This is a genomic window from Mesorhizobium sp. M7A.F.Ca.MR.176.00.0.0 (assembly GCF_004023165.1).
Lineage (GTDB): Bacteria > Pseudomonadota > Alphaproteobacteria > Rhizobiales > Rhizobiaceae > Mesorhizobium.
Map to the genome: position 1 here is coordinate 1 of NZ_RZTC01000024.1, position 41,296 is coordinate 41,296.

The 41,296-nt window shown below is 63.8% G+C and carries 41 protein-coding genes; 9 read left to right on the forward strand and 32 right to left on the reverse strand.

What is annotated here, in order from left to right; translation table 11 throughout:
• The 5 genes from EOB59_RS10640 to EOB59_RS10660 all read right to left on the reverse strand — a co-directional run.
• Positions 1-324, reverse strand: a 324-nt coding sequence (locus EOB59_RS10640; RefSeq protein ID WP_281061719.1) for a sarcosine oxidase subunit gamma family protein, incomplete at its 3' end; no start/stop codon positions are given.
• The gene (locus EOB59_RS10645) at positions 317-3,310 is read right to left on the reverse strand and encodes a sarcosine oxidase subunit alpha (protein ID WP_128288337.1); all 2,994 of its coding nucleotides are present in this window, start codon (positions 3,308-3,310) and stop codon (positions 317-319) included. The genes EOB59_RS10645 and EOB59_RS10640, both read right to left, overlap by 8 nt.
• Positions 3,307-3,603, reverse strand: coding sequence for a sarcosine oxidase subunit delta (locus tag EOB59_RS10650; protein ID WP_015315781.1), 297 nt, complete (start codon positions 3,601-3,603; stop codon positions 3,307-3,309). The genes EOB59_RS10645 and EOB59_RS10650 overlap by 4 nt, the downstream gene beginning before the upstream one ends.
• An 11-nt stretch (positions 3,604-3,614) precedes the next feature.
• A complete protein-coding gene (locus EOB59_RS10655) occupies positions 3,615-4,055 on the reverse strand; it encodes a hypothetical protein (protein ID WP_127395266.1) in 441 nt (146 codons plus the stop codon).
• Complete coding sequence (locus EOB59_RS10660; RefSeq protein ID WP_127809352.1) at positions 4,055-5,308, reverse strand: sarcosine oxidase subunit beta; 1,254 nt, start codon at positions 5,306-5,308, stop codon at positions 4,055-4,057. Before EOB59_RS10660 ends, EOB59_RS10655 begins: the two co-directional genes overlap by 1 nt.
• A gap of 268 nt (positions 5,309-5,576) precedes the next feature.
• Here EOB59_RS10660 and EOB59_RS10665 point away from each other — a divergent pair, with 268 nt between their 5' ends.
• The 7 genes from EOB59_RS10665 (at position 5,577) to EOB59_RS10695 (ending at position 11,192) form a co-directional block, all read left to right on the forward strand.
• A complete protein-coding gene (locus EOB59_RS10665; RefSeq protein ID WP_128288338.1) occupies positions 5,577-6,335 on the forward strand; it encodes an SDR family oxidoreductase in 759 nt (252 codons plus the stop codon).
• Positions 6,336-6,443: 108 nt separating this feature from the next.
• On the forward strand, positions 6,444-6,830 hold the full coding sequence (locus tag EOB59_RS10670; RefSeq protein WP_127395264.1) for an SET domain-containing protein-lysine N-methyltransferase: 387 nt from the start codon (positions 6,444-6,446) through the stop codon (positions 6,828-6,830).
• A gap of 201 nt (positions 6,831-7,031) precedes the next feature.
• On the forward strand, positions 7,032-7,310 hold the full coding sequence (gene rpsU / locus EOB59_RS10675) for a 30S ribosomal protein S21 (protein WP_023810129.1): 279 nt from the start codon (positions 7,032-7,034) through the stop codon (positions 7,308-7,310).
• A 138-nt stretch (positions 7,311-7,448) separates the two neighbouring features.
• Positions 7,449-8,291, forward strand: coding sequence for a tetratricopeptide repeat protein (locus EOB59_RS10680; protein ID WP_127267752.1), 843 nt, complete (start codon positions 7,449-7,451; stop codon positions 8,289-8,291).
• A 202-nt stretch (positions 8,292-8,493) separates the two neighbouring features.
• The gene (locus EOB59_RS10685) at positions 8,494-8,970 is read left to right on the forward strand and encodes a DUF992 domain-containing protein (RefSeq protein WP_127290636.1); all 477 of its coding nucleotides are present in this window, start codon (positions 8,494-8,496) and stop codon (positions 8,968-8,970) included.
• A 94-nt stretch (positions 8,971-9,064) separates the two neighbouring features.
• The gene (locus EOB59_RS10690; RefSeq protein WP_023810132.1) at positions 9,065-9,544 is read left to right on the forward strand and encodes a DUF992 domain-containing protein; all 480 of its coding nucleotides are present in this window, start codon (positions 9,065-9,067) and stop codon (positions 9,542-9,544) included.
• 211 nt (positions 9,545-9,755) lie between these two features.
• Positions 9,756-11,192, forward strand: a complete 1,437-nt coding sequence (locus EOB59_RS10695; RefSeq protein WP_128288339.1) for an MFS transporter — start codon at positions 9,756-9,758, stop codon at positions 11,190-11,192.
• A 21-nt stretch (positions 11,193-11,213) separates the two neighbouring features.
• Here EOB59_RS10695 and EOB59_RS10700 read toward each other — a convergent pair whose 3' ends face one another.
• The 22 genes from EOB59_RS10700 to EOB59_RS10810 form a co-directional block, all read right to left on the reverse strand.
• Positions 11,214-11,906 carry a response regulator transcription factor gene (locus EOB59_RS10700; RefSeq protein ID WP_128288340.1) on the reverse strand — a complete coding sequence of 231 codons (693 nt, stop codon included), beginning with the start codon at positions 11,904-11,906 and terminating at the stop codon, positions 11,214-11,216.
• Positions 11,903-14,638, reverse strand: a complete 2,736-nt coding sequence (locus EOB59_RS10705; protein WP_128288341.1) for a sensor histidine kinase KdpD — start codon at positions 14,636-14,638, stop codon at positions 11,903-11,905. The genes EOB59_RS10700 and EOB59_RS10705 overlap by 4 nt, the downstream gene beginning before the upstream one ends.
• Positions 14,639-14,692: 54 nt before the next feature.
• Positions 14,693-15,259, reverse strand: a complete 567-nt coding sequence (gene kdpC, locus EOB59_RS10710) for a potassium-transporting ATPase subunit KdpC (RefSeq protein ID WP_128288342.1) — start codon at positions 15,257-15,259, stop codon at positions 14,693-14,695.
• Between the two features lie 12 nt (positions 15,260-15,271).
• Positions 15,272-17,365, reverse strand: a complete 2,094-nt coding sequence (gene kdpB / locus EOB59_RS10715) for a potassium-transporting ATPase subunit KdpB (protein ID WP_128288343.1) — start codon at positions 17,363-17,365, stop codon at positions 15,272-15,274.
• A complete protein-coding gene (locus EOB59_RS10720) occupies positions 17,362-17,559 on the reverse strand; it encodes a hypothetical protein (protein WP_245466407.1) in 198 nt (65 codons plus the stop codon). The genes kdpB and EOB59_RS10720 overlap by 4 nt, the downstream gene beginning before the upstream one ends.
• Before the next feature lie 25 nt (positions 17,560-17,584).
• Positions 17,585-19,288 (reverse strand): potassium-transporting ATPase subunit KdpA, encoded by a 1,704-nt coding sequence (kdpA, locus tag EOB59_RS10725; protein WP_127395260.1) that lies wholly within the window; start codon positions 19,286-19,288, stop codon positions 17,585-17,587.
• Positions 19,289-19,308: 20 nt separating this feature from the next.
• Positions 19,309-19,398, reverse strand: a complete 90-nt coding sequence (locus EOB59_RS10730; RefSeq protein WP_032808122.1) for a K(+)-transporting ATPase subunit F — start codon at positions 19,396-19,398, stop codon at positions 19,309-19,311.
• A gap of 448 nt (positions 19,399-19,846) precedes the next feature.
• On the reverse strand, positions 19,847-20,149 hold the full coding sequence (locus EOB59_RS10740) for a DUF982 domain-containing protein (protein WP_127269540.1): 303 nt from the start codon (positions 20,147-20,149) through the stop codon (positions 19,847-19,849).
• Between the two features lie 259 nt (positions 20,150-20,408).
• Positions 20,409-20,633: an alkylphosphonate utilization protein gene (locus tag EOB59_RS10745; protein ID WP_013529641.1), complete on the reverse strand. Its 225-nt coding sequence runs from the start codon at positions 20,631-20,633 to the stop codon at positions 20,409-20,411.
• A 365-nt stretch (positions 20,634-20,998) separates the two neighbouring features.
• Complete coding sequence (locus EOB59_RS10750) at positions 20,999-21,811, reverse strand: NAD(P)-dependent oxidoreductase (protein ID WP_127395258.1); 813 nt, start codon at positions 21,809-21,811, stop codon at positions 20,999-21,001.
• A gap of 3 nt (positions 21,812-21,814) precedes the next feature.
• Positions 21,815-23,017 carry a pyridoxal phosphate-dependent aminotransferase gene (locus EOB59_RS10755; protein WP_127395257.1) on the reverse strand — a complete coding sequence of 401 codons (1,203 nt, stop codon included), beginning with the start codon at positions 23,015-23,017 and terminating at the stop codon, positions 21,815-21,817.
• On the reverse strand, positions 23,014-24,633 hold the full coding sequence (locus EOB59_RS10760; protein ID WP_127320509.1) for a hydantoinase B/oxoprolinase family protein: 1,620 nt from the start codon (positions 24,631-24,633) through the stop codon (positions 23,014-23,016). The genes EOB59_RS10755 and EOB59_RS10760 overlap by 4 nt, the downstream gene beginning before the upstream one ends.
• On the reverse strand, positions 24,630-26,723 hold the full coding sequence (locus EOB59_RS10765) for a hydantoinase/oxoprolinase family protein (RefSeq protein ID WP_127395256.1): 2,094 nt from the start codon (positions 26,721-26,723) through the stop codon (positions 24,630-24,632). The genes EOB59_RS10760 and EOB59_RS10765 overlap by 4 nt, the downstream gene beginning before the upstream one ends.
• The gene (locus EOB59_RS10770; protein WP_127395255.1) at positions 26,720-28,390 is read right to left on the reverse strand and encodes a thiamine pyrophosphate-binding protein; all 1,671 of its coding nucleotides are present in this window, start codon (positions 28,388-28,390) and stop codon (positions 26,720-26,722) included. The genes EOB59_RS10765 and EOB59_RS10770 overlap by 4 nt, the downstream gene beginning before the upstream one ends.
• A 95-nt stretch (positions 28,391-28,485) precedes the next feature.
• A complete protein-coding gene (locus EOB59_RS10775; protein ID WP_245481872.1) occupies positions 28,486-29,916 on the reverse strand; it encodes an FAD-binding oxidoreductase in 1,431 nt (476 codons plus the stop codon).
• Positions 29,917-29,948: 32 nt separating this feature from the next.
• A complete protein-coding gene (locus EOB59_RS10780) occupies positions 29,949-30,713 on the reverse strand; it encodes an amino acid ABC transporter ATP-binding protein (RefSeq protein WP_127395254.1) in 765 nt (254 codons plus the stop codon).
• Between the two features lie 11 nt (positions 30,714-30,724).
• Positions 30,725-31,804, reverse strand: coding sequence for an amino acid ABC transporter permease (locus EOB59_RS10785; RefSeq protein ID WP_127395253.1), 1,080 nt, complete (start codon positions 31,802-31,804; stop codon positions 30,725-30,727).
• 3 nt (positions 31,805-31,807) lie between these two features.
• Entirely contained in the window at positions 31,808-32,971 is a 1,164-nt protein-coding gene (locus EOB59_RS10790; RefSeq protein WP_127809346.1) for an ABC transporter permease subunit, read from the reverse strand.
• A gap of 82 nt (positions 32,972-33,053) precedes the next feature.
• Positions 33,054-34,088, reverse strand: coding sequence for an amino acid ABC transporter substrate-binding protein (locus EOB59_RS10795; protein WP_128288344.1), 1,035 nt, complete (start codon positions 34,086-34,088; stop codon positions 33,054-33,056).
• 86 nt (positions 34,089-34,174) lie between these two features.
• Positions 34,175-35,125: a LysR substrate-binding domain-containing protein gene (locus EOB59_RS10800; protein ID WP_128288345.1), complete on the reverse strand. Its 951-nt coding sequence runs from the start codon at positions 35,123-35,125 to the stop codon at positions 34,175-34,177.
• Positions 35,126-35,221: 96 nt separating this feature from the next.
• Positions 35,222-35,971, reverse strand: a complete 750-nt coding sequence (locus EOB59_RS10805) for an SDR family oxidoreductase (RefSeq protein ID WP_127397377.1) — start codon at positions 35,969-35,971, stop codon at positions 35,222-35,224.
• A gap of 11 nt (positions 35,972-35,982) precedes the next feature.
• On the reverse strand, positions 35,983-36,693 hold the full coding sequence (locus EOB59_RS10810; protein WP_127321703.1) for an SDR family oxidoreductase: 711 nt from the start codon (positions 36,691-36,693) through the stop codon (positions 35,983-35,985).
• Here EOB59_RS10810 and EOB59_RS10815 point away from each other — a divergent pair.
• Positions 36,677-36,940: a hypothetical protein gene (locus tag EOB59_RS10815; RefSeq protein WP_127397378.1), complete on the forward strand. Its 264-nt coding sequence runs from the start codon at positions 36,677-36,679 to the stop codon at positions 36,938-36,940. The genes EOB59_RS10810 and EOB59_RS10815 overlap by 17 nt on opposite strands.
• A gap of 64 nt (positions 36,941-37,004) precedes the next feature.
• Here EOB59_RS10815 and EOB59_RS10820 read toward each other — a convergent pair whose 3' ends face one another.
• Genes EOB59_RS10820 through EOB59_RS10840 form a run of 5 tightly spaced genes read right to left on the reverse strand, consistent with a single transcriptional unit; the run spans position 37,005 to position 40,731 of the window.
• Positions 37,005-37,793 (reverse strand): FadR/GntR family transcriptional regulator, encoded by a 789-nt coding sequence (locus tag EOB59_RS10820; protein ID WP_164895626.1) that lies wholly within the window; start codon positions 37,791-37,793, stop codon positions 37,005-37,007.
• A 50-nt stretch (positions 37,794-37,843) separates the two neighbouring features.
• Positions 37,844-38,191, reverse strand: a complete 348-nt coding sequence (locus EOB59_RS10825; RefSeq protein WP_023810158.1) for a RidA family protein — start codon at positions 38,189-38,191, stop codon at positions 37,844-37,846.
• A 31-nt stretch (positions 38,192-38,222) separates the two neighbouring features.
• Positions 38,223-39,029, reverse strand: a complete 807-nt coding sequence (locus EOB59_RS10830) for an SDR family oxidoreductase (protein WP_127268819.1) — start codon at positions 39,027-39,029, stop codon at positions 38,223-38,225.
• A complete protein-coding gene (locus tag EOB59_RS10835; protein ID WP_127268820.1) occupies positions 39,022-39,834 on the reverse strand; it encodes a shikimate dehydrogenase in 813 nt (270 codons plus the stop codon). Before EOB59_RS10835 ends, EOB59_RS10830 begins: the two co-directional genes overlap by 8 nt.
• Positions 39,835-39,840: 6 nt before the next feature.
• Positions 39,841-40,731 carry a 2-hydroxy-3-oxopropionate reductase gene (locus EOB59_RS10840; RefSeq protein ID WP_127268821.1) on the reverse strand — a complete coding sequence of 297 codons (891 nt, stop codon included), beginning with the start codon at positions 40,729-40,731 and terminating at the stop codon, positions 39,841-39,843.
• Between the two features lie 110 nt (positions 40,732-40,841).
• On the opposite strand from EOB59_RS10840, the gene EOB59_RS36155 reads away from it, so the two are divergent.
• On the forward strand, positions 40,842-41,296 hold a 455-nt coding region (locus EOB59_RS36155; protein WP_245486591.1), incomplete at its 3' end, for an aldolase/citrate lyase family protein.

Consider the following 41,296-nt stretch of genomic DNA (forward strand, 5'->3'; position numbering starts at 1 on the left):
ATGCAGCGCGGATACTTTGGCGCAATCGGCGAGCGGATCGTTGCCGGCCTCATCGATCACAAGCCATTCGTCGGGACCGAGCCACAAGACGGTGCGCCCGCCCTTCGCGGCAGAGGTTTTCGGCTTGTTCGGCAAGGTCACGCCGAGCGCCTTCGAAAGCGCTGCGGCCGAGGCTTCCGGCGCACGCAATGACATGCGCTCGGCCGGCGGCAATACCTCGACCTTGGCGCCGGCGGCAGTGGTGCTGCGCCCAGCCAGCGCCGGACGGCGTTCGACCGAAGGCGATGCGGCCGGAGCCGTCTTCCTTGCAGCGGCCTTAGCCATTGAGGCGCCCTCCCGTCTCGTCGAAGAACACCATGCCGGTAACCTCCACTTCGATCACCCCATTCGGCATCGGCACATAGAGGGTCTCGCCCATCCGGTCGCGGCCGCCGGCGACCAGCGCCAATGCGATCGAGCGGCCGCAATTTTCCGACCAATAGCTCGAGCTGACATGGCCGATCATCTTCATCGGGATCGCCTGCTTGGGATCCTCGACGATCTGCGCGCCTTCTTCCAGAACCACTTTGGGGTCCCTGGTCTTGAGGCCGACCAGCTGCTTGCGGCCCTTGGCGACCAGATCCGGCCGCGTCAGGCCGCGGATGCCGACGAAATCGCTCTTCTTCTTGCCGACCGCCCAGTCGAGCCCGGCGTCGTTCGGCGTTACCGTGCCATCCGTGTCCTGGCCGACGATGATGTAGCCTTTTTCGGCGCGCAGCACGTGCATCGCCTCGGTGCCGTAGGCGGCCGCACCATGCTTCTGGCCCTCGGCCCACAGGGCTTCCCAGACCGCCTGGCCATAGTCGGCCGGCACATTGACCTCGAAGCCGCGCTCGCCGGTGAACGACATGCGAAACAACCGCGTCGGCACGCCGCAGATCTTGCCTTCACGCACCGACATATGCGGCAGCGCCTCGTCGGACATGTCGATGCCTTCGACCAGTGGCGCGATGATGTCGCGCGACTTGGGCCCCTGCACGGCGATAACAGCCCACTGCTCGGTGATCGAGGTCAGCCAGACATTGAGATGCGGGAACTCGGTCTGGAGATAATCCTCCATGTGGTTCATGACGCGCGGCGCGCCGCCGGTCGTCGTCGTCACGTGGAAACGGTCGGGGGCCAGCCTGCCGACGACGCCGTCGTCATAGATGAAGCCGTCCTCGCGCAGCATGATGCCGTAGCGGCAGCGGCCGGGTTCCAGCTTCTCCCATGGGTTGGTGTAGAGCAGTTCCATGAACTTGGCCGCATCCGGCCCAACCACCTCGATCTTGCCCAGCGTAGAGGCATCGAACAGGCCCGCCGTCTTGCGCACCGCGACGCATTCGCGGTCGACCGCGGCATGCATGTCCTCGCCCGCCTTGGGGAAATACCAGGCGCGCTTCCACTGGCCGACATCCTCGAACACGGCACCTTGCGCCTCGGCCCAGGGATGGATCGCGGTTCTGCGCGTCGGGTCGAACAGCGGACCGCGCGCATGGCTGACGATCGCGCCGAAGGTGACCGGCGTATAGGGCGCACGGAACGTGGTCAGGCCGACCTCCGGGATCGGCTTTCCCAGCGTCTCGGCGGCAATCGCCAGGCCGTGCATGTTGGAGGTCTTGCCCTGGTCGGTCGCCATGCCGTTGGTGGTGAAGCGCTTGACGTGCTCGATCGAGCGCATGCCTTCGTGCACCGCCTGGCGGATATCCTTGGCGGTGACGTCGTTCTGGAAATCGACGAACGCCTTCACAGTCGTGTCCGGCCCGGCGCCGGGCGCCGCGCCCAACATACCGCGCGACCAGCTCTCCGACGCATCGACCTTCGGCTTACTGCTCTTGGCGGCTTTGGCGCCGGCATCTTTCGCCGCCTTGGCGCCCGCCGCATAGGCCTCGTCCACCGTCGCCGACAGCCCGTCGGTGCCGTTGCAGGCGCCCACCGAGACGCAGTCCTGCGCATAGGTGCCCGGCACGAAGCGCTTGGTCTCGTCGTTGAAGGCGACCTTTCCGCGCGACTGCGAGAACAGATGCACCGACGGCGTCCAGCCGGCCGACATCAGGATCGCATCGACCGCGATGGTGCGTTCGCCGCCGCCATTCTTCGGCTGCACGGTCATCGACGACACCCTGAGCTTACCGCCAGCGCGGATCACCGCGCGGCCGAAATTGATCTCGATGCCGAGCGCCCTCGCCTCGTCGATCACCGGTCCGGTCGGATTTTCGCGCAGATCGACGATCGCCGCCACGTTGACGCCGGCCTTCTTCAGGTCGATCGCCGCCGCGTAAGCAGAATCATTGGCGGTGTAGACGCCGACATTCCTGCCGACCGCGACGCCATAGTGGTTGAGATAGGTGCGCGCGGCACCCGCCAGCATGATGCCCGGCCGGTCATTGTCGGCAAACACCATGTGGCGCTCGATCGCGCCCGAGGCCAGCACCACGCGCTTGGCCCGGACCTGCCACAGCCGCTCGCGCGCCAGATCGTGGCCGGGGGTCCTCAGATGCTCGCTGACACGCTCGACCAGCCCCACAAAATTCTGCGCATAGTAGCCGAACGCCGTCGTTCGCGACAGCACGCGGACATTGTCCATTGCGGCGAGCTTCGCCACGGCAGCTTGCGCCCAGGCAAAACCGTCCTGGCCGTCGATTTTCGCGCCGCTCTCGAAACGCAGGCTGCCGCCGAACTCGGCCTGCTCGTCGGCGAGGATGACGCGCACGCCGGTCTCAGCCGCCGCAAGCGCTGCCGCGATGCCTGCCGCACCGCCGCCCAGCACCAGCACGTCGCAATGCGCATAGCGCGATGAATAATGGTCGGGATCCGGCTGGTCCGGGGAAACGCCAAGACCGGCTGCGGCGCGGATCTTTGGCTCGTAGAGCCTCTTCCACGCCGCTTTCGGCCACATGAAGGTCTTGTAGTAGAAGCCGGCCGAAAGCAGCGGCGAGGCGATATCGCTGACCGCACCGAGGTCGAAGGACAGTGACGGCCAGCGGTTCTGCGACTGCCCATCAAGCCCGTCATAGAGCTCCTGCACGGTCGCCCGCACGTTCGGCGTCTTGCGTGCCGCGTCGCGCTTGATTTCGACCAGGGCGTTCGGCTCCTCGGCGCCCGCCGACAGGATGCCGCGCGGACGGTGGTACTTGAACGAACGGCCGACGAGATGGACGCCATTGGCGAGCAGCGCCGAGGCCAGCGTGTCGCCCTCGATGCCGGCATAGGACCGGCCATCGAAGCTGAACCGCGCGGTCTTGGCTTGGCTGAAGCGGCCAGCGCCGGGAATGCGGAACGCGCCGCTCATTTGGCAACTCCCGGGAGCTTCGACGGCTTCGGCTCGCCGGCCTTGTAGGTCATGACGAATTTGTCGGTGACGGTGTCGCGTACGGCATTGAAGAAGCGCGCACAGCCATGCATGTGCCGCCAGCGCTCATAAATGATGCCCTTGGGGTTGGAGCGGATGAAGAAGAATTTTTCGAAATCGTCGTCGCTCTCGCCTGATATGTTGGCCGAGCGCGCGATATGCGCCTCGCCGGCGTTGCGGAACTCGAGTTCCGGACGCTCTTCCTCGCAATAGGGGCAGCGGATGAGAAGCATTTGGTTCGTTCCTACAATTCGCCGTGGCCGACGCGGGCGCCCGCCGGTTGATCGCAAAGCTTCTGTCCCAGGGTCGCGAACGGTGCGACGAGCCGGATGCGCTCTTCCACGCTTGCAGCGGGACGAAAAAGATCGCGGGACGCCATGTTGCCGAGGGTGAGCTGGATCGGATCGGTTGTGACGATGACTTGACGCGGCTGGAATGTCTCGTCTTCTTCGAGCCCTTCGGGTCGTCCCTCGAAGAACATCACCACCCTCTGGCCGCCGCTCCAGACGCAGGCCAACGTGCCGTCATCGACCGAAAACGGCCAGCCGGCTTCGTTGCCGGCACGGCTGATCGGCTGCGTGCGCACTTCATCCGGCGAGGGAAAATGGAACATGCCCCGTTCTCCCGCCAGCACTTGCTCCCCCGCCAGCATCAGCGGCATCGCGACAGCCATCTCAGCCATCATCAGTGCGCCACCGCCGCCGCCGCCGCCTCGTCGATGAGCCGGCCGGTGCGGAAACGCTCGATGGTGAAGGGCGAGTTGATCGGATGCGGATCGTCTTTCGCGATGGTGTGGGCAAAGACATGGCCCGAACCCGGCGTTGCCTTGAAGCCGCCCGTGCCCCAACCGCAATTGACATAGAGGCCCGGCACCGGCGTCTTGGCCAGGATCGGCGAGCGGTCGGGCGTGACGTCGACAATGCCGCCCCACGAGCGCAGCATCTTCATGCGCGTGAAGATCGGGAACATCTCGCAGATGGCGTCGAGCGTATGTTGCAATATGTGCAAGCCGCCGGTCTGCGAATAGGAGACATACTGGTCGGTGCCGGCGCCGATCACCAGCTCGCCCTTGTCGGACTGCGAGATATAGGCGTGCACCGTGTTCGACATCACCACGCAGGGCACCACCGGCTTGACCGGTTCCGACACCAGCGCCTGCAGCGGGTAACTTTCCAGCGGCATGCGCACGCCTGCCATGTTCATGATGACGGAGGAATGGCCGGCGGCAACGACGCCGACCTTCTTGGCGCCGATGAAGCCGCGCGTCGTGTCCACGCCCATGACCGCGCCATTTGGCGCCCGCTTGACCCCGGTGACCTCGCAATTCTGGATGATGTGGACGCCGCGCGCCGAGGCGCCGCGCGCATAGCCCCAGGCAACGGCATCATGACGGGCCGTGCCGCCGCGCCGCTGCAGCGACGCACCGACCACCGGATAGCGCGCATCCTTGGAGGTGTTGAGCGGTGGGCAGAATTCCTTCGCCTGCTCCGGCGTCAGCCATTCATTGTCGATGCCGTTCAGCCGGTTGGCGTGCACGTGGCGCTTCAGCACCTGGACGTCGTGCACATTGTGGGCGAGCATCATGACGCCGCGCGCCGAATACATGACGTTGTAGTTGAGTTCCTGGCTCAAACCATCCCACAGCTTCAGCGCATGGTCGTAGATGCCGGCGCTCTCGTCATAGAGATAGTTGGAACGGATGATGGTGGTGTTGCGGCCGGTGTTGCCGCCGCCGAGCCAGCCCTTTTCCAGCACCGCGACATTGGTGATGCCGTGCACGGTGGCGAGGTAATAGGCGGTGGCCAGGCCATGGCCGCCGGCGCCGACGATGATGACGTCGTATTCTTTCCTGGGCTCAGGCGAGGACCACTGTTCCTCCCAGCCCTTGTGACCGCGCATGGCTTCACGGGCGATGGCGAATACCGAATATTTCTTCAACGTCCCAACCTCGCCCCAAAAAGGCTTCGCGAATGGCGGCCGGCGTTCATTCGGTCCCGGCGCGCGAGGTGTATCACTAGCGAAACAGCGCTTCCACCCTTGCGCTGTTTGCGACGGCGCTTGCCGTTTTGCGCCGTGGCGGAAAAGACGCATCCGGCGCGTCGGCGCTTTCCAGCATCTTGGCACGTATCGGGTGGCTCGCCTTGCCTCGATCTGCGACCAAGCATCCCAACTGCCGGTCAGGCCGGCGCGAAGAAAGGATGCAAAAATGTTCGCACTCGCCAACAAGATCGCCATCGTCACCGGCGCCAGCTCCGGCATCGGCCGGGCCTCGGCAAAACTCTTTGCCGAGGAAGGCGCCAAGGTCATCGTCGCCGCCCGCCGTCAGGCCGAGCTCGATACGCTCGTCGCCGAAATCGCGGACGCCGACGGCATCGCCATCGCGCTTGCCGGCGATGTTCGCGACGAAGCCTACGCAAAAGCCCTGGTCGATCTGGCGGTCGAAAAGTTCGGTGGGCTCGACATCGCCTTCAACAATGCCGGCGCCGTCGGCCGGATGGGGCCGATTTCGGACCTGCCGCTGGAAGGCTGGCGCGAGACGCTCGACACCAATCTCACCAGCGCGTTTCTCGGCGCCAAATACCAGGTGCCGGCAATGATCGAGCGTGGCGGTGGTTCGCTGATCTTCACCTCCACCTTCGTCGGCCACACCGTGGGCATGCCAGGCATGACCAGCTATGCCGCGAGCAAGGCCGGCCTGATCGGACTGACACAGGTGCTTGCCGCCGAATACGGCCCGAAAGGTGTGCGGGTCAACGCGCTGCTGCCCGGCGGCACGGACACGCCGGCGGCAACCTTCAAGACTCCGGAATCGCGGACCTTCGTCGAAGGCCTGCATGCTTTGAAGCGTATCGCTATGCCGGAGGAGATCGCCCGCTCGGCACTCTATCTCGCCTCCGACGCCTCGAGCTTCACCACCGGAGCGGCTCTGTTTGCCGATGGCGGCGTGTCGATCAATCGGACGTGAAGATTCCAGCGGCGGGATGCATGTTCATAGCCGCCAGGCAAACAGCCGCTCTTGATTTTTCGCCGCGATTTGGCGATTCCGTTCCTGTCTAAAAGCGGGTCTGGAACCATGATGCTGATCAGAACCTATGTGACTGCGAGCGCGATCGAAGGCGTCGGCGTGTTCGCCGCGGAGCCGATCGGGAAAGGCGCTTCGATCTGGCGGCTCGATCCGGATTTCGACCGGCTGATCCCCATGGACAAATACGAGACGGCACCCCCGCATCTCAGGGAACTGCTCGACCGCTATGCCTATCCGAGCCCGGACCGGCCGGGTTTCATGGTTTATGAAGTCGACAATGGCCGCTTCATGAACCATTCCAGCAATCCGAATACGGATTTTTCGCAATATGGCGGAGCCACCGCGACCCGCGACATCGCCGTGGGCGAGGAGATCACCTGCGACTACGGCGAGTTCTTCGAGGATTTCGAGCTGCTGCACCTCGCGACGGCCTAGTCGGCTCCTTATATCATGGGCAAGTGGCACACTTGTCCCAGGGCAAACAGACGGCGGCTGGCCCCGCAAATTCATTTCCACTGTGGACAGCGCGGCATGATTCTGCTATCAGCCGCCCCAATTCGTGGTGTAAACCGCCGCGGAGGCTAGTGGCTATGGCCGCTTGCCTGTTGATATCAAACCCGAAAGACAGGATTGCCCGTGCAGGTACTCGTCCGCGACAATAACGTTGATCAGGCGCTTCGCGCTCTCAAGAAGAAGATGCAGCGCGAAGGCATTTTCCGCGAAATGAAGATGCGCGGTCACTACGAGAAGCCGTCCGAGAAGCGCGCCCGTGAAAAGGCTGAAGCCGTCCGCCGCGCCCGCAAGCTGGCCCGCAAGCGCGCCCAGCGCGAAGGCCTGCTGCCGATGACGCCGCGCCCGGTCGCTGCTGGCGCCGCCGGCGGTGCAGGTGGCGCTCCGCGTCCGCCGCGGTTCTAACGCCAATTTTTCGTCCTTTTCGAAGGATATCAGAGGTGGCGCGATGTAGAATCGCCGCCACCTTTTTGTTTTGATGTGACCGGTCCGGAGGGGGAGCCGGACCTGAACGACGCGGCTTGAAGTGAGGACAGGGCAGACATGAACGCAACAAGCGTGGAGCGCGGGACCGCATTGCGTGGTTTCGCCCTGACAGCGGCCCTGCTCTCCGGACTGGCGCTTGCCGGCTGCCAAACGGCGGGCCCGACCGGTGAATTCAACAACATCGACAAGGCGCAAGGGTCGAGCGAGAACATTTCCTCGCTGTCGGCGGTCATCCAGCGCAATCCCCAGGATCCCGAAGGCTACAATGTGCGCGGCTCGGCCTATGGCCGTGGCGGTCAGTACCAGGCGGCGCTCAAGGATTTCAATCAAGCCATCCAGCTCAACCCGAATTTCTTCCAGGCCTATTCGAACCGCGCGCTCATCCAGCGCTTCCTCGGCAATCAGGAAGCCGCGCTCGCGGACTACAACCGTTCGATCCAGATCAACGGCAACTACGACGCCGCCTATATCGGCCGCGGCAATCTCTACCGCAAGGCGGGTCGCACCCAGGACGCCTTCAACGACTTCCAGAAGGCAATCCAGCTCGATACGACCGACGCGCGCGCCTACCACAATCGAGGCCTGATCTATCAGAGCCAGGGCCAGCACAAATTCGCCATCGAGGACTTCTCGACCGCCATCTCGCTGGCGCCGGACGCCGCCGAGCCCTACAACGGCCGCGGCCTCTCCTATCTGGCGACCAACGACGAGGACAACGCCTTTTCCGATTTCAACATGGCGATCAAGCTCGACGGCAGGAATGCCGAGGCCTGGTCCAACCAGGCGCTGATCTATGAGCGGCGCGGCGACAAGGCGAAGGCCGCGAAATCCTATAAGGAAGCCGTTCGCCTCGACCCTACCTACCAGCCGGCCAAGGATGGCCTCGCCCGCGTCAGCTGATCTCGGTTTCGGCTTCCCATACAAATCCGCGTGACATCCAAGTGCCGCGGGATCCTTTGCGTGTCCTAAAGGACGCACTTCGCAACCGGGCATTAACCCCGGCAGGAGGCTTTCGGCCCCTGCCTTGATCGCGCCAAGTTTTCAGCGGAACGGTCTACCCACCCAAGCCGTTGTTGAAAGTATTTTGCGAAAGGACCCTCCCATGATCAAGAAACTCGCCTGCGCCGCTGCCCTCGCCACGACGATGTTCGCGGTGGCTCCGGCCAGCGCCGGCAAGCTGCAACTCGGCACGCTCGATTGCACCATCGACGGCGGCACCGCTTATATCGTCGCTTCCAACAAGGGCGTGTCCTGTGTCTTCCGGCCTCATCATCACGGGCCGTCCGAGATTTACACAGGCGTCATCTCCAAGATCGGCCTCGATGTCGGCCAGACGCATCAGGGCCAGCTCGTCTGGGCCGTGCTGGCCGCGACCCGGGATCGTGACGGAGGCGATCTCGCCGGCAGCTACTACGGTGTCAACGCCGAGGCGAGCGTGGTGACCGGCGGCGGCGCCAATCTGCTGGTTGGCGGCCTGGACAGCGCCGTCATGCTGGAGCCGCTCAGCGTCCAGGCGCAGACCGGCGTCAACCTTGCCGTGGCCGTGACCTCGCTCCAGCTGATCCACTCATTCAAGTGATTGCATGGAGCCGTGCGCTCCATGACCCCTCACCCCGCGGCGCGGAACCAGATAGGATGGTTTCGCGCCGTTTGATTTGGGGGGGGGAACCATCATGCTGAAGACAGCCATAGCTGCCGCCATGTTCACCACGCTATCCGGAGCGGTGCAGGCGCAGGACCGAGGCATGGAAGTCGGTACGCTTGACTGCGCCATAGGCGGCGGCACCGGCTTCATCTTCGGCTCGAGCAAGGATCTGAGCTGCACCTTCAACCCCGCCGACAAAAGCTTCGCGCCGGAAGCCTATTTCGGCGCCGTCAACAAATACGGCCTCGACATCGGCACGACGAAGCAGACGGTCATGCAGTGGATCGTGCTGACGCCGCTGAAGAACATCTATGCGCCGGGTGCGCTGGCCGGCGACTATATCGGCGCCAGCGCGGAGGTGACGGCCGCCGTCGGCGCCGGCGCCAATCTGCTGGTCGGCGGCTCCTCTCAGGCCTTCACCTTGCAGCCGCTCAGCTTGCAGACGCAGACCGGCATGAACCTCGCGATCGGCGTCAGCCAATTCCAGCTGCGCAGCACCGAGAATTGATCGCGCAACGAAGCCCGCCAACGGAAGGGGCATCCGCGCGAACGACCCTCAAAAAACCGCTTGAGCTCAACCCCGGTTGAGGTTTTACAAGCCTGCCCCGAGCGCAACAACGCCTCGATCCAGCGCTGTCGATTCGCATGGTCCTGCCGGAAACCCGTACTGGCTTCTGGCGTCCTGCGCTGGCGTCGAGATATGCAAGACGGGGGTGGAAATGACCGGGATCAGCACAAACAGGGTCGACTGGCGCGTATTGTGGGCAAGCGGCGACCTGGCGCGCTTCTGCTTCATCAGCCTCGGCATCCTGCTGCACGCCACCAACGAAACGATGGTGGCAACGGTGATGCCGGCCATGGTCGGCGAACTGGCGGGCGTACAGCTCGTCGGCTGGTCGCTGGCGATCTACGAACTCGGCGCCATCGTTGCCGGCGCGGCCGCCGGACGACTGGTGAGTTATGTCCCCTTGCGCACCAACATGGTGGTCGCCGCGCTGCTCTACGCAACAGGCGCGCTGATATGCGCCACCTCGCCTTCCATGCAACTGTTCCTCGCCGGCCGCCTGATCGAAGGACTTGGCGGCGGTGCGCTGGTGTCGCTGGCCTTCGTCTCGGTCGAACGACTGTTCTCGCGCGCCATCTGGCCGCAGCTTTTCGGCATCATGTCGGCGATCTGGGGCGTCGCCGCCTTCAGCGGACCATTGCTCGGCGCGATCATGACCGAGCTGTTGTCATGGCGCTGGGCCTTCGGCATCTTCACACTCGGCGGCGCCGCCATGGCGCTGGCAAGCTTCCTCGTGCTCGACACGCCGCAGGCGACGAAACCCAAGACGAGCACGGGTAAGGCGCCGCCCTTCCCGTTCGCGGCCCTTGGCTGCCTTGCCGTCGCCGTGGTGTTGATCGCCTCGGCCGGCGTCGACATCGCCTTGCTGCGCTCTTCGCTGCTGATGGCCTTCGGCCTCATCGGCCTGGTGCTGTTCTTCACCATCGACGCGCTGAAGCCGCGTTCGCGGCTGTTCCCGGCGCGGCTGTTCTCATGGCGCACGCCGGTCGGCGCCGGCATGACCATGGTTGCCGCCTTTTCGGTGGCGACCTGTTCCTTCGGCGTCTACGGACCGCTGTTGCTGACCAGCCTTCACGACATTCCGCTGCTGACCACCGGCTACATCATCGCCGCCGAATCGATAGCCTGGTCGATCCTCTCGATCCTGGTCGCCAACGCGCCGCCGCAGCGCGAGCGGCTGATCATCGTCGGCGGCGCAGTGATGATCGCGGCCGGCATCGCCGGCTTTGCGTATGCGATACCCCTGGGCTCCATCCCGCTGATCCTGATATGTGCCCTGTTGCAGGGCGGCGGCTTCGGCATCGCCTGGCCGTTCCTGACGCGCGTCATCGTCGCCTCCGCCCCGGAGGGCGAGCAGACCATCGCCTCGGCGGCGGTGCCGACCATGCAGCGCATCGGCTATGCCGTGGGCGCCGCACTCGCCGGCATCGTCGCCAACGCCAGCGGCTTTTCGCAAGGCCTGAACCACGACGCGGCGGCGAATGTCGCGTCGTGGTTGTTTCTTGCCTTCGTGCCGCTCGGCATTGTCGGCTGCCTCGCGGCTTTGCGGGTTTCCAGACCGCTTGGCCAGCCGCTGGAAGCTATCGGCTAAACTTCAAGATCTTAGCCGCTCTCACTCGACCTCGCGCAGGCGGTAGCCGACGCCGGTCTCGGTGGTGATGTAGCGCGGCTGGTCGGGGCTCTTCTCGATCTTTTGCCTGAGCTGCCGGACATAGACCCTGAGATACTGCACATCGGTCGAGTCGCCCCAGACCTGCTTCAGCAGGAAATGGTGTGTCAGCACCTTGCCGGCGTGCTGCACCAGCATGCGCAGGATGTCGTATTCCTTCGGCGACAGCTTTACCTCCGTGCCCTCGACCTTGACGATGCGCTTGACCAGGTCGACGCTGAGATCGCCGGTCTGGAAAATCGGCTTCTCGCCCTGTTGCTGGAACTTGTGGCGGAGCGCCACGCGAAGGCGCGCCACCAGCTCGTTCATGCCGAAAGGTTTGGTGACATAGTCGTCGGCGCCGAGTTCCAGGGCCTGGACGATGCCGGCCTCGTCGGTCCGGCTGGACAGCATGACCACTGGAATGTCGAGACCATCATCGCGCCATTTGCGCAGCAGCTCATGGCCGCTCATGCCGGGCAACCCGAGGTCGAGCAGGACGAGGTCCGGCTTCTCGGCCTCCATCAGCTCTATCGCCACCCTGGCGTTCGGCGCCTCGCTGATCGCGTAGCCCTGGCTGCCGAGCCCGACGCGCAGTAGCTTGCGGATCGGCGGCTCGTCATCGACGACCAATATCCTGACGTTCGAGTTTGTCATGCCAGGTCACCCACGTCGTGGTCGTCGGTATTCGAAGCGTCGAAATTGGGCGGATTTGCCGGCCTGGGCATTTTGATGGTGAACACCGCGCCCGAACCGTCGGTCCGGTTTGCCGCCATGATCGTGCCACCCATCGCTTCGACGAAGCCGCGGCAGATCGACAGGCCGAGCCCCGTACCGGCGCGGATCTGGTCGCCCTTGCGCACTCGATAGAACGTGTCGAAAATCCGTTCCAGATCGCCGGGAGGAATGCCTGGCCCTTCATCCATGATTTGCAGCAGGACGGAGCCATTGTCGGTCCAACCCTGCATGCGAATCGTCGAGCTTGCCGGGGCATATTTCGCCGCATTGTCGAGAAGATTGAACAACGCTTGCTCGAACAGCACCGGGTCGACCTTCAACATCGGCAAATCCCTGGGGATGTCGGTCTCGATCTTGTGCTCGCCAATGATTTTCCTGGCCCTTTGCAAGGCGGAGCCGACGATGTCGCCGACATAGTGAAAGGCGTAGTTCGGCTCCATCGCGCCGGACTCGATCTTGGTCATGTCGAGCAGATTGGCGATGAAGCGGTTCAACCGCTCGGATTCGTCGAGCACCGTCGACAGCAGTTCGGCCCGGTCCGGTTCGGGAAGCGCTGCTGAAAAATCCCGCAGCGTGCCGGCTGCGCCCATGATGGCGGCGAGCGGCGTTTTCAGATCATGGGAAATGGAGGTGAGCAGCGCCGAGCGCAGCCTGTCCGCCTCAGCGGCGAGCTTGGCGCGGTCGACGTCGGCAACCAACTGAATACGCTCGATGGCGACCGCCGCCTGGTCGGCCAGTGCGTCAAGCAGCCGCTGCTGCTCGGGCGTCAGCAGCGGACCCTGCTTGTCGTTGTCGAGGCCGACGACCCCGATGGCCGTGCGCCCCGTCCGCAAGGGCAAATAGAGGCGCTTGGCGCCCGGAAGCGTGTCGGCGCCACGACCCGCCGCACGATTGTGCTCCCAGGCCCAGCGGGCGGCGGCGATGTCGGCCTCGGCCAGCGTGTCGTCGGGCGGATAGCCGGCCTTGACGGTGATGGTCCCGTCTTCCGGCAAAAGCAGCACCACCCGCAGCTTCAGCATCGAGGCGATCTGGAAGGCCGTGGCCCAAAGGACGTCGTCGAGCGTGCCGGCGCCGGCGAGCTTCTTTGAAAAGAGGTAGATGTCTTCCGTGGCCCGCGCCCGCGAGCGGGCGGCGACCGCCTGGCGCTGCACGCGCGCCGTCAGATTGCTGGCGATGACCGCAACGACGAGAAAGACGCCAAGCGCGACGATGCTCTCCGGATCCCGGATCGTCAGCGTATAACGAGGCTCCAGGAAGAAATAATTGAAAGCAAGGGCGCTGGCGAAACAAGCGTACAGAGCCGGCCACAGACCGCCGGTTACCGCCGATGCCAGTACGCCGATGAGAAGAATGATCGCCAGGTTGCGAACGTCGAGAAACTGGTCGAGAACGACGGCGAAGGCGAGCGAACCGATGACAAAGGCCGTGGCCTTGAGATAGGGCCAGATCTCGAACTGCCACTGCTCGTCCGCCGCCTTGACACTCCTCGACGTCACCTCGGCATTGCGTTCGGTTCCTGAAATGACATGGACGCTGATGTCGCCGGCATTGCGGATGAGATCGTAGGTGAGCGAACCTTCGATCAATTCCCGCCAGCGCGACCGGATCGGCCTGCCGACCACGATATGGGTGAAATTGTTCGCCGTCGCATGGCGAACAATGTCCTGCGCGATGTTCTGACCGGGAATGGTGGTCACCTCGGCGCCGAGCTGTTCGGCAAGCCGCAGGTTTGTAGCCAGCCGATCCTTGTCCGCTTCGGGCATGCTGGCCGAGCGAGGGCTGTCGACATGCAGCGCCGTCCACGGGGCACGGAGCCGGTCTGCCAGCCTGCGCGCGTAGCGAATACGCGCCGCCCCGCCCGGACGCGCGTCGACGCAGACGAGAACCCTTTCCCCCGCGGCCCACGGTCCGGGAATGGCGTGGGCCTGCATATGGATCAGCAACTGGTCGTCGACGCGCTGCGCGGTGCGGCGCAGCGCCAGTTCCCTGAGCGCCGTCAGATTGCCCGGCGAGAAATAGTTCTCGATCGCGCGCTGCGCGGTGTTGGGGAAATAGACCTTGCCTTCCTCGAGCCGCTTGATCAGGTCGTCGGGGGTGAGATCGATGATCTCGACATCGTCGGCCTGGTCTATGATGGAATCGGGAACCGTCTCGCGAACCCTGACCTTGGTGATCTGGGCGACGACGTCGTTCAGGCTTTCGACATGCTGGATGTTGAGCGTCGTGTAGACGTCGATACCGTGCGTCAGGATTTCCTGGACATCGAGATAGCGCTTGGGGTGCCGGCTGCCAGGCGCATTTGTGTGGGCGAGTTCGTCGACGAGAACCAGCGCCGGGCGCCGGGCGAGGATGGCGTCGATATCCATCTCGTCGAGGATGCGCCCCTTGTAGTCGACCTTGCGGCGGGGAATGACCTCATAACCCTCGACCAGGGCCAGTGTCTCCTTGCGCCCATGCGTCTCGACGACACCGATCACCACATCCACGCCGTCGGTCAGCCTGGCGCGGCCCGACATCAGCATCTCGTAGGTCTTGCCTACGCCGGGAGCGGCACCCAGGAATATCCGCAGCCGGCCGCGACCTTCCCGCTCGGCATGGTCAAGCAGTGCGTCGGGAGAAGGTCTGGCGTCGTTGCTTCTGTCGTCCGGCATCGGGACCGATCATGGATGGCGCCGGGGATACTGTCGATCCCCGGCCCGCACCATTCACTGTTTCCCGGCGTCCAGCGCAAGGTTGAGACCGAGCACATTGACCACCGGTTCGCCCATGAAGCCGAGTTCCCTGCCCTCGACTTGGGCATCGACAAGCGCCTTGACCTTGGCTTCATCGATCCCCCTGGCCTTGGCCACCCTGGCGGCCTGGAAGTAGGCTGCTTCGGGACTGATATCGGGATCGAGGCCACTGCCGGACGTCGTCACCAGGTCCATCGGGACGGGCTGGTTCGGATTCTCCGCCTTCAATCTTTCCGCGTCGCCCTTGATGCGGTCGATCAGCTTGGGATTGGTCGGGCCGAGATTGCTGCCGCTCGAGGCGGCGGCGTTGTAGCCGTCGCCGGCGGCCGAGGGGCGGCCATGGAAATACTTGTCGCTGGCAAAGCCCTGGCCGATCAGCTCGGAGCCGATAACCTTGCCATCCTTCTCGATCAGGCTGCCATTGGCCTGGCGCGGGAAGATCGCCTGGGCGATGCCGGTCATGCCCAAGGGATAGATCAGGCCGGTCAGGACCGTGAAGAAGACGATCATGATGATCGCGGGTCTTATCTGTTTGAACATGAGCGTAATTCCTTAAGCAAGGCCAAGCGCGGTGACGATCATGTCGATCGCCTTGATGCCTACGAAAGGCACGATGAGGCCGCCGAGGCCGTAGACGAGAAGATTGCGGCTGAGCAGCGCGCCGGCGCCGATGGCGCGGTATTTGACGCCCTTCAGCGACAGCGGGATCAGCGCGATGATGATCAGTGCGTTGAAGATGATAGCCGACAGGATGGCGCTTTGCGGCGTCGCCAGATGCATGACGTTGAGCGCCTGCAGCGGGCCGGTCGTCTGTCCCGGCGCGACGTAGAAGACGGCGAACATCGCCGGAATGATGGCGAAATACTTGGCCACATCGTTGGCGATCGAGAAGGTCGTCAGCGAACCTCGCGTCATCAAGAGCGCCTTGCCGATCTCGACGATCTCGATGAGCTTGGTCGGATCGCTGTCGAGATCGATCATGTTGCCGGCCTCGCGGGCGGCAACCGTGCCGGTGTTCATGGCGACGCCGACATCGGCTTGTGCAAGGGCGGGTGCATCGTTGGTGCCGTCGCCGCACATGGCCACCAGCTTGCCCTTGGCCTGTTCGTCGCGGATCAGCTTCAGCTTGTCCTCCGGTGTGGCCTGCGCGAGGAAGTCGTCGACGCCGGCTTCCGCGGCGATCGCCGCCGCCGTCATCGGGTTGTCACCGGTGATCATCACCGTGCGGATGCCCATGCGGCGCAGTTCGGTGAAACGCTCGCTGATGCCGCCCTTGACGATGTCCTTGAGGTGGATGACGCCGAGCAGGCGCCCGTCGCGTTCGACCGCCAGCGGCGTGCCGCCGGACTTGGCGATCTCGTCGGCGATGGACTGGAGATCGCGGATGGATTCGCTGCTTGGGCGCGTGCCATGGGCGGCGGCTGCCGACTGGTTGACATGGGAAAGCACGGAATCGACGGCGCCCTTGCGCACCGATGAACCATCGATGTCGACGCCGCTCATACGGGTCTGCGCTGTGAAGGGCACGAAAGTGGCGTGCAGCGTTGCCATGTCGCGGGCGCGGATGGCGTATTTCTCCTTGGCCAGCACGACGATGGAGCGGCCTTCCGGCGTCTCGTCGGCGAGCGAGGCTAGCTGAGCCGCGTCGGCCAGTTCCTGTTCGGTGACGCCCTTGACCGGGCGAAACTGCGTCGCCTGGCGGTTGCCGAGTGTGATCGTGCCGGTCTTGTCGAGCAGCAGCGTGTCGACGTCGCCTGCGGCCTCCACGGCGCGGCCCGACATGGCCAGCACGTTGAATCGCACCAGGCGGTCCATGCCGGCGATTCCGATGGCCGAAAGCAGCGCGCCGATCGTGGTCGGGATCAAGGTGACGAACAGCGCCACCAGAACGGTCACCGAGATATAGCCGCCCGAGTAGGAGGCAAAACTCGGGATCGTCGCGGTGGCCAGCACGAAGATCAGCGTCATGCCGACGAGCAGGATGTTGAGCGCGATCTCGTTCGGCGTCTTCTGGCGCTCGGCACCTTCGACCAGCGAGATCATGCGGTCGAGAAAGGTATGGCCGGAGGCGGCGGTGATGCGGACGCGGACCCAGTCTGACAGCACCTGGGTGCCACCGGTGACCGCCGAACGGTCGCCACCGGATTCGCGGATGACCGGCGCCGATTCGCCTGTTATCGCCGCCTCATTGACCGACGCGACGCCCTCGACCACTTCGCCGTCCGACGGGATGATGTCGCCGGCCTCGACCAGGACGGCATCGCCGACCTTGAGGCTGGTGCCGGGCACGAGTTTGTATTTGGTGCGGTCCTCACCGGTCAAGAGCTTGGCCTGGGTCTCGGTGCGTGCCTTGCGCAGCGAATCCGCCTGCGCCTTGCCGCGGCCTTCTGCGACCGCTTCGGCGAAGTTGGCGAACAGCACGGTGAACCAAAGCCAGATGATGATCTGCAGCGTAAAGCCGAGATTGCCGCCTCCGGTGACCAGGTCCTTCACGAACAGCACCGTGGTGAGCGCCGAGACGACGGCAACGACGAACATCACCGGGTTCCTGGCCAGCGTGCGCGGATCGAGCTTGCGGAAGGCGCCGCCAATGGCGGGAACCAGGATGCGTGCATCCATGATGCTTGCTGATTTCGAGTTGCTCATTTTGAAGCTCCGGCTTCGGTGTTGTTGGACGGCACCCGATGATTGGATGCCGAAAGGAAATGCGGCGGCCCGTAGGCCAGCAGCCAGAGGACGAGCATGACTGCCGCAAGGCCGAGAAACGTCGACAGGGTCGGGAAAGGAGGAGGTCTCTCCTCCTTTCGGTGATCGTCCCTGTGGCCGACCTTGCGGCGCATGGCATTGAACCAGGACATGACGGTCTCAGAAGGTCTGCCCGTGAGCCATCGCCAGGTGCTCGATGATCGGCCCGACGGCGAGCGCCGGGAAGAAGGTGAGGCCACCGACGATCAGGATGACGCCGACCAGCAGCCCGACGAACAGAGGGCCATCGGTCGGGAAGGTGCCGGCGGAAGCCGGAACCGTTTTCTTCGCCACCAGCGAGCCGGCAATGGCCAGCGCCGGGATGATGACCAGGAAGCGGCCCATCAGCATGCCGATGCCGATCGTGATGTTGTACCAGGGCGTGTTGCCGCTGAGGCCGCCAAAGGCCGAACCGTTGTTGGCCGCCGCCGAAGTGTAGGCATACAGAACCTCGGAGAAGCCGTGCGGGCCGGCATTGCCCATCGACGCCACGCCGGTCGGCAGCACGACGGCGATGGCCGTGAAGATCAGCATCGCCAGCGGCAGGCACAGTATGGCCAGCATAGCCATCTTGACCTCCTTGGCCTCGATCTTCTTGCCCAGATATTCGGGCGTGCGGCCGACCATCAGGCCGGCGACGAAGACGGCGATGACGATGTACATCAGGATGCCGTAGAGACCGGCGCCGACACCGCCGACGATAACTTCGCCAAGCTGCATGTTGATGATCGGGATCATGCCGCCGAGCGCGGTGAAGGAGCCGTGCATGGCGTTGACGGCGCCGCAGGAAGCGGCCGTGGTGATGACGGCAAACAGCGCCGACAGGGCGATGCCGAAGCGGCTCTCCTTGCCCTCCATGTTGCCGCCGTCGATGCCCAGCGCATGCACCAGCGGGTTGCCGGCGGCTTCCGCCCAGTAGCAGATGGCGACACCGGCGATGAACATGACGCCCATGGCCGAGAGGATCGCCCAGCCCTGGCGCTGGTTGCCGATCATGCGGCCGAAGACATTGGTCAAGGCGGCGCCGATGGCGAAGATCGACACCATCTGGATCAGGTTGGAGATCGCGTCGGGGTTCTCGAACGGGTGCGCGGCATTGGCGTTGAAGAAACCGCCGCCATTGGTGCCGAGCATCTTGATGGCCACCTGCGAAGCGACCGGGCCGACGGCGATGGTCTGCTGCGCTCCTTCCAGCGTCGTGGCGTTGACGTAGGCGCCGAGCGTCTGCGGCATGCCGAGCCAGACATAGACCAGCGTCAGCACGATGCAGAACGGCAGCAGCAGATAGAGTGTGGAGCGGGTCATATCGACCCAGAAATTGCCGATCGACTTGCTGGACGCCCGGGCAAAGCCGCGGATCAGCGCAATGGCGATGGCAATGCCGGTGGCCGCCGAAACGAAGTTCTGCACCGTCAGCCCGGCCATCTGCACGAGATAGGACATCGTGCTCTCGCCACCATAGTTCTGCCAGTTGGTGTTGGTCATGAAGCTGGCGGCGGTGTTGAAGGCCAACCCTGGTTCAACCGCTGTCATGCCGGCAGGGTTGTAAGGCAGGCTGCCCTGCAGACGCTGCAGCGCATAAAGCACCAGGAAGCCGGCGAGATTGAAGAGCAGCAGGGCGACCGCGTAGGTGGTCCAGTGCTGTTCCTCGCGTTCGCTGGTTCCGCAAATACGATAAAGCCCACGCTCAAGCGGGCGAAGGAACGGCGAAAGCAGCGTGCGGTCGCCGTTGAAGACGCGGTGCATGTAGCCGCCGAGCGGCTTCACCAGCAAAACGACGATCCCGCAATAGACCAGGATCTGTATCCAACCGTTCAGTGTCATGGGTGTGGCTTTCCGTGCCTTCAGAAGCGTTCTGGACGAACGAGGGCGTATGTCAGGTAGGCGAGCAGGAACAGCGTAACGCCGCCACCGAGAATATAGTCGACGATCATTTTTTCAGCCTCGCTCTAGAGCGCGTCACAAGCTTTTATGTAGGCGAAACAAAGGGCAAAGAACAAAATTCCGATTCCGATAACGGCCATATCCATTGTGTTTATTCCTTTTGTTCTTTTGTACTTTGCGAATTTGACAGGAGAGTTCGCAATATCTCGAAAGTGTCCCGTCGCATCTTTGGCGACGGAACCGGTTGTATTTTCTAAAAGGAATATGGACCCGATCGCCATAAAGGTTCGAGACGGGGCGCAGTGGAAAGAAATAGGAATTTCATAAAGATTTTTGCGCGGGCTCTTCCCGACACTCCACGCAGGGATTGTCGCCCAAGACACACGGCTACAGGATTGCGATTTCCTTGCGAGCTGCCGGAAACGCGAAAGCCCGGCTGAGGGCCAGCCGGGCTTTCTATGGTGGTGTGGCTTTAGCCGCCACGGAGAACATCAATCTTCAGGCGGCGTAGCCGCCATAGCCACGCGCAACGGCGTGCACGCCCGCCACCGGCTCGAGGTCCGGCCACAGGATGCCGGCGGCTTGCGCGAATTCGAGCAACGCCCGGCGCGCCTGCTCGACGCTCACATAACCTGGAACGGCCAGATCACATGTCTCCACCGCGTTTCGGTAAAGCGGGCCGCGGCGGGAGGTCGTCCAATTGGTGAGGAAATCGTGCATTTCGGCCAGCGAGGCAATCTCGCGCTTGAAGCCGAGGCCGACCGACAGTGCGACCGGTGAATGAAACAGCTTGTCGTGCATGAAGCGGGCTCCTGGTTTTTCGCGCGCTTGGAGAGATATCCGGGCGAGTCCGCGAACGGGACGCCGTGAAACGCGCAATGAGGCCGGAGGTTCCAGCTTGGGACTTGGCGATTTTTTTGATTGTGCCTGGTCGGCGAAGTTATCAATTCGCAGCGCAACGACCGGGTGCCGGCCGCTCAACGGCTCCGCAGCCCCCTTGGCGACGGCAGGCTCTCCAAAATCCCGAAGGAGCCATCGAGATCGCTTGCCGCCTTGAGGCTCACGCCTTCTTCACGAACTCGGTCTTGAGCACCAGGCCTTTCACTTGCTTGGTATTGCATTCGATCTCGCCGGGATTGCCGTTCAGGCGGATGGCCTTCACCAACGTGCCGCGCTTGATCGTCTCCGAAGTGCCTTTGACTTTGAGGTCTTTGATCAGCGTTACGGAATCACCGTCATTCAATTGAGCGCCATTGCTGTCGCGCACGATTACATCGTTCGGCATGCCATCTCCTGTGATTTGGATCCCACTACCAGATCAGGTGAGAATCCCAAAACCGATGACGACCGGCAACCGTCAACATTTCAGGCGGCCATCTGGTGGCCGACGTGGAACATGTGCGACGAGAAGCGCGCAGCGCATAAATCTCTAAGCCTTCGACGCCCATGGTGGATGAAATGCTTGCGCGGGAAGGTCGGGCATCGTCTGCAGGTACCGCTGCCAGATCTGATCCATGACCGTGGTCAGCGTGGCACATCGAAGCCGGCGCCGCCGACAACCTCCTCGATCTCCGCCACCATGCGTGAATCCATCGCCTGCCGCATCTCGGCTTCCGGTCTGCGCCATCGAGCGGATTGGTATTTCGATAGCTACGCCCGCTTGTCGTCCGGATGGCCAAGCTCGCAGAACCACCCGCCCAGATACTGCACCGATGGCGCCTTGGGATCCGGAATCTGCGTCTTCCCCTCGACCGCTGCGCGGAACGGCTCGGCACTATCCTGCGGAGAAAACCCCAGATGGTTGGCGCCGCTGTTGTCGACCGTTTTCACCTTGTTGTCGGAAAGGCCGAAGGAGATCGTATGGCCGACGCGCGGCGCGGTGAGAGCTGCCTCGACCAGACGCACACAATCGGCGAAGGAGAGGTATGACCACAGCATGCGACGGTCCGCCGGTTCGGGGAAGGACGAAAAGATGCGCAGGCACGCCGTCTCGATGCCGAACTTGTCCCAGTAAAGCCGGCTCAGGCTCTCGACGAAGTTCTTCGACACGCCATAGAGGCTGTCGGGACGCACCGGCGCGTCGACGCCGATATGCGCCTCGACCTCGTGATAGCCGACGGCATGCACGGAGGAGGCATAGATGACTCGTTTCACCCCGTGTTTCCGGGCGCCCTCGTAGATGTGATAGGAGCCGCGGATGCTGGAATCCAGGATGGTTTGCCATTCGCATTCGAGTGGTGCGCCGCCGAAATGCACGATCGCGTCGCAATCCTTGGTGGCGGCAATCGTCGCCTCCATATCGGCGAGGTCGAAGACCGCTTCTTCCTCGTGTGGAGCAAGATCGCCGAACGGTTCGCGGCCGGCCAGGCGGATCGTTTTTGCCAGCGGCACCAGCCCCTTTCGCAGTTCCGAACCGAGGCGGCCGGCCGCGCCGGTGATCAGGATGCGTTCGTAATGCGGCATGATTTACTCCACTTGCGCGACGGCGGCGTTGATGCGCGCGATCGCTTCGGTCAGCACCTCTTCGCCGGTCGCGGTCGAGATGCGGAAATAGGGGGAAAGTCCATAGGCGGCGCCCGGCACCGAGGCCACGCGCCCTTCGTTCAGGAGATAATTCGCCACTGCCGTGTCGTCCTCGAGCACGACGCCTTTTGGGGTCCTGCGGCCGATCAGGCTGGCGCAGCCGATATAGGCATAGAAGGCGCCTTCCGGTGGCGAAAGCGTAAGACCGTTGATCCGCCTGATGCCGTCGACGACAAGGTCGCGGCGCGCCTCGAACGCCTGCCGAAAGCGTGCCACCTCGTCCTGGGGGCCGTTGAGCGCGGCCACCGTCGCCGCTTGCGCGATCGAGCAGACGGACGTGCAGGACTGGCTCTGGATGATCGCCATCGCCCTGGTGAGCGGCGCCGGCCCGGCGGCATAGCCGACACGCCACCCGGTCATCGCATAGGATTTGGAGACGCCGTTGACGATCAGGGTGCGGTCCCTGAGTTCCGGGCAAGCCTTGCCGAAGGAGACGAAGTCGCGTCCGTCGAACAGGATGTGCTCGTAAATCTCGTCGGAAAGCACCAGCACCTGCGGATGCCTTGCCAAAACCGCTCCGAGTGCCCGCAGGTCCGATTGCGAATATATGGCGCCGGAGGGGTTGCCGGGCATGTTGAGGAACAGCCATTTCGTCCTTGGAGTGATGGCTTTTTCGAGCAGCTCCGGCGTCAGCCGGAAGCCCGAAGTTTCCGGGCACTCGATGAGGACAGGCCTGCCGCCGAGCAGCTTCACCATCTCGGGATAGGAGACGAAGTAGGGCGCCGGCAGGATCGCTTCGTCACCAGACTCCAGCGTCGCCATCAGCGCGTTGAAGATGATCTGCTTGGCGCCATTGGCCACGACGACGTCGTCCGCCGTGTAGTCCAGTCCGTTTTCGCGGCGGAACTTGCCGGCCACGGCTTCGCGCACCTCGGCCGTGCCGGCGGCACCCGTGTATAGCGTCTGGCCGGCCTTCGCGGCGACATGCGCCGCTTCGATGATATGGCTCGGTGTCGGGAAATCCGGCTCGCCCAGGCCAAGATCGATCACGTCGACGCCCTTGGCGCGCAGGGCCCTGGCTGCCTGCGAAGCAGCCATGGACGCCGACGGCTTCACCGCAGACAGGCGCGAGGCAATGTAGCTCATTTGCCGTTCTCCGAAATGTATTCCTTGGAGCGGTCGTTCGCCCGCGCCTCGGTGCTGCGCTTGGACGGATCGCCATAGCCGCCGCCGCCCGGCAATTGGAGGATCAGCCGACGGCCGGCCGGAACATGCTGCCAGCCTTTAGGTCGCATCTGCGTGCCATCGTCCAGCCTGACCACGCCGGCCACTCCAGGTCCGCCGCCGTTGCGCCCGTGGGCGGGATGATTGACGCGGTCGAACATGGCCGAAAAGTCGAATTCATGGCCCTCGATCGCCTCGATTTCGATAACCTGCCCGAGCCCGCCGCGGAACTCGCCGTCGCCGCCGGAATCGGGCCGCAGTTCCTTGCGCCAGATGACGATCGGGCCGGTGTGCTCCGTTGCCTCGATCGGCATCGTATGGACGCCGGAGGGGAAAGCCGTCGCCGACAATCCGTCGAGACCGGGGCGCGCGCCCATGCCGCCGGAATTGAACATCAGCACCTCGGCGCGGCGGCCCGAACCGCCGGAGACCGGCCGAACCGAGATATGGATGTTCCACAGTGCGCCGGCGCCCTCGGCAAGGATCTTGCCGGGCATCGCCTTGGCGATCGCGCCGAGCACCAGATCGGGAACCATATGGCCGAAGATGTGCCTGAGCGCCACCGGCGCCGGCCGCACGGCGTTCAGGATGTTGACCGGAGACGACACGGTGAAGAAGGCGAGCGACGCGGCATTGTTAGGAATATCGGGCGCCACCACGCATTTCAACGCGTAGCAGGCATAGGCCTTGCTGTAGATGATCGGGCAGTTGATGCCCCATCGGCTCATCGGGTCGGTACCGGTGAAATCGACCTCGACGCCGGCGTCCCGAACAGTGACGGTCGCCGCGAGTTTCACCGGCTCGTCGTAGCCGTCGGTCACCAGCGCGTTCGACCAGCTGCCTTTGGGCATCGCCTTGATGCGTTCGACCATGGCGTCGCGGGTGCGCGAGAAGATGAACTCGCCAAGCCCGTCCAGCGATGCCAGGCCGATCTCCTTCATCATGTCGACGAGGCGTCGGTGGCCGACTTCGTTGCAGGCGGCGAGTGAATAGAAATCGCCGACGACCTGGTTCGGCTCGCGGACGTTGGCGCGCAGGATCCTGACGAGATCGAGATTGACCTTGCCCTTCTCCGCGAACTTCATGATCGGGATCTGGATGCCTTCCTCGTAGACCGACTTGCCGTCAGCGCCAAAGCCGCGCCCACCGACATCGACCACATGCGCCGTGCAGGCGAAGAACGCAACCAATTCGCCGTTCAGGAACGACGGCGACACCATGGTGATATCGTGCAGGTGGCCCGTGCCCAACCAGGGGTCATTGGTGACGTAGGTGTCGCCCTCGAACATGGTTTCGCGCGGGATTTCGTTCATGAAATGCAGCACCGCCTCGGCCATGGTGTTGACATGGCCGGGCGTTCCCGTCACCGCCTGTGCCAGCATCTGGCCGCGGGGATCGAACACGCCCGCCGACAGGTCGCCGGATTCGCGCACCGATGTCGAGAAAGCCGTGCGCAGCAAGGTGAGGGCCTGCTCCTCGACCACCGAGATCAACCGGTTCCACATAACCTGCATGCGGATTTCACTGATGTCGCTCATGCCTGGCTGCCTTTGCGGATCAGAAGGATCGCTCCGTCGCTCTGGATGACGGCGTCGAAGCTCGTGGTGACGACGGTGGACGTCTCGCGTTCGACGATGATGACCGGGCCCGCCACCCGATCGCCGGTGCACAGCCCCTCCCGTTCGACGATGCCATAGGTCCGTGGCGCACCGCTGGCCGGATCGAACACCGCGCGGCTTGTTGCCGGCTGAGTGGTCCGCTTGCCGGTGATCAGCTCGTGCCTGGCGACAGCAGGCCGGACATCCGTCGCCTTCACGGACCAGGTGACGATCTCGATTTCCAGGCCGCCAAGTCCTTCGATGGCGCGGCCGAAGAAGCGTTGGTAATTCGCCTGGAACAAATCCTCGAGCGTGGTTGCGGCATCATTGCCGAACGGCTCGTCCGGCAGCGGCACGGGGATTTCCCAGCCCTGGCCGGCGTAGCGCATGAAGGCGGTGATTTCGCATGTGATCGTACCGTTGGCCCCTGCCCGCACGAAGCTTTCGGCTGACACTTTGAGGTCATCGAGCAAAGCATTGGCCTCGGCCGGCTTGAACTGCGACAGCCGCGTCAGCCGGGATGCCAGGGCTTCGTAGCCGAACGGAGCCTTGAGGAAGCCGATCGCCGATCCGACGCCCGCGCCCTTGGGGACGATGCACTGGTCGATGCCGAGTTTCTCGCAAAGCCTTGCGGCGTGAAGCGGGGCCGCGCCACCGAAGGCGATCATCACGTTGTCGGAAATGTTTTTGCCGTTTTCGACGGCATGGACGCGGGCGGCATTGGCCATGTTCTCGTCCACCACCTCGCAGATGCCGAAGGCCGTCGCCATGGCATCGAGCGACAGGCGTTCGCCGACATCGCGCAGGATCGCCTGTTCGGATGCGGACGTGTCCAGCCTGATGGCGCCGCCGGCGAAATTGTCGGGATCGAGCTTGCCGAGCACCAGGTCGGCATCTGTGATGGCCGGGCGCCTGCCGCCGCGGCCGTAGCAGGCCGGGCCAGGTTCCGATCCGGCACTTTCGGGACCGGTCTGGATGCGGCCCATGGCGTCGACCCAGGCGATCGACCCGCCGCCGGCGCCGATCTCGATCATCTCGATCACGGGAATGGAGATCGGCATGCCGGAACCTTTGCAGAAGCGATAGGTACGCGCCACTTCGAAGGTTCTGGCGGTGCGCGGCGCATAATCCTCGATCAGGCAAATCTTTGCAGTGGTGCCGCCCATGTCATAGGAGACGACCTTTTCCAGGCCGAATCGCCTGGCGATGTCGGCGGCGAAGATGGCGCCGCCGGCCGGGCCGGACTCAACGAGGCGCACGGGAAATTCCGAGGCCGTCTCCACCGAGATCAGACCGCCGCCCGAATGGATCATGAAGACCGGGCACTCGGCGCCCATCTCCTTCAAGCGGGTCTGGAAACGCGCGAGATAGTCCGCCATCTGCGGCCGCACATAGGCGTTGGCGCAGACCGTGTTGAAGCGTTCGAACTCGCGCATCTGCGGCGAGACTTCGGCGCTGATCGAAATCGGGATGGTAAGCTTGCGGGACAGGATAGCGCGTGCCCGGCGCTCATGATCAGGGTTGGTGTAGGCATGGATGAAGCCGATCGCCACGGAGCCGAAGCCGCCGGCCGCGATCCGGTCGGCAATGCCTTCCAGGGCGGCTTCGTCGAGCGGCTGAAGCTCCTGGCCTTCCGCACCGATCCGGCCCTTTACCGTGAAACGGTGCTCGCGCGGGATTAGCGGCGCCGGCAGCTGCAGGTCGAGGTCATACTGCTCGAAGCGGTTTTCCGTGCGCATCTCGATGACATCGCGGAACCCTTCGGTGGTGACCAGCGCGGTCTTGGCGCCACGGCGTTCGATGAGCGCATTCGTCGCCAGCGTCGTGCCGTGGATGATGATGCCGATCTCGGCAAGCGCGATACCGGCATCGCGCGTGACGACGGCAATGCCGTCCAGGATCGCCTGCTCGGGCGCCGCATAATTGGTCAACACCTTGGTGGAGAAGATCGTTCCCCTGAGGTCGAGCGCGACGTCGGTGAACGTGCCGCCGATGTCCGCGCCGAGACGGATGTCGTCTTTGGAGGTCATGCCTTGGCCTTCTGGGAAGCGAGCGCGGCGTCACGCATCTGGGAAAGGGTCTGTCGGGGCGTCAGCGCTTCGGGAGATATGGCGATGTCGAGGACCGCTCCCGTCACGGATCCGAGCGCCCGATCGAACGCCGCCGCGAAATCGCGCGTCGCCTCGACCCGCTCGGCATGGAAACCATAGGCCTTTGCCAGTGTCACGAAATCAGGGTTTTCGAGCGACGTGCCCGAAACGCGCGCCGGATAGTGGCGCTCCTGATGGGCGCGGATCGTGCCGTAGATGCCGTTGTTGAGGATCAGCACGATCGGCTGCGCGCCAGCCTGCATGGCGGTTCCGAGTTCCTGGCAATTCATCTGGAAGTCGCCGTCGCCGGCAAAGCAGACGACCGTGCGTTCTGGAAACGCAACCTTGGCGGCAATTGCCGCCGGCAGGCCGTAGCCCATGGCGCCAGACTGCGGGGCGAGCAGCCGTGCGTCCGGCCCGAACTTGAAGAACTTGTTCGGCCAGACGGTGAAATTGCCGGCGCCGTTGGTGAGAATGACGTCGGCAGGCAGGTTTTCGCGCAGCCAGGCGCTGACCTCCACCATGTCCACCGGGCCGGGCTGGACGGGCGCGCCGAATGTCCCTTCATAGGCTTTGCGGGCCGCGGCGCGCCAGTCCGCCCAGCCGCCTTTGACGGGCGTCAACGCCCGGGCAAAAGCGTTCGGCCCGGCATGGATACCGATGGCCGGCACATAGATCTTGCCGATCTCGCGATCGGAGCCATGGACATGGATCAGTTTCTGGCGCGGCACCGGCACGGACAGCAGCGTATAGCCATCCGTGGTCATCTCGCCAAAACGCACATTGACGGCCAGGATCACGTCGGCCTCGCGGAGCAGGGCTTTGACATGCGCCACCATGCCGACGCCGGCCTCGCCGACAAAGACCGGCGAATGGTTGTCGAACTGGTCCTGATAGCGAAAGGCCGCCACGACAGGAATGTCGGAAGCCTCTGCGAAAGCCTGTAGCGCCGCGCGTCCGTCCACGGTCCAGTTGGCGCCGCCCATGAGCAGGACCGGCCTCTCGGCCTTGGCCAGCAGCTTGAAGGCCGAAGCGATCGCTTCCGGCGCCGGTGCCGGCTCGAAAATGGCCGCCGGTGCGCTGAGCGGAGCCGCTTCAGTCATGGTGGTCAGCATGTCCTCGGGCAGCGCGACCACGACGGGACCAGGTCGTCCGGTCAATGCGGTCGTCCATGCCCGCGCCACAATCTCGGGCAGGCGCGCGACATCGTCGATCTCGACCGCCCATTTGGCGACCGTGCCGAACACCGCCCGGTAGTCGATTTCCTGAAACGCTTCGCGGCCCTTCATGTCGGTGCCGACCTGGCCGACGAACAGGATCATCGGCGAACTGTCCTGCATGGCCGTGTGAACGCCGATGCTGGCGTTGGTGGCGCCTGGGCCGCGCGTCACGAAACAGATGCCTGGCGAGCCGGTCAACTTGCCGTAGGCCGAGGCCATGAACGCCGCGCCGCCTTCATTGCGGCAAAGCGTGTAGTCCAGCTTTCCCTGCGTGTCGTGCAGCGCGTCCAGGACGGCCAGATAACTTTCTCCGGGCACGCCGAAGCTCCTGGTCGCGCCAAGCCCGATCAGGCACTCGACGAGAAGGCGGCCGCCATTGCGGATCATGCTTCGACATCCTCACTTTGGCGGCAGGTCGATCGAGCCTGCCTTCGGTTCATAGGTGCACGCAGGCGGTTCGGGGCGAAATCAAGAAATGCCGTCTATTCGAAAGTTTTTCTTTGCCGAGCAGCGTGCACCAGCACGCCCGGATTCATCGTGTCCCGTGGATCGAATGCATCCTTGAGCCGCGCCATGAGTTCGCGTTCCAATGGACTGCGGTTTCGGTCGGCCATGGCGATCTTTGCGCGGCCAAGTCCATGCTCGGCCGCGAAACTGCCGCCCATTTCCGTGGCGAGCGACGATAGCGCCTCGGCGAACCGCTCGGCCTTGCCGTCAAAATCGGCGCGGCCTTCCGGCGGCGACAGATTGTAGTGGATGTTGCCGTCGCCGAGATGCCCGAACGGGTTTATCCGCACGCCGGGAAGAATGTCGTCGCAGATCTCTGCGCCGGCCTCGACGAAACGGGCGATAGCGCCCGGAGGCACCGAGATGTCGTGCTTCAGCTGCTCTCCTTCCAGCCTCTGTCCTTCCGGCTGCTCCTCTCGCAGCCGCCAGAATTGTGCGCGATGCGCGCCCGTCGCCGCCAATGCTCCGTCCAGCACCAGGCCTTGCTCCATGCCCCACTCCAGCGCCGAAGCCAGTATCTCGTCGAGCGGAACGCGGGGGGCGCCCGATGCCAGTTCGACCAGCACATAGACCTCGCCGCGTGCCTCCAACTGGTAGGCGAGGTCGGGCAGGTGTTTGAGGGCCAGTCCCAGCCCGATGTCGGAGAAGAACTCGAGCCCGGTCAGGAATTCCCCCACCTCGCCCCGCAGAAAGGTGCCAAACGAAACCGCCGCGGCGAAATCGGACATGACGACAAGCGCGCTCGCCTGCCGCCGCGGCATCGGGTAGAGCCGCAGGATCGCGCGCGTCACGATGCCAAGCGTTCCTTCCGCGCCGCAATAGAGCTTGCGCAACTGGTAGCCGGCATTGTCTTTCTGCACCGCGCGCAGCCCGTTCCATATCGCCCCGTCAGGGGTCACGACCTCCAGGCCAAGCACGAGGTCTTGCATCATGCCATACCGGAATGCCTGGCTGCCGCCGGCATTGGTGCCGACCAGGCCGCCGATCCTGGCGCTGCCTTCCGCGCCGAGATGCATCGGAAACATCAGGCCGTGCGGTTCCAGCGCCTCGTGCAACGCGGCAAGCACGGCTCCCGCCTCGACGAGGATCGAGCCGCTGTCCAAGTCCGGTTTGCCGATCGCCGTCATGCGCGAAAGCGAAACGATCACCGCATTCGGCCGATCGGCGACGGCGCCGCCGCAAAGCCCGGTGTTGCCGCCTTGCGGCACGACCGCCAGGCCGGCCGCGTGGCATGTCTTTACGACACTGGCTACTTCGGAGGTATCCGCAGGCCTGGCCACGCCCAGAGCCGCGACGCCGTAGCGATCGAGCCAATCGCGCTGATAGGGCCTTGCATCGCTGCCCGAAAGCCAGCCTTTCGGTCCGAGCATCTCGCGCAAGGCGGTGACGGGATCAGTCACGGACATGGCTGCGGCCTGACGCGGGATCGTTGCATCGATCAGTGACCAAGCACCTGCGACAGGAACTGCCGCGTGCGCTCGTTGCGGGAGGAGGTGAAGAATTCATCGGGAGGCGCCTGTTCGACGATCTCGCCTCCATCCATGAAAATTACCCGGTCGGCAACCCGGCGCGCAAAACCCATCTCATGCGTGACGCAGATCATTGTCATGCCTTCAGAGGCGAGCGTGACTATGACGTCGAGCACTTCCGCGATCATTTCCGGGTCGAGCGCAGAGGTCGGCTCATCGAACAGCATGATCTCGGGCTGCATGCAAAGGGCACGCGCTATCGCGACCCGCTGTTGCTGGCCGCCGGACAACTGACCGGGATACTTCATCGCCTGTTCGGGAATGCGTACCTTCTCCAGATAGCGCCGGGCGGTCGCCTCGGCATCCGCGCGCGGCACCTTGCGCACGATCATGGGCGCGAGCATGCAGTTCTCCAGCACCGTCATGTGTGGAAACAGGTTGAAGTGCTGGAACACCATGCCGACTTCCCGCCTGATCCCGTCGATGTTGCCGACATCGTCGTTGAGCTCGGTGCCGAGCACGGTGATCCGGCCGCCATTGTGCTGCTCCAGACGGTTGATGCAGCGGATCATGGTGGACTTGCCGGAGCCGGACGGGCCGCAGACGACGATCCTCTCGCCGCGATCCACGGACAAGCTCAGCTTTCGCAGCGCCTGGAATGTCCCGTAATATTTGTCGAGATTTTCGATCAGCACCGCGGGGCCGCTGGATCGGGGCGAGTTTCCTGAAAGCACGTAAACGCCCCCTATCGTTCGCCGACCGACATACGGCGCTCGAGAAAAGCGCCATAGCGGGACAGGCTGAACACGAAGATGAAGTAGATGAAGGCGATGAAGGCATAGACCTCGACATAGGCGAAGCGCCACTCGCCGGTGCCGTAGGCGGCATTGCCGGAGGCCAGGATCTCGAAGAAGCCGACGATGATCACCAGCGAGGTTTCCTTGAACGAGATCACGAACTGGTTGATCGTCGCCGGCAGCGCATTGCGCATGGCCTGCGGTAGAAGAATGCGGCCGACGCGCTGCCAATAGCGCATGCCAAGCGCCATGGCTGCCTCTTCTTGCCCACTGGGAACGCCCTGCATCCCACCCCTGACGATCTCCGCCTGATAGGCGGAAAAAAACAGGGCCGAGCCCAGGATCACCCGGTACAGCTTGTCGCCCACCAGCCATTGCGGCAGTGCGAACGGCAGCACGATGGCGAAGGTGAACAGGATCGAGATCAGAGGCAATGAACGCACCCCGTCGATAATGAGGCCGGAGGTGCGGGAAATCCATGGCAGGCCGGAGCGGCGCAGCAGCGCCAGGCAGATCGCCAGCGGGAAGCCGATCAGGCAGGTGGTCACGAAGATGAACAGGGTCAGCGCCAGTCCGCCCCAGGCCTCCTCGCCGACATAGGGCAGACCAAGCACGCCGCCCTTCATCAGCACGTAGAAAAGCGCCGTTCCGGCTCCCCATACGAGTGCGATGCGGCGACCCGACCAGAAGGCTGGAACGCAACTTAGCACCGTCATGACCACGACGATCAGGCAAGCCAGGGCCGACCGCCACTGCTCGTCATAGGGATAGAGGCCGAACAGGATGATGCGCCATCGCGCGGCAATGACCGACCAGCAGGCTCCCGCCGCCGCCTGGCAGGCTTCGGGTCCGCCGCTCGTCGTGAAGACAGCCGAGAAAACCGCCCAATTCAGGAGCTTCCAGGCCAGGAAGACCATGACCGCCAGGGAAGCCAGCGACAGCAATGCCTGCAGGGGCGTCGCAAAGAAGCGCCGCCTCAGATCCTCGATCTTGCCAATGGCAGGAGGGGCGACAACGACCATTTCCATCCCTCACCCCCTCAATTGGTTGCCCTTGAGGGCGATTGCTTTGTTGATGCGGTTGAAGATGGCGGCGAGGCTGAGGTTGATGACGAGGAAGCCAGCCATCAGGATGCCGATCGCTTCGATTGTCTGGCCGGAATGGTTGATCGTCAGCGCCACGATCATGAAGAAATCGGTGAAGCCCACCGCGATGCCCATTGTGGTCGCCTTCATCAGCCAGACATACTGGTTGGCGAGGATTGGCAGCATGGCGCGTAGTGCCAGCGGCAGCCGCACCAGCATGAAGACCCGCCACGGGCCGAGGCCCAGGGAAAGAGCCGCCTCGACCTGGCCCTTGCCGACAGCCTTGAACCCGCCGCGCACGATCTCGGCGATGTAGGAGCCGCCATAGATGGCGATCGCGATGGCCAGTGTCGCAAACTCCGGCGGAATGCGCAGGCCGCCTCGCAGATTGAGACCTTGCAGCGCCGGAAAATCGAGCAGCGGCGAGTCGGCCAGGCGGCCGGCCACCAGAACGATGGCCGCGCAGGCAAGTGCCGCCGCCGTGCCGGCAAGCTGAATGCCGCCACGCTGGCCGACCGGCAGGCTGAGGCGCGATGTCCTGCCCAGCCAGATCGGCAGCGCGATGGCGGCAATCACAGCCAATGTCGCCGCAGCGAGCGCGGCGCTGCTGACATTGGGGAACGGGATGTAAAGCCCCCGGCTGGTGAGGAGAAAGCCCCATCCCTCATGCGCGGCGCGCGGCGTCGGCAGATGGGTGATAACGGCATACCAGAAAAAAACCTGGAGGATCAGCGGGATGTTTCGGAAGATGTCCACATAGGTGCGGCCGAGCAGCCGGGCCAATTCGTTCGAGGAAGTCCGCGCCAGGCCGACGATCGTTCCGACGATCGTCGCCAGCGTCAGGCCGACGGTTCCCAGAAACAGCGTATTGATGATCCCGATGAGGAAGTACCACCAATAAGGGTCGTTGGCCGTGGCGGGCAGCAGCGAGAAGTTCAGGTCCCAGCCCGTCGACTTGAACAGGAAGTCGAATCCGGAGGTGATCCCCTGCGCCGCCAGGTTCTGTCTGGCGATCACAATGCCGGCAAGCACCATCGCGGCGATCGAGCCGACATACAGGATCTGCAACAGTGCGTTGCGGACTTTTTGATTTCTCAGCAGGCTGACCATTCAGAAATCCTTCCCGAATTGCCGCGCGGTCCCGCCCGGCGGGAGCCGGGCGGGACCTGGAGCGGGATGCGTTCAGAACGGATCAATCAACAACCAGCGGGAACAGGACACCGCCATTGTTCCACAAATTGGTCAGTTCGCGATCCATCTTGTAGGGCGAGTCCTTGCCGAGATCGCGATCGAAGATTTCGCCGTAGTTGCCGACGTTCTTGATCACCTTGTAGGCCCAGTCGTCGGAGAGCCCGAGACCCTTGCCCATGCCTGGCGTGACGCCGAGGAATTTGGCGACCTGCGGTGAAGTCGGCTTGGCCTTTATCTCGTCGACGTTCTTCGAGGTGATGCCTTCCTGTTCGGCGAAGATCAGCGTGCTCAGCGTCCAGTTGGCGATGTCGACCCAGTTGTCGTCGCCTTGCCGCATGATCATGACTTCAGGCTCGACGGCGAGCACGTCTGGCAGGATGACATGGTCGTCGACCTTGCTCTTGGCGATGCGCGCAATGGCCAGTGTCGGACCCCACTGCGCATAAAGATCGCAGCGTCCCGAGAAATAGGCCTGCTCGAGCTCCTCGGTCTTCTCGATGAGCACCGGTTCGAGCTTGATGCCGAGCTTGGCCGTATAGGCAGCGACCTGCTGTTCCTGCGAGGTGCCGGCGGGAATGCAGATCGTGCCGCCTGCGGCATCCTTGAGCGACTCGAGGTTCAGCTCCTTGTGCGCCATCACCTTGGTGGTACCGAGATAGTAGGACATCGAGAACTGCAGCCCAAGTTCGGTGTCGCGGCTGAGCGTGCCGCCCGAGGCCTTGATGATGATGTCGACATCGCCGGACTGCAGGGCCGGCCAGCGCTGGGCCCAGCTGATCGGAACGACCTTCAGCTTCGCCGGGTCGCCGAACACGGCCGCGGCCACCGCCTTGCAGAGGTCGATGTCCATGCCCTTCCAGTTGCCCTTGTCGTCCACCTCGGCGAAGCCGAGATAGGAGCCGTCATGGCCGGTGCAGTTCAGCATGCCGCGTGCCTTGAGGGTTTCGAGCGTCTTGCCGCCGGCGGCTTCCGCCGGCGCCGCAAAATGCACGAGGCCAAGGGCCAGGGCCGAAGCCCCCCATTTCATCATTTTCATGTTCCGTCTCCACTGTTGAGGTTGTTTGGTTTCTTGTTGTTGGAGACCCGAAAGGCGTCTTTCAGGCCTCGGTCTCGAAGCCGCTTCTAGTCGGAAAGCGGGGCCGGTTTCGGTAACGAGGAAATCGTGAGGTCGCCGCGCCAATCCTGCTGAGCCAGCCATCGGTGAAGTGCCGCGACCGCCTTCACGCGCAGATGTCCGCGCGGGACGACAAGATAGAAGCCCGGGACTTCCTCCGGCTTCATGTCGGCAATGGCGTCGCGGCCGATCGGCGCGACCAGCGTGCCCGCCCGGAAATCTTCCTCGGCGTCGATGACGGAAACCAAGCCCACACCTATGCCTTGCAAGGTCGCCCGGCGCATGGTCGCGGCGTCGTCGAAGCTGATGCTGCGGTCGCCATCCGTCAGCTCCACGCCAAGGTGGCGCAATATGTCCGGCCACAGACGCTTCGACTTGACGGTGTCGAGCAACGTGAACTGTGTCAGATCATGCGCCGACTTGATCCTTTCGCCGATCGCCGGCGTGCAGCAGATGATCTTCGGATCCGGCACCAGCAACGTGGTTTCATAGTCGGACCAGTTGCCGTAGCCCCACTGGACCGTCATATCGATATCGTCGCGCCCGAAATCGGGCAGGTCGACCACGGTCGTCAGGCGCAGGTCCGCGCCCGGCAAGATTTCCCGGAACAACGAAAGCCGCGGCAGGAGATAATGCGTGGCGAAGTATGGGCTCGCATTCAGGTTGATGCGGTCCCGATAGTTCGACTTGGTGACGCGGCGAACGCCTTCGGCAAACTCGTTGAAGCCGGCTTTGACATAGTGCGACAGAAGAATGGCCGACTCGGTCAGTTCGATCGACCGGCCCTTACGCTCGAACAGCGTTACCTGGAGCGTATCCTCCAGAAGCTTGATCTGCTGTCCGACGGCCTGCGGCGTGACCAGCAATTCATCCGCCGCCTGCCGAAAGCTCTTGTGCTGCGCGACCGCGTGGAACACGCGCAGAGCATTCAGCGAGGGAAGGCGCAGCTTGCCGGTCATCGAAAATTCCGTTCCTTTCCCTGCTTGTGGCCCGGTCGGTCATGCACTGCCTCGGTCATGCACTGCCAGAGTTCAGTCGCCCGCGGCGAAAGAGACTTAGGCGTATATGTAACCACCTGAAACAATTACGTTTTCACCGGTCATGTAAGTGTTCTTGGGGCTGCCCGTCATCAGCACCCATTCGGCAATCTCCTTTGGCTCGGCACCGCGGCCGAGCGGGCTCGCCTTGGCCAGTTCCTCCAGGAAGCCGAGCGCTTTCGCCTTCTCCGTCGCCATGCCGGCCGGCGCCACCGAATTCACCAGAATGCCGTCCTTCGCCACGTGATGGGCAAAGGATCGGGTAAGGCTGACGACGGCGGCCTTGGTCGCCGCATAGTGAGCGTTCTGCGGATGCGCCTTGAAGGCGTCGACCGAGGTCAGGTTCACGATCCGGCCGCGGACGCGGCTCTTCGGCTCCTGCGATTGCATGTGGCGAACCGCCGCCACCATCATGTGGTAGGTGCCCTTGATGTTGATGCCGTTGGAGGCATCCCAGTCGGCGTCGGTGATTTCGAGGAGCGGGCGGCGAGGGTAGATCGCGGCACAATTGATCAGCGTGTCGACGCGCCCGAGTTTCGAAACGATCGCCTCGAATGCGGCGTGGCACTGTGGGCCTACCTGGATGTCGCAAAGGGCGGTCGCGGTAGGCAGTCCGCTGGCCTTCGCGGTCGCCAGCGCGGACTCGGCGGCTTCCTGGTTGATGTCGATGATGCCGATCTTTGCCGCTCCGGCCTCGACAGCCATCTCGGCTAAGAGGGCACCGAGGCCGGCACCACCGCCAACGATCAGAACGGAAAGATCTTTCATCCCAGTTTTCCTTACTTGGTACCGCTTGGCGAGGTTGGCCAAGTCGGCATGATGTCGAAACGGGTAACGTCGGCCCACGCGGGGAGCCCAAGCACAGCGACGACCATCCTGGCCACGTCATCCGGCTGCACCACTTTGCTGGCGTACATGGCTGCGCGCGCGTTGGCGTCGAGGATGTCCTGGTAGAGCTGCGTCTCGACACGGCCGGCAACGATCTCGGTGACGCGTACGCCCGATGGGGAGAGGTCGGCGCGCAGCGCTGCTGCAAAGCCTGATATCGCCGCCTTGGTCGCTGAATAGACGGCAATGTTGGAGTATGCCGCGTGGCCCGCTGTGGAGCCGGTGAACAATACATGCCCGGACTGCCGCTCGCGCATTTGCGGGACGACGAGGCGCGTGAGCAGGATTGCCGCGCTGAGGTTCACCTCGAGCGTGGTGTCGATGTCAGCGATCTTCATATCGGCGAAGTTGCCGAGCGGCGGCATGACCCCGGCATTGTTGATCAGCACGTCGATGGTGAGATCCGCCAGGGCCGCTTCCAGGGCCTCGCGGTCGGTGACGTCGACGGCAATCGGCACGATGCCGGGCCGCTGTGCCTGCAGCTCCTTGAGCGCGGCCTGGCTGCGCCCGACCGCATAGACGTCGTAGCCGGCGTCGCTCAGCGCGATCGCGATGGCCCGCCCTATGCCGCTCGTCGCACCGGTGATGAAGGCTGTCGTCACGTGGGCTTTCCTGATTGTCTGTTTTCAGTTTGCGGCCCGGGCCGATGCCGCGAAACCAAGAAAACCAGCAAAAAGGAAAGATAAACTTTCGAAAATTTCGGATGCCTCCAAAATCCGTTGGGGTGTTCGGATAACCGCAGCAGCCGAAAACCCAAGGAAACGCTGGCAAGCTGGCGCCTTCAGCCCTTGGGAAACCCGCGCAGCCGGTGACGGAACAAAAAACACGGCTTTCGCAATGGATGTCTAATTTTCGGCCCAGGCGCGCCGATGCGATCGAATTCGCGAGGCCTCATGCGCCTGTCGAGACAGCCTCATCCGCCTGTCGAGACAGGCCTTTTCATGTCGGTGAAAAGTGAGGCCGCCGCCGCCTTCTGCTCGGCTTCGATTGCCTCCACGCCAGAGGCTCGGGCCAGGGCGCGCACCCGCCCGAGACTGTTGTGCAGGTGCTTGCGCATGGCCTGGCGGGCGGCGCGGCCATCCTGCCTTTCGATGGCGTCGACGATTGTCCTATGTTCGCTGTGTATGCGCGCGTAGTAGCTGTCCTTGAGTTCGGGCGTGACCAGATAGCCGAGCTGGAAGCGCGGGACGATCATCGGCCCGAGATAGCTTAGGAAACCGTGAATGAATTCATTTCGTGCCGCCTTGGCGATCGCCAGGTGGAAATCATAGTCGTAGTGGATCTGGACGACGGCGGGATCGGCCTGCTGGGCGTCGACCTGTTCCATCAAGGTGCGGATCGCGCTGGCTTCCGCATCGGTGCGCCGTTCCGCGCACAATCCCGCCGACTCCACCTCGACGCTCAACCTCAGCTCGAGCAGCGCAATGGTTTCCGGCAAGGTCCTGAGCGCTTCGTCCGGTATCGAGAAGTTGCGCGGCGCCGGCGTCTCGCTGACGAACATGCCGCGCCCCTGCTGCGGCACCACCAGGCCTTCGGAACGCAGTCGCGCCACAGCTTCCCGCACCACGGTGCGGCTGACATCGTACTCGGCGCAAAGCTCCGCCTCAGTCGGCAATTGCGCGCCGGGCAGCAGCTGTCCGGAGCGGATCTTCTCGGACAGGCTCTCCGCCACGACGGTGGAAAGCGGCTTGCGCTTCGTCATCAGTCTCCCTCTCGCCAGATTCGGGATGATGCCCGAACCGGCAGGACCATTCAAACCGCCGCGGTGACGATCAGCTCGACCAGCATTCCGGGCTTCGCCATCCGTCCTTCGCCCGATGAGCGCGCCGGTGCGTGCTCCCCGGGCATCCAGGCGTCCCACACCGCATTGACCTCGTCGAAATCCCTGATGTCGTCCAGCCACATCTGCACATGAAGGATGCGGGTCTTGTCCGTGCCCGCCTTGCCAAGCAGCGCATCGATCTTGCCGAGCACCTCGCGCATCTGGTCGGCCGCGGACTGGCCGGGCCTCGCGACCTGGCCGGTGAGGTAGAGCGTGCCGTTATGGATGACGCCATGGTGTATGCGGGTATCGAAGTCGAAGCGCTGGATGTCGCTCACTGGCGAGATATTGATCACTGGATTATCCTTGTCAGATAGCCGGCGTTTGCCGGATGGGATTTCCCTGCAGATATTGTGCGTAAGGCGCCTGAACCAGCCAGCCGGCGTCGACCGGCAAGGTGACGCCGGTAATCGAAGCGGCGCGCTCCGAGCAGAGGAACAATGCCGCCTCGGCGACGTCGCGCGGCTCGACGAAGCGTCGCAGCGCCGTGGTGGCCTGTATGGCTTCGGGGTTGCGTTCACCCCTGGCGATCTTGGTCTTCAGACCATCGGAAAGTGTATAGCCGGGCGCGACCGCATTGACGCGAACGCCATGCGGGCCGAGTTCGGCGGCGAGGATCTGGGTCAGGGCCAGGACCGCATGCTTTCCCGGCGTGTAGGCGGGCAGCGACAGCGGCGCGAAAGAGGCGAGCGAGCCGACATTCAGGATCGCGCCTCGCCGGGCGGCCGACATCAGCCGGCCAAACACCTGGCACCCCAACAGCGTGCCGCGATAATTCACCCGCCACATCTTCTCGTCCTCGTCCAGATCCTGATCAAGGACGTACTTGCCGCTCTGCAAGATGCCGGCGCAGTTGACGACGACGTGAGGCGTGCCGAACCCGTCGCTGACAATCCGTGCCAGAGCCTCGACTGAGCCGCTATCTGCGACATCTGTCTGGACAAACAGCGCACGCGGCGCGCCCGCCGCCTGGCAGGAGCCGGCCGCCTCATTGCCCCTCGTCGCATCCCGGCCGGAGACGACCACATGATAACCGTCTTCTGCGAAGCGCTGCGCGATAGCGCGTCCGATGCCGGAGGTGCCGCCGATGACGACGGCAGTCGGTGTCTCAGCCATGGCCGCGGTCCTTGCCTTCGATGTCGAAGAATTCGGACATCGCCCGGACCTGGAAATCCATCATCGGGCGTCCCGGTTGAACGCGGCAGCCGATCCCCTTGGCCGCCCGCAGCAGAGCGGTTTCCGCAGGCTCCATGATGATGTCCACGACCGTCATATCCGGGGTCAGCCGGCTGACGTCAAGCGGCAGCGGATCGCCGGCATGCATGCCGACAGGCGTGGCGTTGATCGCCATATGCATGCCGGAAGGCTCGGCCTCTCCGACCTGGATGCGGCATTTCGGGAACGCGCGGCCAACCAGCGCCGCCAGTTTCCCGGCGCGCGCCGTATCGATGTCGGTAAGGCGGATTTCGTCGGCGCCGGCTTCCGCGAGACAATAGGCGAGCGAAGCACCGGCGCCACCGGCACCGACTTGAAGAATGCGGCGGCCGGCGATCTGATGCCCGTTCGCCTTGAGCGCATCGATGAAGCCGACGCCGTCGAAATTGTCGGCGTACCAGCTGCCATCCGGCAGCCGTCGCACCGAGTTGGCGCTTTCCACCCGCGCGGCGCGGTCATGCGCGGCGGAGCATTTGTGGTAGACCGCAACCTTGTACGGCACCGAGATGATCACGCCCCTGATATTCTCGGCTGCCGTGATGCCGGCCCAGAAGGTCTCAAAATCCTCCGGGCGGCAGCTCAAGGGCACCATGAGGCTGTCGAGGCCCTTCTGCTCGAAGATCTCGTTGAATATGCCGGGGCTCTTGGCGTGGGCCACGGGATGGGCCAGCATCACGAAGATCTCGGCCTTGCCGGTTCCGCGCATCGGTTTTTACTCCTTTTCTTTTGACAGTTCGTGGCCGCTGAGGATCTCCAGCGCCCGGACGAGAGACGAGTGATCGGCCTCGGCGCCACCTGGATGGGCCGAACAGGCATTCATCAGTTGCTGCGCCATGGCGGTGTTCGGCAGCGCCACGCCAAGGGCGCGGGCACTGTCAAGCGCCAGGTTGAGATCCTTCTGGTGGAGCTTGATGCGAAAGCCTGGGGCGAAGGTCCGGTCGATCATGCGCTGGCCATGCACTTCCAGGACGCGGGAAGCGGCGAAGCCACCCATCAGGGCGCCGCGAACCTTCGCCGGGTCGCACCCGGCCTTGCTGGCGAAGACAAGCGCTTCGGCCACGGCCTCGATGTTGAGCGCGACGATGATCTGGTTGGCGATCTTGCAGGTCTGCCCGGCGCCATTCTGCTCGCCGATCAAAGTGACGTTCTTGCCGAGTGTCTCAAAGATCGGCAGCGCCCGCTCGAACTCGGCGGCCGGGCCGCCGACCATGATGGTGAGGCTTGCCGCCTTGGCGCCGACCTCGCCGCCCGAGACCGGGGCGTCGAGGTAGCCGGCTCCCTTCTCTCGCAGTTTCGCCGCGAACGCCGCCGTGGCGATGGGGCTGATCGAGCTCATGTCGATGACCAGCTTGCCGGCTGACAGTCCTTCCAGGACGCCGTCCTCGCCCAACAGGACGCGTTCGACGTCAGGCGTGTCGGGCAGCATGGTGACGACGATCTCGGACCGCCGTGCCACTTCGGCGGCGGACGCGACGACCGATGCGGTCAGGCCCTGCGGTAGAGGGGAGCGATTGAGAACGGTGACGATCTCATGCCCGGCATCGGCCAGGTGGCGCGCCATCGGTGCTCCCATGACGCCAAGCCCGATGAACCCGATCCTCATTCTCCAGCTCCCATTTAAAAGTCCGTACATCGCATCTTGCAGCGTTTTGTAGCCATATGATATAGGACATCATACAAATTTCAATCCAGATGATTGGAGATGATCGCAAGATGCAAGAACGCGTCAACACGCTGAAAGCTGCCACAGCGGCTGGCCAGGCTCACATCGGCATCTGGTGCTCGCTGGCTTCGGCGCTCACCACGGAGATCGTCGCCGGCTCCGGAGCCGATTGGGTGCTGATCGACGGCGAGCACAGCCCCAACCATCTGCGCAGCATCATGGCGCAGCTTCAGGTGATGGGCGGCTTCGACAGCGAGGCTGTCGTCAGGCTGCCCTCCGACGATCCCAATCTGATCAAGCAGGCGCTGGATATCGGCGCACGCAGCCTGATGATCCCCAATGTACGAACCGCCGATCAGGCCCGCGCCATCGTCGCGGCCATGACCTATGCGCCCGGCGGATTTCGCGGCTTCTCGGTCGGTCACCGCGCCAACGCCTTCGGCCGCATCGCCGGCTACCACGCCAAGGCGCGTGAGCAGCAACTTCTCGCCGTGCAGATCGAGGA

Bases quoted from the DNA above. Each gene is read 5' to 3' on its own strand.
- kdpA (WP_127395260.1), bottom strand. From the start codon at position 19,288: ATGACACTGAACGGTTGGATACAGATCCTGGTCTATTGCGGGATCGTC.
- EOB59_RS10750 (WP_127395258.1), bottom strand. From the start codon at position 21,811: ATGCCGCATTACGAACGCATCCTGATCACCGGCGCGGCCGGCCGCCTC.
- EOB59_RS10790 (WP_127809346.1), bottom strand. From the start codon at position 32,971: ATGGTCAGCCTGCTGAGAAATCAAAAAGTCCGCAACGCACTGTTGCAG.
- EOB59_RS10760 (WP_127320509.1), bottom strand. From the start codon at position 24,633: ATGAGCGACATCAGTGAAATCCGCATGCAGGTTATGTGGAACCGGTTG.
- EOB59_RS10815 (WP_127397378.1), top strand. From the start codon at position 36,677: ATGAAGGCTGTCGTCACGTGGGCTTTCCTGATTGTCTGTTTTCAGTTT.
- EOB59_RS10785 (WP_127395253.1), bottom strand. From the start codon at position 31,804: ATGGAAATGGTCGTTGTCGCCCCTCCTGCCATTGGCAAGATCGAGGAT.
- EOB59_RS10795 (WP_128288344.1), bottom strand. From the start codon at position 34,088: ATGAAAATGATGAAATGGGGGGCTTCGGCCCTGGCCCTTGGCCTCGTG.
- EOB59_RS10665 (WP_128288338.1), top strand. From the start codon at position 5,577: ATGTTCGCACTCGCCAACAAGATCGCCATCGTCACCGGCGCCAGCTCC.
- EOB59_RS10770 (WP_127395255.1), bottom strand. From the start codon at position 28,390: ATGATCCGCAATGGCGGCCGCCTTCTCGTCGAGTGCCTGATCGGGCTT.
- EOB59_RS10745 (WP_013529641.1), bottom strand. From the start codon at position 20,633: ATGCCGAACGATGTAATCGTGCGCGACAGCAATGGCGCTCAATTGAAT.
- EOB59_RS10695 (WP_128288339.1), top strand. From the start codon at position 9,756: ATGACCGGGATCAGCACAAACAGGGTCGACTGGCGCGTATTGTGGGCA.
- kdpB (WP_128288343.1), bottom strand. From the start codon at position 17,365: ATGAGCAACTCGAAATCAGCAAGCATCATGGATGCACGCATCCTGGTT.
- EOB59_RS10755 (WP_127395257.1), bottom strand. From the start codon at position 23,017: ATGAGCTACATTGCCTCGCGCCTGTCTGCGGTGAAGCCGTCGGCGTCC.
- EOB59_RS10835 (WP_127268820.1), bottom strand. From the start codon at position 39,834: ATGCGCGGAACCGGCAAGGCCGAGATCTTCGTGATGCTGGCCCATCCC.
- EOB59_RS10680 (WP_127267752.1), top strand. From the start codon at position 7,449: ATGAACGCAACAAGCGTGGAGCGCGGGACCGCATTGCGTGGTTTCGCC.
- EOB59_RS10820 (WP_164895626.1), bottom strand. From the start codon at position 37,793: ATGACGAAGCGCAAGCCGCTTTCCACCGTCGTGGCGGAGAGCCTGTCC.
- EOB59_RS10765 (WP_127395256.1), bottom strand. From the start codon at position 26,723: ATGACCTCCAAAGACGACATCCGTCTCGGCGCGGACATCGGCGGCACG.
- EOB59_RS10840 (WP_127268821.1), bottom strand. From the start codon at position 40,731: ATGAGGATCGGGTTCATCGGGCTTGGCGTCATGGGAGCACCGATGGCG.
- EOB59_RS10740 (WP_127269540.1), bottom strand. From the start codon at position 20,149: ATGCACGACAAGCTGTTTCATTCACCGGTCGCACTGTCGGTCGGCCTC.
- EOB59_RS10650 (WP_015315781.1), bottom strand. From the start codon at position 3,603: ATGCTTCTCATCCGCTGCCCCTATTGCGAGGAAGAGCGTCCGGAACTC.
- EOB59_RS10800 (WP_128288345.1), bottom strand. From the start codon at position 35,125: ATGACCGGCAAGCTGCGCCTTCCCTCGCTGAATGCTCTGCGCGTGTTC.
- EOB59_RS10805 (WP_127397377.1), bottom strand. From the start codon at position 35,971: ATGAAAGATCTTTCCGTTCTGATCGTTGGCGGTGGTGCCGGCCTCGGT.
- EOB59_RS10730 (WP_032808122.1), bottom strand. From the start codon at position 19,398: ATGATCGTCGACTATATTCTCGGTGGCGGCGTTACGCTGTTCCTGCTC.
- EOB59_RS10670 (WP_127395264.1), top strand. From the start codon at position 6,444: ATGATGCTGATCAGAACCTATGTGACTGCGAGCGCGATCGAAGGCGTC.
- EOB59_RS10700 (WP_128288340.1), bottom strand. From the start codon at position 11,906: ATGACAAACTCGAACGTCAGGATATTGGTCGTCGATGACGAGCCGCCG.
- EOB59_RS10830 (WP_127268819.1), bottom strand. From the start codon at position 39,029: ATGGCTGAGACACCGACTGCCGTCGTCATCGGCGGCACCTCCGGCATC.
- EOB59_RS10720 (WP_245466407.1), bottom strand. From the start codon at position 17,559: ATGCGCCGCAAGGTCGGCCACAGGGACGATCACCGAAAGGAGGAGAGA.
- kdpC (WP_128288342.1), bottom strand. From the start codon at position 15,259: ATGTTCAAACAGATAAGACCCGCGATCATCATGATCGTCTTCTTCACG.
- EOB59_RS10685 (WP_127290636.1), top strand. From the start codon at position 8,494: ATGATCAAGAAACTCGCCTGCGCCGCTGCCCTCGCCACGACGATGTTC.
- EOB59_RS10705 (WP_128288341.1), bottom strand. From the start codon at position 14,638: ATGCCGGACGACAGAAGCAACGACGCCAGACCTTCTCCCGACGCACTG.
- EOB59_RS10690 (WP_023810132.1), top strand. From the start codon at position 9,065: ATGCTGAAGACAGCCATAGCTGCCGCCATGTTCACCACGCTATCCGGA.
- EOB59_RS10655 (WP_127395266.1), bottom strand. From the start codon at position 4,055: ATGATGGCTGAGATGGCTGTCGCGATGCCGCTGATGCTGGCGGGGGAG.
- EOB59_RS10775 (WP_245481872.1), bottom strand. From the start codon at position 29,916: ATGTCCGTGACTGATCCCGTCACCGCCTTGCGCGAGATGCTCGGACCG.
- EOB59_RS10645 (WP_128288337.1), bottom strand. From the start codon at position 3,310: ATGAGCGGCGCGTTCCGCATTCCCGGCGCTGGCCGCTTCAGCCAAGCC.